The sequence below is a fragment of the Pseudescherichia sp. AS216 genome (assembly GCF_037152055.1).
GTDB lineage: Bacteria > Pseudomonadota > Gammaproteobacteria > Enterobacterales > Enterobacteriaceae > Pseudescherichia.
The window spans coordinates 1-57671 of sequence record NZ_JBBCMV010000005.1; the positions used below are offsets into that span (position 1 = coordinate 1).

At 58.5% G+C, this 57671-nt stretch carries 50 protein-coding genes and 1 rRNA gene (1 of these 51 running past the window's edge); 16 read left to right on the forward strand and 35 right to left on the reverse strand.

Annotated features, from left to right (window positions below):
* Nucleotides 1-203: ribosomal RNA gene (locus tag WFN61_RS14995) — 16S ribosomal RNA — on the reverse strand; the annotation flags it as partial.
* Between the two features lie 371 nt (nucleotides 204-574).
* Nucleotides 575-1141 (reverse strand): D-glycero-beta-D-manno-heptose 1,7-bisphosphate 7-phosphatase, encoded by a 567-nt coding sequence (gene gmhB, locus WFN61_RS15000; RefSeq protein WP_144819357.1) that lies wholly within the window; start codon nucleotides 1139-1141, stop codon nucleotides 575-577.
* A 186-nt stretch (nucleotides 1142-1327) separates the two neighbouring features.
* Here gmhB and metN point away from each other — a divergent pair, with 186 nt between their 5' ends.
* The 6 genes from metN (at nucleotide 1328) to proS (ending at nucleotide 6913) form a co-directional block, all read left to right on the forward strand.
* Nucleotides 1328-2359, forward strand: coding sequence for a methionine ABC transporter ATP-binding protein MetN (metN, locus tag WFN61_RS15005; protein ID WP_312235266.1), 1032 nt, complete (start codon nucleotides 1328-1330; stop codon nucleotides 2357-2359).
* Nucleotides 2352-3005: a methionine ABC transporter permease MetI gene (locus tag WFN61_RS15010; RefSeq protein ID WP_042390667.1), complete on the forward strand. Its 654-nt coding sequence runs from the start codon at nucleotides 2352-2354 to the stop codon at nucleotides 3003-3005. The genes metN and WFN61_RS15010 overlap by 8 nt, the downstream gene beginning before the upstream one ends.
* Before the next feature lie 43 nt (nucleotides 3006-3048).
* Complete coding sequence (locus WFN61_RS15015) at nucleotides 3049-3864, forward strand: MetQ/NlpA family lipoprotein (protein ID WP_144819359.1); 816 nt, start codon at nucleotides 3049-3051, stop codon at nucleotides 3862-3864.
* A 107-nt stretch (nucleotides 3865-3971) separates the two neighbouring features.
* Nucleotides 3972-4379: an Rcs stress response system protein RcsF gene (rcsF, locus tag WFN61_RS15020; protein WP_103820625.1), complete on the forward strand. Its 408-nt coding sequence runs from the start codon at nucleotides 3972-3974 to the stop codon at nucleotides 4377-4379.
* Nucleotides 4376-5083 carry a tRNA (N6-threonylcarbamoyladenosine(37)-N6)-methyltransferase TrmO gene (gene tsaA, locus WFN61_RS15025; RefSeq protein WP_144819361.1) on the forward strand — a complete coding sequence of 236 codons (708 nt, stop codon included), beginning with the start codon at nucleotides 4376-4378 and terminating at the stop codon, nucleotides 5081-5083. The genes rcsF and tsaA overlap by 4 nt, the downstream gene beginning before the upstream one ends.
* Before the next feature lie 111 nt (nucleotides 5084-5194).
* Entirely contained in the window at nucleotides 5195-6913 is a 1719-nt protein-coding gene (gene proS, locus WFN61_RS15030) for a proline--tRNA ligase (RefSeq protein WP_144819362.1), read from the forward strand.
* A 43-nt stretch (nucleotides 6914-6956) separates the two neighbouring features.
* Here proS and arfB read toward each other — a convergent pair whose 3' ends face one another.
* Both arfB and WFN61_RS15040 read right to left on the reverse strand, forming a co-directional pair.
* Nucleotides 6957-7376, reverse strand: a complete 420-nt coding sequence (gene arfB / locus WFN61_RS15035; protein ID WP_337038893.1) for an alternative ribosome rescue aminoacyl-tRNA hydrolase ArfB — start codon at nucleotides 7374-7376, stop codon at nucleotides 6957-6959.
* Nucleotides 7373-7918, reverse strand: a complete 546-nt coding sequence (locus WFN61_RS15040) for a YaeQ family protein (protein WP_144819364.1) — start codon at nucleotides 7916-7918, stop codon at nucleotides 7373-7375. The genes arfB and WFN61_RS15040 overlap by 4 nt, the downstream gene beginning before the upstream one ends.
* A gap of 159 nt (nucleotides 7919-8077) precedes the next feature.
* On the opposite strand from WFN61_RS15040, the gene WFN61_RS15045 reads away from it, so the two are divergent.
* Both WFN61_RS15045 and rof read left to right on the forward strand, forming a co-directional pair.
* Nucleotides 8078-8278: a YaeP family protein gene (locus WFN61_RS15045; protein ID WP_144819365.1), complete on the forward strand. Its 201-nt coding sequence runs from the start codon at nucleotides 8078-8080 to the stop codon at nucleotides 8276-8278.
* Nucleotides 8265-8525 carry a Rho-binding antiterminator gene (rof, locus tag WFN61_RS15050; protein WP_141092967.1) on the forward strand — a complete coding sequence of 87 codons (261 nt, stop codon included), beginning with the start codon at nucleotides 8265-8267 and terminating at the stop codon, nucleotides 8523-8525. Before WFN61_RS15045 ends, rof begins: the two co-directional genes overlap by 14 nt.
* Nucleotides 8526-8554: 29 nt before the next feature.
* On the opposite strand, the gene tilS is transcribed toward rof, so the two are convergent.
* From tilS to rpsB, 20 genes are all read right to left on the reverse strand, one after another.
* On the reverse strand, nucleotides 8555-9847 hold the full coding sequence (tilS, locus tag WFN61_RS15055) for a tRNA lysidine(34) synthetase TilS (protein ID WP_436880901.1): 1293 nt from the start codon (nucleotides 9845-9847) through the stop codon (nucleotides 8555-8557).
* A complete protein-coding gene (locus WFN61_RS15060) occupies nucleotides 9844-10236 on the reverse strand; it encodes a VOC family protein (RefSeq protein ID WP_144819367.1) in 393 nt (130 codons plus the stop codon). Before WFN61_RS15060 ends, tilS begins: the two co-directional genes overlap by 4 nt.
* A gap of 56 nt (nucleotides 10237-10292) precedes the next feature.
* The gene (locus WFN61_RS15065) at nucleotides 10293-12431 is read right to left on the reverse strand and encodes a lysine decarboxylase LdcC (protein ID WP_144819368.1); all 2139 of its coding nucleotides are present in this window, start codon (nucleotides 12429-12431) and stop codon (nucleotides 10293-10295) included.
* Between the two features lie 96 nt (nucleotides 12432-12527).
* Nucleotides 12528-13487 (reverse strand): acetyl-CoA carboxylase carboxyl transferase subunit alpha, encoded by a 960-nt coding sequence (gene accA / locus WFN61_RS15070; RefSeq protein ID WP_144819369.1) that lies wholly within the window; start codon nucleotides 13485-13487, stop codon nucleotides 12528-12530.
* A 12-nt stretch (nucleotides 13488-13499) separates the two neighbouring features.
* Entirely contained in the window at nucleotides 13500-16982 is a 3483-nt protein-coding gene (dnaE, locus tag WFN61_RS15075; protein ID WP_312282417.1) for a DNA polymerase III subunit alpha, read from the reverse strand.
* Nucleotides 16983-17014: 32 nt separating this feature from the next.
* On the reverse strand, nucleotides 17015-17611 hold the full coding sequence (rnhB, locus tag WFN61_RS15080) for a ribonuclease HII (protein WP_144819371.1): 597 nt from the start codon (nucleotides 17609-17611) through the stop codon (nucleotides 17015-17017).
* Entirely contained in the window at nucleotides 17608-18756 is a 1149-nt protein-coding gene (gene lpxB, locus WFN61_RS15085; protein ID WP_312235264.1) for a lipid-A-disaccharide synthase, read from the reverse strand. Before lpxB ends, rnhB begins: the two co-directional genes overlap by 4 nt.
* Nucleotides 18756-19544, reverse strand: a complete 789-nt coding sequence (gene lpxA / locus WFN61_RS15090; protein WP_144819373.1) for an acyl-ACP--UDP-N-acetylglucosamine O-acyltransferase — start codon at nucleotides 19542-19544, stop codon at nucleotides 18756-18758. The genes lpxB and lpxA overlap by 1 nt, the downstream gene beginning before the upstream one ends.
* A 3-nt stretch (nucleotides 19545-19547) precedes the next feature.
* Nucleotides 19548-20003: a 3-hydroxyacyl-ACP dehydratase FabZ gene (gene fabZ, locus WFN61_RS15095; RefSeq protein WP_006173598.1), complete on the reverse strand. Its 456-nt coding sequence runs from the start codon at nucleotides 20001-20003 to the stop codon at nucleotides 19548-19550.
* 100 nt (nucleotides 20004-20103) lie between these two features.
* Nucleotides 20104-21132: a UDP-3-O-(3-hydroxymyristoyl)glucosamine N-acyltransferase gene (gene lpxD, locus WFN61_RS15100; RefSeq protein ID WP_337038894.1), complete on the reverse strand. Its 1029-nt coding sequence runs from the start codon at nucleotides 21130-21132 to the stop codon at nucleotides 20104-20106.
* 3 nt (nucleotides 21133-21135) lie between these two features.
* On the reverse strand, nucleotides 21136-21630 hold the full coding sequence (gene skp / locus WFN61_RS15105) for a molecular chaperone Skp (RefSeq protein WP_144819375.1): 495 nt from the start codon (nucleotides 21628-21630) through the stop codon (nucleotides 21136-21138).
* Between the two features lie 116 nt (nucleotides 21631-21746).
* Entirely contained in the window at nucleotides 21747-24164 is a 2418-nt protein-coding gene (gene bamA / locus WFN61_RS15110) for an outer membrane protein assembly factor BamA (RefSeq protein WP_144819376.1), read from the reverse strand.
* 29 nt (nucleotides 24165-24193) lie between these two features.
* Nucleotides 24194-25546: a sigma E protease regulator RseP gene (gene rseP, locus WFN61_RS15115; protein ID WP_312282418.1), complete on the reverse strand. Its 1353-nt coding sequence runs from the start codon at nucleotides 25544-25546 to the stop codon at nucleotides 24194-24196.
* 11 nt (nucleotides 25547-25557) lie between these two features.
* Nucleotides 25558-26415 carry a phosphatidate cytidylyltransferase gene (gene cdsA / locus WFN61_RS15120; protein WP_042390624.1) on the reverse strand — a complete coding sequence of 286 codons (858 nt, stop codon included), beginning with the start codon at nucleotides 26413-26415 and terminating at the stop codon, nucleotides 25558-25560.
* A gap of 12 nt (nucleotides 26416-26427) precedes the next feature.
* Nucleotides 26428-27186 (reverse strand): (2E,6E)-farnesyl-diphosphate-specific ditrans,polycis-undecaprenyl-diphosphate synthase, encoded by a 759-nt coding sequence (gene ispU / locus WFN61_RS15125; protein ID WP_042390622.1) that lies wholly within the window; start codon nucleotides 27184-27186, stop codon nucleotides 26428-26430.
* A 187-nt stretch (nucleotides 27187-27373) separates the two neighbouring features.
* Entirely contained in the window at nucleotides 27374-28573 is a 1200-nt protein-coding gene (ispC, locus tag WFN61_RS15130; protein WP_337038895.1) for a 1-deoxy-D-xylulose-5-phosphate reductoisomerase, read from the reverse strand.
* 111 nt (nucleotides 28574-28684) lie between these two features.
* Nucleotides 28685-29242 (reverse strand): ribosome recycling factor, encoded by a 558-nt coding sequence (gene frr, locus WFN61_RS15135; protein ID WP_042390618.1) that lies wholly within the window; start codon nucleotides 29240-29242, stop codon nucleotides 28685-28687.
* 163 nt (nucleotides 29243-29405) lie between these two features.
* Entirely contained in the window at nucleotides 29406-30131 is a 726-nt protein-coding gene (pyrH, locus tag WFN61_RS15140) for a UMP kinase (RefSeq protein WP_042390616.1), read from the reverse strand.
* Nucleotides 30132-30251: 120 nt separating this feature from the next.
* Complete coding sequence (gene tsf / locus WFN61_RS15145) at nucleotides 30252-31103, reverse strand: translation elongation factor Ts (protein WP_144819379.1); 852 nt, start codon at nucleotides 31101-31103, stop codon at nucleotides 30252-30254.
* Between the two features lie 137 nt (nucleotides 31104-31240).
* Complete coding sequence (rpsB, locus tag WFN61_RS15150; protein ID WP_144819380.1) at nucleotides 31241-31966, reverse strand: 30S ribosomal protein S2; 726 nt, start codon at nucleotides 31964-31966, stop codon at nucleotides 31241-31243.
* A 326-nt stretch (nucleotides 31967-32292) separates the two neighbouring features.
* Here rpsB and map point away from each other — a divergent pair, with 326 nt between their 5' ends.
* The 4 genes from map (at nucleotide 32293) to WFN61_RS15170 (ending at nucleotide 37186) form a co-directional block, all read left to right on the forward strand.
* On the forward strand, nucleotides 32293-33087 hold the full coding sequence (gene map, locus WFN61_RS15155; protein WP_144819381.1) for a type I methionyl aminopeptidase: 795 nt from the start codon (nucleotides 32293-32295) through the stop codon (nucleotides 33085-33087).
* A 72-nt stretch (nucleotides 33088-33159) separates the two neighbouring features.
* Nucleotides 33160-35832 (forward strand): bifunctional uridylyltransferase/uridylyl-removing protein GlnD, encoded by a 2673-nt coding sequence (gene glnD, locus WFN61_RS15160; protein ID WP_312275224.1) that lies wholly within the window; start codon nucleotides 33160-33162, stop codon nucleotides 35830-35832.
* 30 nt (nucleotides 35833-35862) lie between these two features.
* Entirely contained in the window at nucleotides 35863-36687 is an 825-nt protein-coding gene (dapD, locus tag WFN61_RS15165) for a 2,3,4,5-tetrahydropyridine-2,6-dicarboxylate N-succinyltransferase (RefSeq protein WP_042390607.1), read from the forward strand.
* A 109-nt stretch (nucleotides 36688-36796) separates the two neighbouring features.
* Nucleotides 36797-37186 (forward strand): DUF3461 family protein, encoded by a 390-nt coding sequence (locus WFN61_RS15170; RefSeq protein WP_042390605.1) that lies wholly within the window; start codon nucleotides 36797-36799, stop codon nucleotides 37184-37186.
* Nucleotides 37187-37231: 45 nt separating this feature from the next.
* Here WFN61_RS15170 and cdaR read toward each other — a convergent pair whose 3' ends face one another.
* From cdaR to dgt, 3 genes are all read right to left on the reverse strand, one after another.
* Nucleotides 37232-38389: a DNA-binding transcriptional regulator CdaR gene (gene cdaR / locus WFN61_RS15175; RefSeq protein ID WP_042390603.1), complete on the reverse strand. Its 1158-nt coding sequence runs from the start codon at nucleotides 38387-38389 to the stop codon at nucleotides 37232-37234.
* Between the two features lie 156 nt (nucleotides 38390-38545).
* A complete protein-coding gene (gene degP, locus WFN61_RS15180) occupies nucleotides 38546-39976 on the reverse strand; it encodes a serine endoprotease DegP (protein WP_144817699.1) in 1431 nt (476 codons plus the stop codon).
* A gap of 136 nt (nucleotides 39977-40112) precedes the next feature.
* A complete protein-coding gene (gene dgt, locus WFN61_RS15185; RefSeq protein ID WP_257759070.1) occupies nucleotides 40113-41627 on the reverse strand; it encodes a dGTPase in 1515 nt (504 codons plus the stop codon).
* An 82-nt stretch (nucleotides 41628-41709) separates the two neighbouring features.
* Here dgt and mtnN point away from each other — a divergent pair, with 82 nt between their 5' ends.
* The 3 genes from mtnN to WFN61_RS15200 are packed head-to-tail and all read left to right on the forward strand — an operon-like array spanning nucleotide 41710 to nucleotide 43835.
* Nucleotides 41710-42408 carry a 5'-methylthioadenosine/S-adenosylhomocysteine nucleosidase gene (gene mtnN, locus WFN61_RS15190; protein ID WP_144817697.1) on the forward strand — a complete coding sequence of 233 codons (699 nt, stop codon included), beginning with the start codon at nucleotides 41710-41712 and terminating at the stop codon, nucleotides 42406-42408.
* Nucleotides 42401-43198, forward strand: a complete 798-nt coding sequence (gene btuF, locus WFN61_RS15195; protein ID WP_337038896.1) for a vitamin B12 ABC transporter substrate-binding protein BtuF — start codon at nucleotides 42401-42403, stop codon at nucleotides 43196-43198. Before mtnN ends, btuF begins: the two co-directional genes overlap by 8 nt.
* Nucleotides 43199-43211: 13 nt before the next feature.
* On the forward strand, nucleotides 43212-43835 hold the full coding sequence (locus WFN61_RS15200) for a TRIC cation channel family protein (protein ID WP_144817695.1): 624 nt from the start codon (nucleotides 43212-43214) through the stop codon (nucleotides 43833-43835).
* A 49-nt stretch (nucleotides 43836-43884) separates the two neighbouring features.
* On the opposite strand, the gene erpA is transcribed toward WFN61_RS15200, so the two are convergent.
* A complete protein-coding gene (erpA, locus tag WFN61_RS15205; RefSeq protein WP_042390590.1) occupies nucleotides 43885-44229 on the reverse strand; it encodes an iron-sulfur cluster insertion protein ErpA in 345 nt (114 codons plus the stop codon).
* 81 nt (nucleotides 44230-44310) lie between these two features.
* Complete coding sequence (gene clcA, locus WFN61_RS15210; RefSeq protein WP_313572796.1) at nucleotides 44311-45696, reverse strand: H(+)/Cl(-) exchange transporter ClcA; 1386 nt, start codon at nucleotides 45694-45696, stop codon at nucleotides 44311-44313.
* A gap of 121 nt (nucleotides 45697-45817) precedes the next feature.
* On the opposite strand from clcA, the gene hemL reads away from it, so the two are divergent.
* Nucleotides 45818-47098 carry a glutamate-1-semialdehyde 2,1-aminomutase gene (hemL, locus tag WFN61_RS15215; protein WP_337038897.1) on the forward strand — a complete coding sequence of 427 codons (1281 nt, stop codon included), beginning with the start codon at nucleotides 45818-45820 and terminating at the stop codon, nucleotides 47096-47098.
* An 87-nt stretch (nucleotides 47099-47185) separates the two neighbouring features.
* Here hemL and fhuB read toward each other — a convergent pair whose 3' ends face one another.
* The 6 genes from fhuB to hrpB all read right to left on the reverse strand — a co-directional run.
* On the reverse strand, nucleotides 47186-49168 hold the full coding sequence (fhuB, locus tag WFN61_RS15220) for a Fe(3+)-hydroxamate ABC transporter permease FhuB (protein WP_337038898.1): 1983 nt from the start codon (nucleotides 49166-49168) through the stop codon (nucleotides 47186-47188).
* Nucleotides 49165-50055 (reverse strand): Fe(3+)-hydroxamate ABC transporter substrate-binding protein FhuD, encoded by an 891-nt coding sequence (fhuD, locus tag WFN61_RS15225; protein WP_337038899.1) that lies wholly within the window; start codon nucleotides 50053-50055, stop codon nucleotides 49165-49167. Before fhuD ends, fhuB begins: the two co-directional genes overlap by 4 nt.
* Nucleotides 50055-50852, reverse strand: coding sequence for a Fe3+-hydroxamate ABC transporter ATP-binding protein FhuC (gene fhuC, locus WFN61_RS15230; protein ID WP_238083193.1), 798 nt, complete (start codon nucleotides 50850-50852; stop codon nucleotides 50055-50057). The genes fhuD and fhuC overlap by 1 nt, the downstream gene beginning before the upstream one ends.
* A 55-nt stretch (nucleotides 50853-50907) precedes the next feature.
* On the reverse strand, nucleotides 50908-53100 hold the full coding sequence (fhuA, locus tag WFN61_RS15235; protein ID WP_337038900.1) for a ferrichrome porin FhuA: 2193 nt from the start codon (nucleotides 53098-53100) through the stop codon (nucleotides 50908-50910).
* A 239-nt stretch (nucleotides 53101-53339) separates the two neighbouring features.
* Nucleotides 53340-55904: a bifunctional glycosyl transferase/transpeptidase gene (gene mrcB, locus WFN61_RS15240; RefSeq protein WP_337038901.1), complete on the reverse strand. Its 2565-nt coding sequence runs from the start codon at nucleotides 55902-55904 to the stop codon at nucleotides 53340-53342.
* Nucleotides 55905-56003: 99 nt separating this feature from the next.
* Nucleotides 56004-57671 carry the 3' portion of an ATP-dependent helicase HrpB gene (gene hrpB / locus WFN61_RS15245; protein ID WP_337038902.1) on the reverse strand. The gene runs 762 nt beyond the window's last position, so the window shows 1668 of its 2430 coding nt (coding positions 763-2430); its start codon lies beyond the right edge, outside the window — the gene reads right to left on this strand; its stop codon occupies nucleotides 56004-56006.

Genomic DNA, 57671 nt, shown 5'->3' on the forward strand with positions numbered 1-57671 from the left:
CCCCTCTTTGGTCTTGCGACGTTATGCGGTATTAGCTACCGTTTCCAGTAGTTATCCCCCTCCATCAGGCAGTTTCCCAGACATTACTCACCCGTCCGCCACTCGTCACCCGAGGAGCAAGCTCCTCTGTGCTACCGTTCGACTTGCATGTGTTAGGCCTGCCGCCAGCGTTCAATCTGAGCCATGATCAAACTCTTCAATTTAAGTTTGATGCTCTTAGAATTAAACTTCGTAATGAATTACGTATGTTCACTCCAGAGACTTGGTATTCATTTAGCGTCTTGCGACGTTTAAGAATCCATGTCTTCGAGTGCCCACACAGATTGTCTGATAAATTGTTAAAGAGCAGTGCAACGCGGCTTTCGCTCACCGTTGCGAGGTCCCGTATAATACGTTTTCCTCTTTCAGAGTCAACCCTCAATTTCAGAATTTTTTCTCTTCAACCGGACCGGCTGTTTCCGTGAAGTGATTCACGTTTGCCGTTTCGATGGAGGCGCATTATAGGGAGTTATTCGGCGCTGACAAGCGGAAAAATACAATTTTATTTCAACCGCTCATCTTTTCGTCATAACGACTACTTTTGCTGCTTTTTAATCGCTGCAGGCAGCTCCGCAAGGCTATTAAGCACCCAATCTGCTGCATTTTCCCCCTCAGGGGTCACCGGTTTGCCGGAACGCACTAATACTTTATGGCCGACGCCAGCCGCTGCCGCTGCCTGCATATCCTCTACTTTATCGCCCACCATATAAGAGGCGGCCATGTCGATATGCAAAAAGTCGCTTGCAGAGATCAGCATGCCCGGATGCGGCTTACGGCAGTCGCACACCTGGCGATACTCTTCCACGGTGCCCTGAGGGTGATGAGGGCAGTAGTAGATGCCGTCCAGATCGACGCCGCGATCCGCCAGCGACCAGTCCATCCATTCGGTCAGGGTCTCAAACTGCGCTTCGGTAAACTTGCCCCGTGCAATGCCGGACTGATTAGTTACCAGCACCAGCGCGAAGCCCATCGCTTTTAATTCACGCATGGCATCTATTACGCCATCGATAAACTCAAAATCGTCAATCTCGTGGACGTAACCATGATCGACGTTAATCGTGCCATCACGATCGAGAAAAATTGCGGGTACTGATTGTGCCACCGGCTTACTCCTGGAAAAGACGTGTCACGCTAGTATCTCATGTTTCACGCGGCAAGAAAGTGCTCATGAGAGCGAGTTACATTGAATTAGACGTCTGGATGCCTTACCATCCGCTTTGTTTACGGTCACTGCCCGTATCTGGCAGAACAAAATGCCACGGCTAACTCTTACGATAAAAATATTCTAATGATTAAACTTTCGAATATCACCAAAGTGTTCCAGCAGGGGAACCGCACCATTCAGGCGCTGAACAATGTCAGCCTGCATGTCCCTGCCGGGCAAATTTATGGCGTCATCGGCGCATCGGGTGCTGGTAAAAGTACGCTGATTCGCTGCGTCAATCTGCTTGAGCGCCCAACGCAGGGCAGCGTTCAGGTGGGCGGCGAAGAGCTGACGACGCTGTCGGAAGCGCAGCTTACCCGCGCACGCCGTCAGATTGGCATGATTTTCCAGCACTTCAACCTGCTGGCTTCCCGTACGGTTTACGGCAACGTGGCGCTGCCGCTGGAGCTGGACAACACCCCGGCGGCCGAAATCAAGCGTCGCGTGAGCGAACTGCTGGACCTGGTCGGCCTTGCCGATAAGCACGACAGCTATCCGGCTAACCTCTCCGGCGGTCAGAAGCAGCGCGTGGCCATTGCCCGTGCGCTGGCAAGCAATCCGAAAGTGCTGCTCTGCGATGAAGCCACCAGCGCGCTGGATCCAGCGACCACCCGCTCTATTCTGGAGCTGCTGAAAGACATTAACCGTCGTCTCGGCTTAACCATTCTTCTTATTACCCATGAGATGGATGTCGTGAAGCGTATCTGTGACTGCGTGGCGGTGATCAGCAACGGTGAGCTGATCGAACAGGATACGGTCAGCGAAGTGTTCTCCCATCCAAAGACGCCGCTGGCGCAGCAGTTTATTCAGTCCACGCTGCATCTGGATATTCCGGAAGATTACCAGCAGCGCCTGAAGGCCGAGGCAGAGGCCGACAGCGTGCCGATGCTGCGCATGGAGTTTACCGGTCAGTCGGTAGACGCGCCGCTGCTCTCCGAGACCGCGCGTCGGTTCAACGTCAATAACAACATTATCAGTGCGCAGATGGATTACGCCGGCGGCGTGAAGTTCGGCATTATGCTGACCGAAATGCACGGCTCGCAGCAGGATACCCAGGCCGCCATCGCCTGGCTGCAGGAACATCATGTAAAAGTAGAGGTACTGGGTTATGTCTGAGCCAATGATGTGGTTACTGGCGCGTGGCGTCTGGGAGACGCTGGCGATGACCTTTGTCTCCGGCTTCTTTGGGTTTGTGATTGGCCTGCCGGTGGGCGTGCTGCTGTACGTGACCCGTCCGGGGCAGATCGTTGAGAACGCCAAGCTCTATCGCACCCTCTCTGCGCTGGTGAATATCTTCCGCTCCATTCCGTTTATTATCCTGCTGGTATGGATGATCCCCTTCACCCGCGTGATTGTCGGCACCTCCATCGGTTTGCAGGCGGCGATAGTCCCCCTGACCGTGGGCGCTGCGCCCTTTATTGCCCGTATGGTGGAAAACGCGCTGTTGGAGATCCCGACCGGCCTGATTGAAGCTTCCCGTGCCATGGGCGCGACGCCGATGCAGATCGTGCGCAAGGTGCTGCTGCCTGAAGCCATGCCGGGACTGGTTAACGCGGCCACCATCACGTTAATCACCCTGGTGGGCTACTCCGCCATGGGCGGCGCGGTTGGCGCAGGCGGTCTGGGCCAGATCGGCTATCAGTATGGGTATATCGGCTATAACGCCACCGTAATGAACACGGTGCTGATATTATTAGTCGTGCTGGTTTATCTGATTCAGTTCTCTGGCGATCGTATCGTCCGGGCAGTGACGCATAAATAGCGTTGTACACAACACAATCGACTCAGTGAGTTAAGGAAATAGCATGGTGTTCAAATTTAAGACCTTTGCGGCGGCGGGTGCGCTAATTGGTGCTCTGGCATTGGTAGGCTGCGGCCAGGATGAAAAAGATCCGAACCATATTAAAGTCGGCGTTATCGTCGGTGCTGAGCAGCAGGTTGCTGAAGTAGCTGCGAAAGTGGCAAAAGACAAATATGGCCTCGACGTTGAACTGGTGACCTTCAACGACTACGTACTGCCAAACGAAGCGCTGAGCAAGGGCGATATCGATGCTAACGCTTTCCAGCATAAACCGTATCTGGATCAGCAGATCAAAGATCGCGGCTATAAGCTGGTTTCCGCAGGCAACACCTTTGTCTACCCTATCGCGGGCTACTCCAAGAAGATCAAAGCCCTGAGCGAACTGCAGGATGGCGCGCAGATTGCGGTTCCGAACGATCCGACCAACCTTGGCCGCTCTCTGCTGCTGCTGCAAAAACAGGGTCTGATCAAACTGAAAGATGGCGTTGGCCTGCTGCCGTCCATTCTGGACGTGACCGAGAACCCGAAAAACCTCAAGATTGTTGAGCTGGAAGCACCGCAGCTGCCGCGTTCGCTGGACGACGCGCAGATTGCCCTGGCGGTGATCAACACCACCTACGCCAGCCAGATCAACCTGACCCCGGCGAAAGACGGTATCTTCGTTGAAGACAAAGACTCCCCGTACGTGAACATGATCGTGACCCGTGAAGACAACAAAGACGCGGAAAACGTGAAGAAATTCGTGCAGGCCTACCAGTCTGACGAAGTTGACCAGGCGGCGAACAAGGTCTTTAACGGCGGCGCGGTTAAAGGCTGGTAATCTCTCCTCGGTATAATATCATTCAGGGCGGGCGCAAGCCCGCCTTGTCATTTATGCAGGCAACTGGTTCAATAACTGACAATTTGATTATTCATTGAGGAAATACTATGCGTGCTTTACCGATCTGTTTACTGGCACTCATGCTCAGCGGCTGCTCCATGCTAAGCAGATCTCCCGTCGAACCCGTTCAAAGCAACGCAGCAACGCCGCCGAAAGCAGAGCCAGTGAAAGCGAAGGTGTCTCCTCCGGCCCCGGTCAGGGTCATCACCAATCCGGAAGAGCTGATTGGCAAAACGTTCCGCGATCTGGGTGAGGTCTCCGGTGACTCCTGCCAGGCGAGCAACCAGGACTCTCCGCCGAATATCCCGACCGCCCGCAAGCGTATGCAGATCAACGCGGCCAAAATGAAAGCCAATGCGGTACTTCAGCACAGCTGCGAAGTGACCAGCGGCACGCCGGGCTGCTATCGCCAGGCCGTGTGCATCGGATCGGCGCTTAACGTTTCGGCGAAATGAGCACCTTTCAGTTTGCGCAGATAGGCGTTATTCGCTCCCCCTATAAAGAGAAGTTTGCCGTTCCGCGTCAGCCGGGGCTGGTGAAAAGCGGCGGCGGTGAGCTTCATCTCATCGCCCCCTATAATCAGGCCGATGCGGTGCGCGGGCTGGAGGCGTTTAGCCACCTCTGGCTGCTGTTTATTTTTCATCAAACGATGGAAGGCGGCTGGCGGCCCACGGTGCGCCCTCCCCGGCTCGGCGGCAACGCCAGAATGGGGGTGTTTGCCACCCGCTCGACCTTTCGCCCGAATCCCATCGGTATGTCGCTGGTGGAACTAAAAGGCATCCGCTGCCAGGGTGAGCAGGTGATCCTTGATCTGGGTAGCCTCGATCTGGTGGACGGCACGCCGGTGGTGGATATTAAACCCTACCTGCCCTTTGCCGAAGCGCTGCCAGAGGCCAAAGCCAGCTACGCCCAGCAGGCTCCGCAGGCCACTATGCCGGTGGGCTTTACCCCCGAGCTTGCAGAGCGCCTGCCGCAGCTGGAGAAGCGCTATCCGCATCTCCGACAGTTTATCGTTGAGGTGCTGGCGCAGGATCCTCGCCCCGCCTATCGCCAGCAGGAAGAGGCAGGCAAGGAGTATGCCGTCTGGCTGCTCGATTTTAACGTCCGCTGGCGGGTGACCGACGCGGGCTTTGAGGTCTTTGCACTGGAAGCGCGGTAAATTCTGCCCGCTCTCTTTTGACATAGCTGTCTCGCTGGTAAACTGAATCACTTTTTTTGTGTCAGGCCCGCTTTGGGCCTGTGCCCATCGTCCAAATGGAATCGTAATAACATGCGTACTAGCCAATATCTGCTCTCCACACTGAAGGAGACACCAGCCGACGCCGAAGTGATCAGCCATCAGCTGATGCTCCGCGCCGGGTTGATCCGCAAGCTGGCCTCCGGGTTATACACCTGGCTGCCGACCGGCGTGCGCGTTCTGAAAAAAGTCGAAAACATCGTGCGTGAAGAGATGAACAACGCCGGTGCGATCGAGGTGTTAATGCCGGTGGTTCAGCCCGCTGACCTGTGGCAGGAGAGCGGTCGCTGGGAGCAGTACGGTCCGGAGCTGCTGCGCATTGCCGATCGCGGCGAGCGCCCATTTGTTCTCGGCCCGACGCATGAAGAGGTCATCACCGATCTGATCCGCAACGAGCTGAGCTCCTACAAGCAGCTGCCGCTGAACTTCTATCAGATCCAGACCAAATTCCGTGACGAAGTACGCCCGCGTTTTGGCGTGATGCGCTCCCGTGAGTTCCTGATGAAAGATGCCTACTCTTTCCATACCTCTCAGGAATCGCTGCAGATCACTTACGATGCGATGTACGCCGCCTACAGCAAAATCTTCAGCCGCATGGATCTCGACTTCCGTGCCGTGCAGGCGGATACCGGCTCTATCGGTGGCAATGCCTCGCACGAGTTCCAGGTACTGGCCCAGAGCGGTGAAGATGATGTGATCTTCTCCGACACCTCTGACTACGCGGCCAACATCGAGTTTGCCGAAGCGCTTGCACCGAAAGAAGCGCGCGCGGCGGCCACTCAGGAGATGACCCTGGTCGATACGCCGAACGCGAAAACCATCGCCGAGCTGGTGGAGCAGTTTAATCTGCCGATCGAGAAGACCGTTAAGACCCTGCTGGTGAAAGCGGTAGAGGGCGGCGCTTACCCGCTGGTGGCCCTGCTGGTACGTGGCGATCACGAGCTGAACGAAGTAAAGGCTGAGAAGCTTCCCCAGGTTGCCAGCCCGCTGACCTTCGCCACCGAAGCTGAGATCCGCGCTATCGTCAACGCCGGTCCAGGCTCCCTCGGCCCGGTGAACATGCCGATCCCGGTGGTTATCGACCGTACCGTTGCTGCGATGAGCGACTTCTCTGCTGGCGCGAACGTCGACGGCAAGCACTACTTCGGCATTAACTGGGATCGCGACGTCGCTACCCCTGAAGTGGCTGACATCCGTAACGTGGTTGCTGGCGACCCAAGCCCGGACGGCCAGGGTACCCTGATGATCAAGCGCGGTATCGAAGTAGGACATATCTTCCAGCTGGGCACCAAGTACTCTGAAGCGTTGAAAGCGTCAGTCCAGGGCGAAGATGGCCGTAACCAGATCCTGACCATGGGCTGCTACGGTATCGGCGTGACGCGCGTAGTAGCGGCGGCCATTGAGCAGAACCACGACGATCGCGGGATCGTCTGGCCGGACGCGATTGCACCGTTCCAGGTTGCCATTCTGCCGATGAACATGCACAAATCTTTCCGCGTACAGGAGCTGGCCGAGAAGCTTTACGCTGAGCTGAACGCGCAGGGGATTGAGGTGCTGATGGACGATCGTAAAGAGCGTCCGGGCGTGATGTTTGCTGATATGGAGCTGATTGGTATTCCGCACACTATCGTGATCGGCGACCGCAACCTCGACAGCGACGAGATCGAATACAAATACCGTCGTAACGGCGAGAAGCAGATGATTAAAACCGGCGACATTCTCAACTATCTGGTTAAAGCCATCAAAGGCTAAACCCTGCTCTGCCCGGCGGCGCTGTCTGCCGGGCTTGCTTCCCCTACTCTCCGCCGCGCACCTTGCCGCGCATCGCTTTTACCGACGACTTTTGCGACTTGGTTGCCAGACGCCGCTCTTTCGACGCCCGCGTCGGGCGCGTAGGACGACGGCTCTTCTGCTCCACCATCAGCTCCTGAATCAACGACACCAGACGGGCCAGCGCCGCTTCGCGGTTCATCTCCTGGCTGCGGTACTCCTGGGCCTTGATCACCACCATGCCATCGCTGGTAATGAGATGGTGGCTGGCCGCCAGCAGGCGCTCTTTGTACGCCTCCGGCAGGCTGGAGGCTTTGATATCGAAGCGCAGGTGGATCGCCGTAGAGGTTTTATTCACGTGCTGTCCACCCGCGCCCTGGGCGCGAATGGCGGTTAGCTCGATCTCGCTTTCGGGAATAGCGACGCTGCGTGAAATCGCGATCATGCTGCGCTCTGCCAGGTTGTCAGATGGATCTCCACGTTGTTTTCCGCATCCGAGAGCCAGATTGCGCCATCCTGAATAGTGGCCTGAAGCACCATGGTGCGGGAGGCAAAGGCGCTGAGCTGGGCCAGCTGCTCATCATCAAGATACCAGATGCTCAGGTTACTGAATCCAGACAGCTTGTTCTGATTCTGCTGCCACCAGACCTGTGCCGCCCGGCTGTTGTAGGTAAAGAGGGCCACCTCTTTTGACTGGGAGCAGGCTTTCTTGATGCGTCGCTCTTCCGGCAGCCCCAGCTCAATCCACAGATCGATCCCCATGTGATCGTTGCGCAGCCAGGCTTCCGGCTCATCTTCCGCGCTAAGCCCACGGCTAAACTGCAACCGCTCGTTGGCAAATTTTATCCACGCCAGCAGGCGCAGCATCATGCGCTCCTGGGTTTCAGAAGGGTGGCGCGCCAGGGTGAGGGTGGCATCAAGAAACTGGTTGCGGTCCAGATCGGCCACGTTCACCGTCGCTTTATAAATGGTTGCTTTCAATGCCATGTTGTCGCTCCTTCGCAAAATAGCGCCTATTGTAGCAAACATTCAGTCCGCTGATATTGCCGGAATGAGTATGGTATAGTCAGCTTGCGAAACAGAGTTTATCTTCGTAGGCTTAAACTTACATCCCACGGTGAAGTCAGTACACTGACAGGAGGGCATGTGGACAATTATTGTGAGTTAATACGCAAGCGGTATGCGGAGATTGCCAGCGGAGACTTAGGGTATATCCCGGATGCGCTGGGCTGCGTGTTAAAAGCGCTCAATGAAGTGGCATCGGACGATGTGCTTCCTGAGCCCGTCAGGGAAAAGGCAGCCTATGCTGCCGCGAACTTACTGGTGAGCGATTATGTCAATGAATGAAACGTATCAACCTATCAACTGCGATGACTATGACAACCTTGAACTCGCCTGCCAGCATCATCTGTTACTGACGCTGACGCTGAAAGATGGCGAAGAGCTCAAAGGCAAAGCCAGCGATTTAGTCTCGCGTAAGAACGTTGAGTACCTGCTCGTCGATGCAGCAGGTGAAACGCGTGAACTCCGTCTCGACAAAATTGCCAGCTTTAGCCACCCGGATATCGGCACCGTTGTGGTGAGCGAATCCTGATCCTGTTCCAGCGGGCAGCATGCTGCCCGTTATTTCCGCCACGTAAGCCGTAACCCGTCACTCCTCTCCGCCAGCCCTGCCTGCGTCACAAACTGCCCTGCCGCCGCGATTGGCGTTTCGCCATAAAACAGGATGGGCGTGGTATCCCGCAGCCAGGGGGCGACCCCGAGCTCCTGCCACACTTTTTTCAGCTTGCGCCCGCCGTGGCGTCCTGCAATGTAGAGCATCCCTGCCGCATGAAAGCGCACCGTCACCGGCTCATCTGGCTGCGGCGGGCGAATATCGCCCCCCGGCACCAGCGCCAGCTCTCCCAGCCCGGCGGGGAGTGTCAGTGGCGCCAGGGTCGCGGGCCAGCAAATCACGGTTTGCCGCTGGCTGGGGGTGCTTTTCACCCACCAAAGCTGGCCCTGAAAACGACGGATCTCATGGGATCCCAGCACCAGACGCGGGGATGCATCTTCCCGGGCCATGATCGCCTCTTGCCAGATGCGGGTCAGCAGATCCCGCGACGGCATTGGCGCACCCAGGCCGCTCAACCAGCGGCGAAGAAGCGCCGCCCGGCGATTGGCGCTCATGGTCATCAAGGGCGCAACGGTTAATGCGCCTTCCACGCTGACCAGGCCCGCCAGCTCGTCTGCCAGCAGCTCGTCCAGAAGCTGCTCCTGCTCACCGCACAGCGCCGCGCTACGCGCTGCCGCGTTGGCAAAGTGCGGCCAGCGCTGCTTCAGCAGGGGCAGAACCTCCAGGCGGATAAAGTTGCGATCGTAGCTGGCGTCCTGATTACTCTCATCTTCGATCCAGCTTAGCCGATGGGCACAGGCCCACTGCTCCAGCGTCTCTCGGGTTTCATTGAGCAGCGGGCGCAGCAGCTGGGTGCCGTAGAAGGGCAGCTCGGCCGGCATGGCCGCCAGCCCCGCCGGACCGCTACCCCGTTTCAGGGCCAGCAGCAGCGTTTCGCACTGGTCATCCTGATGCTGGGCGGTAAGCAGCGCCTCTCCCGGCAGCAGCGCCTCGGCAAAGGCCTGATAGCGCGCCTTACGCGCCTGGCCTTCAATCCCTAAACCGTCCGCCGCCAGCGTCACATGGACTACGCTCAGAGGCACATCCCAGCGGCTGCAAACCTGCTGGCAGTGCGCCACCCAGGCATCGGCGTTTGAGCTAAGCCCATGATGAACGTGGATCGCCCGCAGGGAAACGTCAGGCTGCTGCATGCGCCACTGCACCAGCTGGTGCAGCAGAACGGTGGAATCCAGCCCGCCGCTAAACGCTACCAGAAAACGGCGGCGGGCGTGCAGGCTCTGCATAAGCGTTGAAGGCGTCATTCCTGCTGGTACAGCTCCAGCGGCAGACCGTCGGGATCGCTAAAGAAGGTGAAGCGCTTGCCGGTAAAGGGATCGATACGCACCGGCTCGCACTCAACGCCGTGCTGTTGCAGGTGCGTCATCGCCCGCTCTACGTCGTCCACGCTGAAAGCCAGATGGCGCAGGCCGCAGGCCTCAGGGCGGCTGGGGCGCGCGGGCGGGAAAGGAAAGGAGAAAAGCTCAATCACATACTCGCCGTTCAGCGCCAGATCGCCCTTCCATGAGTCCCGCTCTTCACGATAGGCTTCGCTCTGCAGCGTAAAGCCTAAGATGTCGCAGTAAAACGCTTTGCTCTTTGCATAATCCGTCGCAATGATCGCGATGTGATGAACCTTTTTTAAACCAAGCATAACCCCTCCTTTTTTCATGCCAACGTTACGACGCTGCGCATCCCTGCGCAAGAGGGTCAGGCCTGTTTTAAGACCCTTACCCGGTAAACGCCGTCCTCATCGCGCTTCGCACCGTGGATATCCGTTTCAAAACCAGGATAGTGGCGGCCGATGGCGCAGAGCATCAGCAGAAAATCGAGCACCGCCCGACTACGCTCGGTGATCATCTCCCCTGGCATCAGCAGCGGGACCCCCGGCGGATACGGCAGGATCATATTGGCAGAGACTCTTCCCACCAGCGCCTCGAGCTCGACGGTCTCCACCTCGCCTTTGACCTGGAGCTGCCACGCCTGGTGCGGGGTCATGATCATATGCGGCAGCACGTCAAAGGCCTGGAGCATCAGGCGCGGCAGCTCGTGCTGGCAGATCAGCTTGTGGATCCCCTGGGCCAGATCCTGAATGCGCATGTTGCGGTAGAAGTCGGGATCCTCCGCGTAGAGGTCCGGCAGCATGTTCTTCACCCGCAGGTTGAGATCGTAGGCGCGTTTAAACTCCATCAGACCGCGCAGCAGCCCCATCGCCCGGGTTTTATCGATGCCGATACTGAACAGGAACAGCAGGTTGTAGGGGCCGGTCTTCTCTACCACCACGCCGCGCTCGTCGAGGAATTTCGCCACCAGCGCGGCGGGAATGCCCTCCTCACCCATGTTGCCCTGCTCGTCCATGCCCGGTGTCAGAATAGTCACCTTGACCGGATCGAGGAACATATGGTCGTCATCCGCCTCGCGGAAGCCGTGCCACGCCTCACCGGGAGCAACCGGCCAGCAGTCAGCCTCTTCAATATCCTCCGGCTGCCAGATATCGAAGAACCAGCCCTCCGCCTCGTCTTTCAGTCGCTGCACCTCTTTGCGGAAGTGGAGCGCGCGCTCGACGGAGCGGTTGATTAGCCGCCGACCCGGATTACCCCGCAGCATCGCCGCGGCCGTCTCGATAGAGGCCACCAGCGGATAGCTGGGCGAGGTGGTGGTATGCATCATATAGGCTTCGTTAAAGGTCTCTTCGTCATATTCGCCTTTGACGTGGATCAGCGATGCCTGGGAGAACGCGGCCAGCATCTTGTGCGTCGACTGGGTTTCAAAGAAGACTTTGCCCGGCACGCGATCGCCGCTCATGCCGCTCTTGCCTTCATAGATAGGGTGGAAGTTGGTGTAGGGAACCCATGCCGAATCGAAGTGAATCGACGGCACATCCAGGGTCTCTTTGATCCAGTTGGTGTTGTAGAGCAGCCCGTCATAGGTAGAGTTGGTGATCACCGCGTGCACCGGCCAGCTGGCTCCGTGCGTTGCCGCCACCTTCTCTGTAATGCTCTCATGGCTAAACTCGCGGCGGGGAATGCCACCTAAAATACCCAGCGCGTTGCGTCCCGGTTTGAGCCAGATCGGTACCACGTCGCTCATCATCAGCAGGTGGGCCAGCGACTTGTGGCAGTTGCGATCGATAAGCAGCGTGCTGCCGTCAGGCGCGGCATACATGCCCACAATCTTATTGGAGGTCGAGGTGCCGTTGGTCACCATGTAGCTCTGCTCTGCGCCAAAGGTGCGGGCGATATACTCTTCGGCCTCCAGGTGTGGGCCGGTATGATCGAGCAGGGATCCCAGCTCGGTCACGGAGATCGAGACGTCGGCCTTGAGGGTATTGCCGCCGAAAAAGTCATAAAACAGGCAGCCTACCGGGCTTTTCTGGTAGGCGGTGCCGGCCATGTGCCCGGGAGTACAGAAGGTATACTTGCCCTCTTTCACATAGGTGAACAGCGAGCGGGTAAAAGGCGGCGTGATCTGGTCCAGATACTCGTTAGTATACTGGCGGATACGCGTCGAAATGCTGTCGGCTACGCCCAGGGCGTACTCAAAAAACCAGAGCGCCATACGCATATCGTGGGCGCTGACGTCCATCGTGGAGTGGGTATTGATAAAGGCGTAGAGTGGTAGATACTCGTTGAGCTGGTTGATGTCGCTGCACAGATCCAGGCCATGCTGGTCCCAGTCAAAGATGACGCCGCAGATGCGCGGGTTGTGTTCGATGAGTTTTAACAGGTCGTTGCTGCTGGTGGGGTAGATGAGCTGGAAACCCTGCTGCTCCAGCGCAAGGTGAAGCTCTTTGAGGGGCTCGTCTTTATAAAAAACGCCCTGCTGCCCCATGATGGCGATGATATTCAATGCTTACCTCCGTGCGAATTCACAGGTAAGCATAGTTGAGGCGAGCGGGTTTTGTAGGCCGGGCACGCGTGAGCGCCGCCCGGCGTTCTACAGAGATCAGGCGTAGCCGTAGCTCATCAGGCGCTGGTAACGACGGTCACGCAGCTCCTCTTTGTTCAGCACGTCCAGATCGGCCAGATCCTCCAGCAGCTGCGCCTTCAGCGACGCGGCAATGGCCTCTGGGTTGCGGTGTGCGCCACCCAGCGGTTCTGGAATGATGGAGTCGATCAGCTTCAGCTCTTTCAGACGCGGAGCGATAATGCCCATCGCCTCTGCCGCCAGCGGCGCTTTATCGGCGCTCTTCCACAGAATAGACGCACAGCCTTCCGGGGAGATAACCGAGTAGGTGCTGTACTGCAGCATGTTAACTTTGTCGCCCACGCCGATAGCCAGCGCGCCGCCGGAGCCGCCTTCACCAATGACGGTGCAGATCACCGGCACGTTCAGACGCGACATCTCACGCAGATTGCGGGCAATGGCTTCAGACTGGCCGCGCTCTTCCGCGCCCACGCCAGGGTAAGCACCCGGAGTGTCGATGAAGGTGATGATCGGCATGTTGAAACGCTCGGCCATCTCCATCAGGCGCAGCGCTTTACGATAGCCTTCCGGCGCTGGCATACCGAAGTTACGGCGGATTTTTTCTTTGGTTTCACGCCCTTTCTGATGACCAATGATCATCACCGGACGCCCGTCCAGACGCGCGATACCGCCAACGATGGCTTTATCGTCAGCGTAGGCGCGGTCACCGGCCAGCTCGTCGAACTCATCAAACGCCAGGCGGACATAATCCAGGGTGTACGGACGCTGTGGATGGCGCGCCAGTTGCGCGACCTGCCATGCGCCGAGATCGGCAAAGATTTTGCGCGTCAGCTCTACGCTTTTTTCGCGCAGACGATGCACCTCTTCGTCGATGTTAATATCCAGTTTTTCATCCTGGCGGCTCACAGCCGTCAGGGAATCGATTTTCGCTTCCAGCTCGGCGATCGGCTGTTCGAAATCAAGGAAATTCAGACTCATAGTATTCCTGTATTAGTCAAACTCTAGTTCCACCTGCTCCGGGCCAACCAGGCCACGCAGATCGTTAAGTAAACGATCGCTCGGAGAGACACGCCATGTTGCACCAAAGCGCAACCGGGCGCGCGCATCCGCTCTCTGGTAGTAGAGATGCACTGGAATTGTTCCCGAACGGTGGGGTTCCAGAGACTGACGGAGTCGGTTTAAAAGCTGGTCATCAATTTGCCTGTCCGTCAGCGAGATAGCAAGCCCGCGAGCATATTTTTCCCGGGCTTCGTCAATGTCCATCACTTCGCGGGCGGTCATTTTAAGCCCCCCGCTGAAGTCATCAAAGCTGACCTGTCCGCTGACGATGAGTATGCGGTCTTTTTCCAGCAAATGCTGGTATTTATCCAGCGCGTCGGTGAATAACATCACCTCCAGACGGCCGGAACGGTCATCCAACGTACAGATACCGATACGATTGCCGCGCTTGGTGACCATAACCCGCGCCGCAATGACGAGCCCCGCAGCGGTGGTGATCTTACCACGCTCTGTGGGGTGCATGTCTTTGAGCCGAAGCCCGCCGACATAGCGCTCAATCTCTTTTAAATACTGGGTAATCGGGTGGCCCGTCAGGTAGAGCCCCAACGTCTCACGCTCCCCGTCCAGCACCACCTGCTCCGGCCAGCGCTGGCAGTTGGCATAGGACTGCTCGATCTGCGCCGGCTCCTCCGCCAGCACGCCGAACATATCCGCCTGACCGATTGCCTCTGCCTTGGCATGCTGATCGGCGGCCTTTAGCGCATCGTTCAGCGAGTTCATCAGCGCGGCACGGTGCGGCCCAAGGCGGTCAAACGCCCCGGACATAATCAGCTTCTCCAGCACCCGCCGGTTAAGCTTTTTGGTGTCGGTGCGGGCGCAAAGGTCGAACAGCTCACGGAAGTAGCCGTCTTTATTTCGCGCTTCCAGAATGGCTTCAATCGGGCCTTCACCCACGCCCTTGATTGCGCCGATCCCGTAGACAATCTCGCCGTCGTCGTTAACGTGAAAATGGTACAGCCCGGAGTTGATATCCGGCGGCAGGATCTTTAACCCCATCCGCCAGCACTCATCCACCAGCCCGACTACCTTCTCGGTGTTGTCCATATCCGCCGTCATAACCGCCGCCATAAACTCAGCGGGATAGTGGGCCTTCAGCCACAGCGTCTGGTACGACACCAAAGCATAGGCAGCGGAGTGCGATTTGTTAAATCCGTAACCGGCGAATTTCTCTACCAGGTCAAAGATTTTGATCGCCAGCTCACCGTCAATGCCGTTCTTTCTCGCCCCGTCTTCAAAGACCGAGCGCTGCTTGGCCATCTCTTCCGGCTTCTTCTTACCCATCGCACGGCGCAGCATGTCCGCGCCGCCCAGCGTATAGCCGGAGAGCTCCTGGGCAATCTGCATCACCTGTTCCTGGTAGAGGATAATGCCGTAGGTCGGCTCCAGCACCGGCTTCAGGCACTCGTGCTGCCACTGCACGTCAGGATAGGAGATCTCTTCCCGACCGTGCTTACGGTCGATAAAGTTATCTACCATCCCGGACTGCAACGGACCAGGGCGGAACAGAGCCACCAGGGCGATCATATCTTCGAAGCAGTCGGGCTGCAGGCGTTTAATCAGATCCTTCATGCCGCGGGATTCAAGCTGGAAGACCGCGGTGGTCTCCGAGCGCTGCAGCATATCAAAACTTTTCTTGTCGTCGAGGGGGATGGCGGCGATATCAATCGGCTCCAGCCCCTGCTTCGCCCGGCGCGGGTTGATCATCTTCAGCGCCCAGTCGATGATCGTCAGCGTACGCAGACCGAGGAAGTCAAACTTCACCAGCCCCGCGTATTCCACGTCGTTCTTATCGAACTGGGTAACCGGATGCTGCCCGGCTTCGTCGCAGTAGAGCGGCGCAAAATCGGTAATTTTGGTTGGGGCGATCACTACCCCACCGGCGTGCTTACCGGCGTTACGCGTTACCCCTTCCAGCTTGCGCGCCATGTCGATGAGGGCTCTGACCTCTTCATCGGCCTCGTAGATCTCCGGCAGCTGCGGCTCGGCCTCGAAGGCTTTTGCCAGGGTCATGCCCGGATCCGGCGGTACCAGCTTAGAGATGCGATCCACAAAGCCGTAGGGGTGGCCCAGTACGCGGCCCACGTCGCGGATCACCGCTTTCGCCGCCATCGTACCGAAGGTGATAATCTGTGACACCGCCTCGCGACCGTACATCTCTGCCACGTGGTCGATAACCTGGTCGCGTTTCTCCATGCAGAAGTCAACGTCGAAGTCAGGCATCGAGACACGTTCCGGGTTCAGGAAGCGTTCGAACAGCAGGTCAAATTCCAGCGGATCGAGGTCGGTGATCTTCAGCGCATAGGCGACCAGCGAGCCTGCACCGGAACCACGCCCTGGCCCTACCGGGACACCGTTATCCTTCGACCACTGGATGAACTCCATCACGATCAGGAAGTAGCCCGGGAAGCCCATCTGGTTGATCACTTTCAGCTCAACGTCGAGGCGCTCATCGTACGCGGGGCGCTTCTCGGCGCGCACCGCCGGGTCCGGGAAGAGGAACTCCAGACGCTCCTCCAGCCCCTCTTTCGACTTCAGGACCAGGAAATCTTCGGTGGTCATGTCGCCGGTGGGGAACTGCGGAAGGAAATACTCGCCGAGACGCACGGTGACGTTGCAGCGTTTGGCGATCTCGACGCTGTTCTCCAGCGCTTCCGGGATATCGGAGAAGAGCTCGCACATCTCCTCTTCGCTGCGCATATACTGCTGCGGCGAATAGAGGCGCGGGCGCTTGGGATCGTCGAGGGTAAAACCGTCGTGAATCGCCACGCGAATTTCGTGGGCGTCAAAATCGCCGCTGTCGATAAAGCGGACGTCGTTGGTCGCCACGACCGGCAGACCACGCGCCTGGGCCAGCTCTACCGCCGCGTGCAGGTAGCTCTCTTCGTCAGGACGGCCAGTACGGATCAGCTCCAGATAGAAGCGATCCGGGAAGTGGGTCTCGTAGAAGCTCACGCACTGATCCACCAGCGCCGCGTTGCCGCGCAGCAGGCTTTTGCCCACGTCGCCCATACGTCCGCCGGAGAGCAGGATCAGCCCCTCGTTCATCTCCGCCAGCCACTCCCGGTCGATCCACGGCCCCAGCGCGCCGTAGCCACGCTGGTAGGCACGGGAGATGAGCAGCGTCAGGTTCTGGTAGCCGGTGTTGTTGGCCGCGAGCACCGTAATTTGGGTAAACTCGTCGCCCATGATATCGCTCTGGACGTGAAAATCCGCCCCAACGATTGGCTTAATCCCTGCCCCGTGGCCCGTTCCGTAGAACTTAACCAGACCACAGAGGTTGGTAAAATCGGTGATCGCCAGTGCAGGCTGACCCAATGCGGCCGCCTTTTTTACCAGCGGCCCGGTCTTAGCCAGCCCATCGATCATGGAGTAGTCGCTGTGCACCCGTAGGTGGACAAAACGTGGTTCAGCCATCTTCTTCCAGTTTACTTAGTTTACTGCAGCAATCAGGAGACCAGCCCCAGCGCGCGTTTTACTGGCGCAAAGCTACGCCGGTGATGCTCTGTCGCGCCGTGCTCCGCCAGTCTCTCCAGGTGGAAAGCGGTCGGATACCCTTTATGCTGCGCAAAGCCATATTGAGGGAACGTCAGGTCAAGCGCAGCCATCTCGGCATCACGCGTGACTTTGGCAATAATGGAGGCCGCGCTAATTTCCGCTACCCGGCTATCCCCTTTCACCACCGCCATGGAAGGCATAGGCAGGGCCGGACAGCGGTTGCCGTCGATCAGCACGTATTCGGGAACAACCGATAGCCCGGCCACGGCGCGCTGCATTGCCAGCATGGTCGCATGCAGAATGTTCAGCTCGTCAATTTCATGCGGCTCGGCGCGGCCCAGACTCCAGCATAGCGCTTTTTCCTGAATCTCAGCAAACAGCGTCAGACGGCGTTTTTCACTCAGTTTTTTGGAGTCGTTCAGGCCGATAATGGGCCTGGCAGGGTCAAGGATCACCGCCGCCGTAACGACCGCGCCGACCAGCGGGCCACGGCCCACCTCATCCACACCCGCCACAAGGTGGTGGTGCGGATAGATAAATTCATTCATTTTGCTAGCTCCAGCACAGCATCCGCCGCCTGTTCGTCTGCATTGCAGCGGATCTGCTGATGCAGTTCACGGAAGGTGTCGTGCATGGCGTGGCTGGTGTTGCCCCGGGCCAGCAGCGGCAGCAGCGCATCCGCTAGCAGCTGCGGCTGACACTCTTCCTGCAGCAGCTCTTTCACCAGCTCGCGCCCGGCCAGCAGGTTAGGCAGCGAAACGTAGTCGGTTTTCACCAGCCGTTTTGCCAGCCAGAAGGTAAACGGCTTCATGCGATAGCCGACCACCATCGGGCATTTTGCCAGCATGCACTCTAGCGCAGCGGTGCCGGAGGCCAGCAGTGCGGCGTCGCTGGCCACCATCGCCTCGCGACCTTTGCCGTCCAGCAGATGAACCACCAGATCAGGCGCAACCTCGGCTTTGATGCGTTCGAACTGCTCCCGGCGCTTAGCGTTGACCAGCGGCACGACCACGTCTAAATCAGGATAGTGCTGGCGCAGGATCTGCGCGGTGCGCAGGAAGTCAGCGCTGAGCATCTCGACTTCCGCGCCGCGGCTGCCTGGCAGCAGGGCCAGACAGTGGGCGTCGTGCGAAAGCCCAAGCGCGTCGCGCGCGGCATTTTTATCGGGATCCAGCGGCATGGCATCCGCCATGGTATGGCCGATAAAGCGGCACGGCACGTTAAAGCGGTCATAAAACGCTTTTTCGAAAGGCAGGAAAGCCAGCACCAGATCGGTGGATCTGCCTATTTTGAAAACGCGTTTCTGTCGCCAGGCCCAGACAGAGGGGCTGACGTAGTGAATCGTTTTAATACCCTGCTGTTTGAGGTTGCCCTCAAGGGTAATGTTGAAATCCGGGGCGTCGATGCCGACAAAAACGTCCGGCTTAAGCGCGGTAAAGCGGCGGGTCAGATCGGCGCGGATATGCAAAAGGCGACGCAGTCGGCCCAGTACCTCCACGATACCCATCACCGCCAGCTCTTCCATCTCGTACCAGGCCTCGCAGCCCTCGGCCTGCATCAGCGGGCCTGCCACGCCGACAAAGCGGGCATTGGGCACGCGCTGCTTGAGCGCACGGATAAGACCGGCACCAAGAATATCGCCGGAGGTTTCTCCGGCGACCAGGGCAATCGTAAGCGGACGATCGTCAACCATTAACGGATCAGGCCCCGCGTCGAGCGCTCAAAGAACTCGCTGAACGCGCGGACTTCCGGGTGCGCTTCCGCCAGCTCGGCGATCTCCGGCTTAACCTCTTCCAGCGTCTTACCGCTGCGGTAGAGCAGCTTGTAGGCGTTGCGAATGGCAATCAGCGCTTCACGGCTGAAGCCGCGACGTTTCAGCCCTTCGATGTTAACCCCGAACGGCGTGGCGTGGTTGCCCTGAGCAATCACATACGGTGGCACGTCCTGGGCAACGCCAGAGCAGCCACCCACCATCACGTGCGCACCGATGATGCAGAACTGGTGCACCGCCGTCATGCCACCGATGATGGCATGATCGTCGACCGAAACGTGGCCCGCTAACGTCGCATTGTTAGCGAGGATACAGTTGTTCCCTACCGTACAATCGTGCGCAACGTGTGCGTTGATCATCAGCAGGTTACCGCTGCCCACCTTCGTCAAACCACCGCCCTGTTCGGTACCACGGTGAATGGTTACGCTTTCGCGAATGCGGTTACGATCGCCAATTTCCACCCGGGTCGGTTCGCCAGCATATTTGAGATCCTGGTTCACTTCACCGATGGAGGCGAACTGATAGATCTCGTTGTCGCGACCAATTTTGGTGTGGCCATTTACGACAACGTGAGACTTCAGTACGGTACCCTCACCAATTTCAACATGGGGTCCAACAATACAGAACGGGCCAATGTGGGCGTTAGCGCCAATAACGGCACCCTCTTCCACGATGGCGGTAGGATGAACAAAGGCAGTTTTATCAATCACGTATCAGGCCTCCCGGCTACGTGCACACATCATAGTAGCTTCACAAACAACTTTACCGTCGACCGTTGCCACGCCTTTAAAGCGGGTCAGACCACGGCGCGTTTTCTCAAACGTGACTTCCATGATCATCTGATCTCCTGGCACTACCGGACGTTTGAAGCGGGCTTCATCGATACCGGCAAAGTAGTACAGCTCGCCAGGTTCCAGTTTTCCTACGCTTTTAAATGCCAGAATGCCGGTGGCCTGAGCCATGGCTTCCAGAATCAAAACGCCCGGAAAAATCGGTTTACCAGGGAAGTGCCCCTGGAAAAAGGGTTCATTAACCGAAACATTTTTTACTGCGCGCAGAAAACGACCTTCTTCGAAATCCAGCACGCGGTCAACCAGTAAAAACGGGTAGCGGTGCGGCAGAAGCTCTAAAATCTCTTCAATGTGCAGAGTATGAGTGTCAGTAGTCAAAATACTCTTCCTGTCAAAAAAATACTGAATGGCAATAATAACACGGCCTGCGGCAATCTAATGCCGTCAGGCCGAGAAGTTTGGGCGTAAAACGGGTGAATTATTCGTCTTGCGGCACGACCTTGCGCTCAAGAGCCTTGAGACGCTTGCTCATGTCATCAATATTCATCACCAGCGCTGCTGTTTTTCGCCAGGTTTTATTGGGTTGCAGCGGGATACCTGATGAGTAGACGCCCGGTTCAGTAATAGGACGCATCACCATCCCCATGCCCGTTACGGTGACCTTATCGCAGATTTCCATGTGACCGTTGATCACGCTCGCACCGCCAATCATGCAGTAGCGGCCAATTTTTAAACTGCCCGCCATGATGACGCCGCCAGCAACTGCGGTATTGTCGCCAATCACGACGTTATGTGCAATCTGACACTGGTTATCAATGATAACGCCGTTACCAATAATGGTGTCGTCAAGTGCACCGCGGTCAATGGTGGTACAGGCACCGATCTCAACACGATCGCCGACGATCACCCGCCCAAGCTGGGGGATCTTCACCCAGTTGCCGCGATCGTTAGCATAGCCAAAGCCATCCGCACCGATCACAGTGCTGGACTGAATAAGGCAATTTTCACCGATTTCAATCTCGTGGTAAATGGTCACGTTGGCCCACAAACGCGAGCCTGCACCAATTTTTGTCTTTTTACCCACGAAGCAGCCTGCGCCAATCACCACGTTATCGCCCAGCTGGACGTCTGATTCAATAACGGCGTTTGCGCCAACCGAGACATTTTTACCCAGCTTCGCCGTGGGATCGATCACCGCACTCGGGGCGATGTCCTGCGCCGGCTGCGGCGTGGTATCAAGAATTTGTGCCATTCGGGCATACGTCAGGTAGGGGTTTTTCACTACCAGCGCAGGGCCGTGGGCAAAAGGGAGGTCGTCCTGCGTCATCACGACAGCAGAGGCCTGGCAAGCAGCCAGATGTTCACGGTATTTTGGATTTACCATGAAGGTGATTTGACCTGCTTTAGCGGACTGCATGGACGCAACGCCGGTGATGGCGATATCGCCATCACCGTGTAACTCTGCATCCAACTGTTGAGCTAAATCAGACAGTCGAATTGTAGACATTACTTATTTAACCTGTTTCAGCACATCAGCGGTGATGTCTTTTACGTCACTGCTGTTGTAAGCAACGGTATTTGCGTCAACAACCAGATCGATGCTCTGGTCGGCTGCCACTTTTTTCACAGCAGACTGGATACGGTTAACCAGTTTGCCACGCTCTTCGTTGGAACGACGCGCACGATCCTGCTCAAATGCCTGTGCTTTCTGAGAGAAAGCCTGGCGCTGAGACATGATGTCTTTTTCCATCTTGCTACGATCGGACGCTTTCATCGTTGAGCCATCACGCTGCAGACGCTGCATTTTACCCTGCAGATCGTTTTCCTGGCTCTGCAGTTCGCTGGCGCGGCCTTTGAACTCGTTTTCCAGCGTTTTGGACACACCGGTAGTCTGAGCGACCTGCTGGAACAGGCTGTTCATGTTAACGATCGCAATTTTGTCCGCTGCCTGAGCAGAGGTAACCATCGCTAAACCGAGACCCGCAGCTAATAACCACTTTTTCACAATAAACTCCTTACCATCCCAATGTATCCGTAGATACCGTTCTTTGCGTGGCGAGGCGACCTCTCGATCGCCTGCATCAGCGCTACACTACCTGTGCATTCCGTTGCGCAGCGCAATTACCAGGTTTTACCAATGTTAAACTGGAACTGTTCTGCTTTGTCTCCTTCGTATTTCTTAAACGGCTGGGCGTAGGAGAAGACCAACGGCCCCAGCGGAGACATCCATTGTAGTGCAACACCCGCAGACATACGGATGTTGCTCGGATCGCTATAGTCCGGCACGCCAGCATTTCTCGTCGCTGTCGTATCTTCCCAGTTAGTATCCCACACCGTGCCCGCATCCCAGAAGACCGAGGTACGGATCGAGTTAGCATACTTCTCGCTCACGAACGGCGTCGGGGTGATCACTTCCAGGCTGGCGACGCCCATGGCGTTACCGCCGACAGCATCATCAGACTTACAGAGAGCGCCTGGCTGGCTCGTCTGGCAGTTCTCCTGGTTGTTACCACCGTAGTAGACCGCTTTCGGACCGATGTTGTTGGACTGGAAGCCACGCACGGTGCTGGAGCCGCCGGCGTAGAAGTTCTCATAGAACGGCATCTCTTTGCCGCCTAAGCCATCACCGTAGCCCCAACGGGTACGGCCCAGGACCACCCACTTGTGATCGTCATCCAGCGGGACGTAGGTCGCGGTGTCCAGGGTAACCTTGTAGAACTCGTTATCCGAGCCCGGTACGGTGACCTTACCGTTCAGGTTGACGCGCGAGCCGTCCGTCGGGAAGTAGCCGCGGTCAAGATGGTTGTAAGTCCAGCCGTAGTTAAAGGTGAAGTCGTCTGCGCTGTAGCCGTTATCGTTGTCCTGGGTGTTGGCGCTCTGCCCCACCGAGTCGAGATAGCGCCACATGGCCACCTGCGGCTCCATGTTGGACAGGTCGTTGTGCACGTAACCTAAGCCGAGGCGCAGGGTGTTGTACTCGTTGACCGGGAAGCCCAGCGTACCGTCAAGGCCGTAGCTCTTGTTGGTGTACGACGACAGATCCGCATCATCCGCTTCGAAGTCGTTATAGAAGATACGACCACCGAGGCTCACGCCGTCAACGGTGAAGTACGGGTTGGTCACAGACAGCTCAGAGTAGGTCTGATAGTCGTTCTTGGTGCCGTTGATCCCGACCGAGTAACCGGTGCCCAGCCAGTTATCCTGCTGGACGCCGACCTGGAAGCTCACGCCGCTCTCGGTGCCGTAGCCTACGCCGAAGTTGAAGCTACCGGTGTTACGCTCTTTGACCTTGTAGACCACGTCAACCTGGTCCGGGCTGCCTGATACGCGCTGGGTATCGGTATCCACCGTTTCGAAGTAGCCGAGACGGTTCAGACGCTCTTTACCCTGATCGACCAGATCGCTGCCCAACCATGCGCCCTCCATCTGACGCATTTCACGGCGCAGAACGGCATCTTTGGAGGTATCGTTACCCTCAAAGCGGATCTTGCGCACGTAGTAGCGGTTGCCCGCATCGACGTTGACGTGCAGCTTCACGGTCTTATCCGCGTCGTTGATCTCAGGCTGAGACTGTACGCGCGGGTAGGCGTAGCCATAGCGACCCAGAAGCTTCTTGATGTCGTCTTCCATCTTGGTCACTTTGGTGCCGTTATAGAGCTCGCCCGGCTGAATTTTCGTCAGGCTCTCAATTTCGGCGGAGTGGCCGGCCAGGTTACCGCTGACTTCAACGCTGGAAAGCTTGTACTGATCGCCTTCGGTGACGTTAACGGTAATGTAGATGCCTTTTTTGTCCGGCGTCAGGCTGACCTGGGTAGAGTCGATGTTGAAACGCGCGTAGCCACGATCGAGGTAGTAGCTGCGTAACGTTTCCAGATCGCCTGCCAGCTTCTGCTTCTGGTATTTGCGATCGCCCACCACGTTCCACCACGGCACTTCATCGCGCAGCTGGAAGGTTGAGATCAGCTCTTCGGTACTGAATGCATGGTTACCGACGATGTTGATCTGCTGGATTTTGGCGGAGACGCCCTCCTGGAAGACCAGCTTCAGGTCGACGCGGTTACGCGGCAGCGGCGTAACGACCGCTTTCACGCTGGCGCTGTACTTACCGACGCTGTAGTAGAAATCTTCCAGACCTTTTTCGATATCGGCCAGGGTGGTACGGTCAAGTGATTCACCCACGCGCACGCCGGAAGCTTCGAGGTTCTGCTTCAGCATGTCATCTTTTACGGACTTGTTGCCCGAAAAGGTGATGCTGGCAATAGTAGGACGCTCTTTAACCTGCACGAGGAGCGTATCACCATCGCGCAGGACGCGAACGTCCTCGAAGTTGCCGGTGGCAAACAGCGCACGGATAATATTACTGATGTCTTCATCAGTCACCGTGTCACCCTGACGCACTGGCATACTGAGGAGGGCCGCACCAACGGCGACACGCTGTAAGCCTTCGAAATGAATATCCTTCACTACGAACCCTTCAGCACCGTATACGGTCGCGCTGCTAAACAGCAGCGACGCTATAAGCAACTTTTTCATCGCCATCGTTATTATGCGTTCTTCCTAACTAACTCTCATAACCGAGAGAAATCATTGAAAAGTGCAAGCCCCATTAACAGCACCAGCAAAATTGAGCCAATGCGATAACTAAAGTCTTGAACCCGCTCGGATACCGGCCCGCCTTTTAGCTTCTCTATCGCTAAAAACAGCAGGTGTCCCCCATCTAACACCGGTAGAGGGAACAGGTTGATAATCCCGAGGTTCACGCTGATTAAGGCGAGGAACATCAGGTAGTAGATCAACCCAAACTCCGCAGACATCCCAGCCCCTTGGGCGATCGAGATCGGCCCGCTGAGGTTGTTCAGTTTGACGTCGCCGGTGATCAATTTGCCCAGCATGCTGACCGTGAGCTTCATCAACTGCCAGGTTTTACCCGTGGCTTCGACAACGGCATCAAACGGCCCATACTGGCGTACTGTTTTATACTCGTCCGGCAGCGGGATAACCTTTGGCACGACGCCCGCAAACCCTTCATCCTTGCCGCTACCCGGTTTTGTATCTGGTATCAGGGTTAAAGACAAGGGAGTTCCCTGCCTTTCTATATCCAGAGCCAATGGTTTACCCGGATTATCGCGCACCAGGGTCACAAAGGTCATCCACTGCGTGATTGCCTGACCATCGACTTTAACGATCCTGTCGCCAGCTTGCAAACCCGCTTTACTTGCCGCCGACCCGGACTGCACCTCTGCCAGCACGGATTCAATCTGTGCCGCGCGTGGCTGGATGCCCAGCGACGCTACCGGATCCTGCTTGTCTGGCTCAAACGCCCAGTCGCGCAGATCCAGCGTCTTCTGCTGGCGACTGTCGCTGCCAAAAGGCGCAACGCTAACGGTGGTCTGCGCATCGCCGATTTTATCCACCAGCTGCAGACGCACGGCATCCCAGTCTGGCGTTTCGATACCGTCAACGGCTTTAAGTTCCATCCCAGGGACGATTTGTGCGCTGGCGGCAATGGAGTTGGGCGTAATTTCACCAATAACCGGACGAACGCCAGGGACGCCGATGATGAACACCAGCCAGTAGGCAAAGATAGCAAAGAGGAAGTTAGCCACGGGACCCGCGGCGATCACGGCGGCGCGCTGGCCGATGGTTTTGTTATTAAAGGCGGTGTGACGCAGCTCGGGGATCACCGGCTCGACGCGCTCGTCGAGCATTTTGACATAGCCCCCCAGCGGGATGAGGGCGATAACAAACTCGGTGCCCTGCTTGTCGGTGCGACGCCAGAGCGCTTTGCCAAAACCAATGGAAAAGCGCTCAACCCGGACGCCGCAGCGGCGAGCAACCCAGAAATGGCCAAACTCGTGCACGGTAATTAGCACGCCCAGCGCAACAATAAACGCTGCCAGATTCCAGAGAATGCTCAGCATAAAATCATCCGTTAAATCGTCCCAAAGACCAGCAGCAGCAGGCAGGCAAACACCGGTACCGCCGCCGTCAGGCTGTCGATGCGATCGAGAATGCCGCCATGTCCTGGAATCAGGTGTCCGCTGTCCTTAATTCCGGCTTCACGCTTAAACATGCTTTCGGTGAGGTCGCCCAGCACCGAGGCCAGCGCCGCGACAACCGAGCAGATCAGCAGCGTAGAGAGCGTGACCTCAAGGTTTGCCCACATGCCGTAACCCCAGGAGATCACCGCCGCCGTAAACAGGCCGCCGATAAAGCCCTGCCAGGTTTTCCCCGGCGACACCTTCGGCGCCAGCTTATGCTTGCCGAACAGCTTGCCGAACATATACGCGCCGGAATCCGCGCCCCAGACGAGGATCATGACGTAGAGCAGCCACAGCGCACCGCTGTAGTGGTTGTCATCATAGTGCCAGGCGCGCAGGGCCAGCATGCCCCAGAAAAAGGGCACAATGGTCAGGATGCCAAACAGCAGGCGCAGCGCCTTAGAGTGACGCCACAGCGCCGCCGAGGCAGGATAGAACAGCACCAGCAGCAGCGCAGCGATCCACCAGCCCAGCGAAGCCCATAGCGACCCCTCAACCAGCGGCTGATGCACGTTATGGTGATACTCCGGGATCGTAAACAGCATCACCGCCAGCAGCAGGCCGCAGAGCACGGCCAGCCATACCCGCTGCGTGCGTGAAGTAAAGCCGCTAAGCTGGCCCCACTCCCATGCGGCCAGCATACAGACCGCGAGCGTGACCAGAGCAAACCCCACCGGGGGGAGTAAAAATAGCGCCGCAATGACGACGGGTATTAATACAAAAGCAGAAATCAGGCGATACTTCAGCAAAAGCTACCCCCATCAGGCTTTGTCGCCACCAGGCTCGGTGCCGCCGAAACGACGCTCTCGATTGGCAAAGGCATGCAGCGCACCTTCAAAGTCTTGTTCATCGAAATCAGGCCAAAGAACATCCGTGAAGTAAAGTTCAGCATAGGCAATCTGCCACAGCAAAAAGTTACTGATGCGGTGCTCCCCCCCTGTCCTTATCACTAAATCCACTGGAGCCAGTTCATGCATGCAGATTTGCTTACTCAGCGCCTCTTCATCAATTTGGTCCGGGCGTAACAGCCCTTCTTGTACCTGTACCGCTAACTGCTGTACTCCCTGAATAATATCCCAACGCCCGCCATAATTCGCGGCGATATTCAGCGTCAGCCCGCTATTTTGCGCGGTTAACGCCTCCGCTTTGCGAATACGCTCTTGCAGACGTGAGTTAAAACGGCTGGTGTCACCGATGACGCGCAGGCGTACATTGTGACGGTGCAGGCTTTTTACTTCGCTATCCAGCGCCCACACAAACAGCTCCATCAGCGCGCTGACCTCCTGCGCCGGACGGTTCCAGTTCTCACTGCTAAAAGCATACAGCGTTAGCGCGTCGATGCCGTGGTTCGCAGCGTAGGAGACTGCGCGGCGGACGGACTTCGCTCCGGCTTTATGTCCAAAGGCTCGTATCTTCCCTTGTCTTTTTGCCCAGCGACCATTGCCATCCATAATTATCGCCACATGGCGGCAGCCATGTGCTGGCAAATTCTCGCTTAAAGGAAGGTTCATTGACAACATAACGCGTTTTAAGTCCCTGAAAAGGATTTAGCGGTACTCAGAAATACTGAAGCCTTTACGTAAAAAAAGCCGTGTCAAACCACGGCTTACCTGACCGCTCCGGCCCTGAGACCAGCGATCGGGTGGCGCAGACTATATCACTGAAGCCGAACGCTAACAAATATCACGGCCCTTCATGGCAGTAATATCACCGGCTTGCGAGATGGCTCACCTGATTCTGCGCCGTCTCGCGGGCCAGCGCGTCCACAGCCAGAACATCCTCGATGCTCTGCGGTTCGCGCAGATCCATACGTTCTAGTACGGATAGATTAAGGGCAGCGATATCGGTAAAGCGAATGCGCGAGTCCAGGAATGCGGCAACCGTCACCTCATTTGCTGCATTCAGCGCCGTTGTCGCAGCCTGGCCCTGTTCAAACGCCTCCATTGCCAGCTTCAGGCAGGGATAGCGGTCATAGTCCGGGGCTGCAAAGCTCAACGTGCTGAGCGAGCAAAAATCGAGGGCCTTTACTCCGGAGCTGACGCGATCCGGCCAGGCCATCGTATGGGCGATAGGCGTACGCATATCCGGCTCACCCAGCTGCGCTAACACGCTGCCATCCAGGTAACGTACCATGGAGTGGATCACCGACTGAGGGTGGATCAGCACTTCCATCTGGCGGGCAGAGGCGTTAAACAGCCAGCGCGCTTCAATATATTCCAGACCTTTGTTCATCATGGTGGCGGAATCAACGGAGATTTTACGTCCCATTGACCAGTTCGGATGGCGGCAGGCCTGATTCGGCGTCATTGCAGCCAGTTCAGACAGCGGCGTCTCACGAAAGGGGCCACCAGACCCGGTAAGCAGAATGGATGCGACGCCATTTTGCTCGAGGTCAGCGTACCCCAGGTTGCGCTGGAAGGGTTGCGGTAAACTCTGAAAAATGGCGTTGTGCTCGCTATCCACCGGCAGAAGCTGCGCCCCACTCTCTTTCACCGCCTCCATAAACAGGCGGCCACAGGTGACCAGCGACTCCTTGTTAGCCAGCAGCACCCGCTTCCCGGCGCGGATCGCCGCCAGGGTCGGCAGCAGGCCCGCCGCCCCGACGATAGCGGCCATCACCTGATCGACCTCCTCCAGCGCGGCCATGTCGCAGGCGGCCTGCTGGCCGCTCAGCACCTCGGTACGGCTACCGTGCTGTGCCAGCGTCTCTTTGAGTTCGCGAGCGCTGGCGGCATCGTCCATCACCGCGTAGCGCGGCGTGAACTCCAGGCACTGCTCTGCCATACGGGCCACGTTTTTGCCAGCAACCAGCGCCGTGACGGCAAAGCTGTCGGGATTGTGGCGAACCACATCAAGGGTACTGCAACCGATAGAGCCGGTTGAGCCAAGGAGGGTGAGCTGCTTCATGAGAGAGAGGTGTCCAAAGGTGGCTTAAGAAGAGCAACATAGCAAAACGCCGCCAGCAAAAACCCGAGGGGGCTTCTCTGAACGGCGTTTTGTTTAATCACGTGCGCGGGATCAGAACTGCATCAGTTCCGCTTCTTTTTCCGCCAGCGCCGCATCCACCTTCTTGATGGCTACGTCGGTCAGCTTCTGCACGTCGTCCTGTGAGCGACGATCTTCATCTTCGCTGATCGCTTTATCTTTCAGCAGCGCTTTCACTTTGTCGTTGGCATCACGGCGTACGTTACGTACCGCTACGCGCGCGCCTTCGGCTTCGCCACGCACCACTTTAATCAGGTCTTTACGACGCTCTTCGGTCAGCGGCGGCAGCGGAACACGGATGTCGGTGCCAGCAGAGCTTGGGTTCAGACCGAGGTCTGACGCCATGATAGCCTTCTCAACCGCCGGGCTCAGCGAGCGATCGAACACGTTGATTTTCAGCGTGCGGGAGTCTTCAACGGTGATGTTAGCCAGCTGGCGCAGCGGCGTCGGCGTACCGTAGTACGGCACCATAATGCCGTCGAGCAGGCTTGGGGAAGCACGACCGGTGCGCACTTTGCTGATTTGGGTTTTGAATGCTTCAACGCATTTATCCATGCGGACTTCGGCATCTTTTCTGATATCGTTAATCACGTTACGAATCCTTGAAAACTTGTCTCAGGCAGACCATACGCCAGCACGCCGTAAAGGAGTGCTAAGTATAGCCCCGTTTAATCTATGACACGGTAAAAAGTGTCTGATAAGAACCGCTTTACAGTTAAGGCGGAATCTTACCTCTATTTGTTGCTGACGGAAATTACTCCGTGATCAAAGTGCCCTCTTTTTCGCCCATTACCACGCGGCGCAGCGCGCCTGGCTTGTTCATGTTGAAAACACGAATCGGCAGCTTGTGGTCACGGGCCAGGGTAAAGGCCGCCAGATCCATCACCTTCAGCTCTTTATCCAGGACTTCGCTGTAGCTCAGCTGATCGTACATGGTAGCCGCCGGATCTTTTGCCGGATCGGCAGTGAACACGCCGTCGACTTTGGTCGCCTTCAGCACCACGTCCGCTTCGATCTCGATCCCGCGCAGGCAGGCTGCGGAGTCGGTGGTAAAGAACGGGTTACCGGTACCGGCAGAGAGGATCACCACCCGGTTGTTACGCAGCAGGCTGATGGCTTCAGCCCAGCTGTAGTTATCACACACGCCATTCAGCGGAATAGCGGACATCAGGCGGGCGTTCACATAGGCGCGGTGGAGCGCATCACGCATTGCCAGGCCGTTCATGACCGTTGCCAACATACCCATGTGGTCGCCCACTACGCGGTTCATCCCCGCTTTCGCCAGACCTGCGCCACGGAAAAGGTTACCACCACCAATGACGACGCCTACCTGGATGCCCAACTCCACCAGCTCTTTGATCTCCTGAGCCATGCGGTCAAGGATGCTTGCGTCGATACCGAAGCCTTCGGTGCCCTGTAACGCTTCGCCGCTGAGCTTAAGCAGGATGCGTTTATAGACGGGTTTTGCATTGGTAGCCATGATTCTTTCCTGAGACGTTCAACGATTGAGAGGGGGTTAATTCCGGATACAACTTTTGTAGTATACAGCTTTCGCTGGATACAAAAAGAAGCCGCCCTCAGGCGGCTTCTTTCAGACCACTTAAGACTGCTTGGACATGGCAGCAACTTCTGCTGCGAAGTCAGTCTCAACTTTCTCGATGCCTTCACCCACTTCGAAACGAACGAAGTTGGTCACGTCAGCGTTGTGCTCTTTCAGCAGCTGACCAACGGTTTTGCTCGGGTCCATTACGAACGGCTGACCGGTCAGAGAGACTTCGCCGGTGAATTTCTTCATGCGGCCTTCAACCATCTTCTCTGCGATCTCTTTCGGCTTACCGGACTGCATGGCGATGTCCAGCTGAACCTGGTACTCTTTCTCTACCACTTCAGCAGACACGTCTTCCGGCTTAACGAACTCAGGCTTGCTTGCAGCAACGTGCATTGCCAGCTGTTTCACCAGCTCTTCGTCAGCGCCGGTAGCAGCGATCAGAACGCCGATGCGCGCGCCGTGCAGGTAAGAGCCCAGCACGTCGCCTTCGAGGATTGCTACACGGCGAACGTTGATGTTCTCACCGATTTTAGCAACCAGCGCTACGCGCTCTTCTTCGAACTGTGCTTTCAGCACTTCAACGTCGGTAACTTTATCAGCAACAGCTGCATCCAGAACCTTGTTAGCGAACGCCTGGAAACCAGCGTCTTTTGCAACGAAGTCGGTCTGGCAGTTAACTTCCAGAATCACGCCGTAGTTGCCGTTGATTTTGGTGATGATCACGCCGTCAGCAGCAACGTTACCTGCTTTTTTCGCTGCTTTGATCGCACCAGACTTACGCATGTTTTCGATTGCCAGCTCAATGTCGCCGTTCGCTTCGGTCAGCGCTTTTTTGCAATCCATCATGCCAGCGCCAGTACGCTCGCGCAGCTCTTTTACCAGGGATGCGGTAATTTCAGCCATTCTAAAATCCTCGGAAGATTTGACCTGCCTGGTCGTAAAACCAAACAGCCTTAAAAGTGAAAAAGGGGGCCATAAACAGGCCCCCTAACCAAACTCGGTACTACCTGCTCAATAAGGGGCTCAGAGAGCGTGCCTTATTATTCAGCTTCTACGAAGCTCTCTTCCGCCTGGGAAGCCAGATCCTGAGAACGGCCTTCACGAACGGTAGTAGCAACAGCGCTCAGGTACAGGCTAACTGCACGGATTGCGTCGTCGTTACCCGGGATAACGAAGTCAACGCCATCCGGATCGGAGTTGGTATCAACGATAGCAAATACCGGGATACCCAGGTTGTTTGCTTCTTTGATCGCGATGTGCTCGTGGTCAGCGTCGATAACAAACAGTGCATCCGGCAGGCCGCCCATGTCTTTGATACCGCCCAGGCTGTTTTCCAGCTTGTCCAGCTCACGGGTACGCATCAGCGCTTCTTTCTTGGTCAGCTTGTCGAAGGTACCGTCCTGAGACTGAATTTCCAGGTCTTTCAGACGTTTGATAGACTGACGAACGGTTTTCCAGTTAGTCAGCATACCGCCCAGCCAGCGATGGTTCACGAAGAACTGATCGCAGCTGTTAGCCGCTTCTTTCACCGCTTCGCTCGCAGCGCGCTTAGTACCAACAAACAGGATCTTACCTTTACGGGAAGAGATCTTGTTCAGCTCAGCCAGGGCTTCGTTGAACATTGGTACAGTTTTCTCAAGGTTGATGATGTGAACTTTGTTACGTGCGCCGAAGATGAAAGGCTTCATTTTCGGGTTCCAGTAACGGGTCTGGTGACCGAAGTGAACACCAGCCTTGAGCATGTCGCGCATGGAAACAGTTGCCATGATTAAAACCTCTATATAAAAGTTGGGGTTATGCCTCCACGTATCCCATATCACCGACCCCAAAGGGCACCCCGGAATATGTGTCGATACGTGTGTGTTATTACACAAAGTGAGATTTGTGGCTCACGCTCCACAAGAAGGAACGGAAGTCCGGCGCGCTTTATACCATAAAATCGCCGCAGACTCCAACAGTTGTTGGCGTAGCGTGCTGCCAGAAATTCTCAATTTGGCAGGTTATGTCTCGGACTGGTAACATTGACAACACTTACACAATTATTGTCGATGACTTTTATTGTCAATGACATCGACGCTAATGGACAGAATTCATGGCTATCCCAATTAAGACCCCGGAAGATATCGAAAAAATGCGCGTGGCAGGCCGCCTCGCTGCGGAAGTGCTGGAGATGATCGAAGCGCACATTAAACCGGGCGTAAGCACCGGCGAGCTGGATCGTATCTGTAACGATCATATCGTTAACGAGCAGCACGCGGTTTCCGCCAGCCTCGGCTACCACGGCTTCCCGAAATCCGTCTGCATCTCGATCAACGAAGTGGTGTGTCACGGTATTCCGGACGACGAGAAACGCCTGAAAGACGGCGACATCGTTAACATCGACGTTACCGTGATCAAAGACGGTTTCCACGGCGACACCTCGAAAATGTTTATCGTTGGCAAGCCGACCATTCTGGGTGAGCGCCTGTGCCGTGTGACCCAGGAGAGCCTCTACCTGGCGCTGAAGATGGTGAAGCCGGGCATCCGCCTGCGCACTCTCGGCGCGGCGATCCAGAAGTTTGTCGAAGCGGAAGGCTTCTCTGTGGTGCGCGAGTACTGCGGGCACGGCATTGGCCGCGGCTTCCACGAAGAGCCGCAGGTGCTGCACTATGATGCTGACGACGGCGGCGTGGTGCTGCAGGCCGGTATGGCCTTCACCATCGAGCCGATGGTCAACGCAGGCGACTACCGTATCCGCACCATGAAAGATGGCTGGACGGTAAAAACCAAAGACCGGAGCTTGTCGGCGCAGTACGAGCATACTATTGTGGTGACAGAGACCGGCTGCGAAATCATGACGCTCCGCAAGGATGACACCATCCCGGCGATACTCTCGCACAACGAATGATAAGAAGCCGGCGATTGCCGGCTTTTTTTATGGCGATAGCTTTTACTTATATTGGGGGCAGCGCAACGCGATATGAGCCACACTCTTTCAGAACAGTTAAGCCACACGGCGCCCTCCCTCCCCGGCCAGCCTGCTAACCCCTCCTCCTGGCCACAGAGCAGCCTGAACTGCGTGGATATCAAAGCGCATATCGATACCTTCCAGCAGTGGCTGGGCCACGTCTTTGACCAGGGCCTCTCTGCCGAGCAGCTCATTGAAGCCCGAACCGAATTTATCGATCAGCTCCTGCAGCGCCTGTGGGTGGAGTATGGCTTTGCAGAATACGGCGATGCGGCGCTGGTGGCGGTGGGCGGCTACGGCCGCGGCGAGCTGCATCCCCTCTCGGATATCGACCTGCTGATCCTCAGCCGTAAAAAGCTGCCGGACGAGCAGGCGCAGAAGATCGGCGAGCTATTGACCCTGCTGTGGGACATAAAGCTGGAGGTGGGCCACAGCGTGCGTACCCTGGAAGAGTGCCTGCTGGAGGGGCTGGCCGATCTCACCGTGGCCACCAACCTGATTGAGTCCCGCCTGCTGATTGGCGACGTCGCCCTCTTCCTTGAGCTACAGAAGCACATCTTTAGCGATGGCTTCTGGCCTTCAGAGACCTTTTTTGCCGCCAAGGTCAACGAGCAGACCGAGCGCCACCAGCGCTACCATGGCACCAGCTATAACCTGGAGCCGGATATCAAGAGCAGCCCCGGCGGCCTGCGGGATATCCATACCCTCCAGTGGGTAGCGCGCCGCCACTTCGGGGCCACCTCCCTGAGCGAAATGGTGGGCTTCGGCTTCTTAACCCAGGCCGAGCGTAACGAGCTTAATGAGTGTCAGCATCTGCTGTGGCGCATCCGCTTTGCCCTCCATCTGGAGATCAACCGCTACGACAACCGTCTGCTGTTCGACCGCCAGCTCAGCGTGGCCCAGCGGCTCAACTACCTCGGCGAGGGCAACGAGCCGGTAGAGCAGATGATGAAGGACTTCTATCGCGTCACCCGTCGGGTATCCGAGCTGAACCAGATGCTGCTCCAGCTCTTTGATGAGGCAATTTTGGCCCTCACCACCGACGAGAAGCCCCGTCCCATTGACGATGAGTTCCAGCTGCGCGGCACGCTGATCGACCTGCGCGACGAGACGCTGTTCATCCGCGAGCCGCAGGCGATCCTGCGCATGTTCTACATGATGGTGCGCAACAGCAGCATCACCGGGATCTACTCCACTACCCTGCGCCACCTGCGCCACGCCCGCCGTCATCTGACCCAGCCGCTGTGCTATATTCCAGAGGCGCGGACCCTGTTCCTCAGCATGCTGCGCCACCCCGGCGCGGTGAGCCGTGGCCTGCTGCCGATGCATCGGCACAGCGTGCTGTGGGCCTACATGCCCCAGTGGTCGCATATCGTTGGCCAGATGCAGTTCGATCTCTTCCACGCCTACACGGTGGATGAGCACACCATTCGCGTGCTGCTGAAGCTGGAGAGCTTTGCGCAGGAGGAGACGCGGCAGAAGCATCCGCTCTGCGTCGATCTCTGGCCGCGCCTCACCCATCCGGAACTGATCTTAATTGCCGCCCTGTTCCACGATATCGCCAAAGGGCGCGGGGGCGATCACTCGGTGCTTGGCGCGGAGGATGTGCTGAAGTTTGCCGAGCTGCACGGTCTCAACTCGCGGGAGACGCAGCTGGTGGCCTGGCTGGTGCGTCAGCATCTGCTGATGTCCGTCACCGCCCAGCGCCGCGATATTCAGGATCCCGAGGTGATCAAGCAGTTTGCCGAAGAGGTGCAGACGGAAAACCGCCTGCGCTTCCTGGTCTGCCTGACGGTGGCGGATATCTGTGCCACCAACGAAACCCTGTGGAACAGCTGGAAGCAGAGCCTGCTGCGCGAGCTCTACTTTGCCACTGAGAAGCAGCTGCGTCGTGGCGTGCAGAGCACGCCGGATATGCGCGAGCGCGTGCGCCATCATCAGCTGCAGGCGCTGGCCCTGCTGCGGATGGACAACATCAACGAAGAGGCGCTGCACCACATCTGGGCGCGCTGCCGGGCGAACTACTTTGTACGTCACAGCCCAAACCAGCTGGCCTGGCACGCCCGGCACCTGCTGCGACACGATCTCACCCAGCCGATGATCCTGCTTAGTCCGCAGGCGACGCGCGGCGGCACCGAGATCTTTATCTGGAGCCCGGATCGGCCCTACCTCTTTGCCGCCGTCTGCGCCGAGCTGGACCGCCGTAACCTGAGCGTTCACGACGCGCAGATCTTTACCACCCGCGATGGCATGGCGATGGATACCTTTATTGTGCTGGAGCCGGACGGCAGCCCGCTCTCCCCGGATCGCCACCAGGCGATCCAGCAGGGGCTGATCCAGGCCATTACCCAGCGCAGCTGGCAGCCGCCGCAGCCGCGCCGCCAGCCGCCGAGGCTGCGCCACTTTACCGTCGATACCGAGGTTAACTTCCTGCCGACCCACACCGACAGAAAGAGCTTCCTTGAGCTTATCGCCCTCGACCAGCCGGGCCTGCTCGCCCGCGTCGGTCAGGTGTTTGCCGACCTCGGGATCTCGCTTCACGGGGCGAGAATTTCGACAATCGGCGAGCGAGTAGAAGATTTATTTATAATCGCTACCGCCGACCGGCGTGGTCTTAATAATGTGTTGCAGAAGGAAGTACAACAACGGTTGACAGAGGCCCTCAATCCAAACGATAAAGGGTAGTGTGTTTATTTATATGGAAAGAGTTTAACAATGCAGCAGTTACAGAACGTTATTGAGTCCGCTTTTGAGCGTCGCGCCGAGATCACTCCGGCGAATGTGGATACCGTGACCCGTGAAGCGGTAAACCAGGTGATTTCCCTGCTGGACTCCGGCGCGCTGCGCGTCGCCGAGAAGATCGACGGCCAGTGGGTAACGCATCAATGGCTGAAGAAAGCGGTGCTGCTCTCTTTCCGTATCAACGATAATCAGGTTATCGACGGAGCCGAAAGCCGCTACTTCGATAAGGTGCCGATGAAGTTCGCCAACTACGACGAAGCGCGCTTCCAGAAAGAGGGCTTCCGCGTAGTGCCTCCGGCAGCCGTGCGCCAGGGCGCGTTTATTGCCCGCAACACCGTGCTGATGCCCTCCTACGTTAACATCGGCGCTTACGTTGACGAAGGCACCATGGTCGATACCTGGGCCACCGTTGGCTCCTGTGCGCAGATCGGTAAAAACGTTCACCTCTCCGGCGGCGTGGGCATCGGCGGCGTTCTTGAGCCGCTGCAGGCAAATCCAACCATCATCGAAGATAACTGCTTTATCGGCGCACGCTCTGAAGTGGTTGAGGGCGTGATCGTTGAAGAGGGTTCGGTGATCTCCATGGGCGTTTACATCGGCCAGAGCACCCGTATTTACGATCGTGAAACCGGCGAAGTACACTACGGTCGCGTTCCGGCGGGCTCGGTGGTGGTCTCCGGCAACCTGCCGTCAAAAGATGGCAAATACAGCCTCTACTGCGCGGTTATCGTGAAAAAGGTCGACGCGAAGACGCGCGGCAAAGTTGGTATTAACGAACTGTTGCGTACCATCGACTAATGCGCGATAAAAAAGCGGGGGCTACCCCGCTTTTTTTACATTTGCTGGTGGCCAAAATAGAATTTTTCGTTAATTATTCATAGGTTATGTTGAGCTTAAGGGTACCGCTATGTACGATAATCTGAAAAGTTTAGGCATTACCAATCCCGATGAAATCGATCGCTATAGCCTTCGCCAGGAGGCCAATAACGATATTCTGAAAATCTATTTTCATAAGGACAGGGGCGAGTTTTTTGCTAAAAGCGTGAAGTTTAAGTATCCACGCCAGCGTAAAACCGTGGTCGCCGACGGCGTTGGCCAGGGCTACAAAGAGGTTCAGGAGATCAGCCCGAATCTGCGGTATGTGATCGACGAGCTGGATCAGATCTGCCAGCGCGATCGCAGCGAAATCGACCTGAAACGGAAGATCCTCGACGATCTTCGCCACCTTGAGAGCGTGGTGACCAACAAGATCAACGAGATCGAATCCGACCTTGAGAAGTTAACGCGTAATAAGTAGCGGTTATACGCCGGGCGGCGCTGCGCTTGCCCGGCGTAATTCAGCCTATCTCTGCTCATCCAGCTGCAGCGCAACATAGAGCAGCAGCCTGTCGTCAAAATTCCCCAGATCCAGCCCGGTCAGCTCCGAGATACGGTTCAGGCGGTACTCCAGCGTATTGCGGTGAATAAACAGCGCCTTTGAGGTCGCCAGCGGCTGCACGTTGTGGCGAAACCATGCTGCCAGAGTTCGCCTGAGCAGGCCGTTATTATCCATCGCCTTCAGGCGGGTCAGCGGACGCGCCAGCTCGTTGGCCTGCCAGCCGCCGCGCAGGCTATCCAGCAGCACCGGCAGCATCAGATCCTGATAGAAGTAACTCCGACTCTCCGGCATACGCTGCTTGCCCACCATCATGGTGGTACGCGCTGTACGGTAAGATCGGGCAATGCTGCCCGGTCCGGTAAAGTAGTTGCCCAGCGCGACGCGAAAGCGCAGCTGGCCGTTCTCTTTCATGCGGGCGATGAGCTGCTCTACGCGCTTGCGATGGTCTTCGGCATCCCAGCGGCCAAACGGATTGAGGGCGGGTTTCAGCACCACCATCTCGGTCAGGGAGACAATGGCAATCAGGTTGTTACGCTCCGGTGTGGTAAGCGCATTTTGCAGCTGCTGTAGCTCGGCCATGGCGCTGTCGACCCCTAACTGACCGCTGTCGACCTCCACCACCGCCACCACGCGCGGCTGGTTCAAATCGATCCCCAGACGCTGCGCCCATTCGGTCAGGGCCGGCGTGTGCTCCTCGGCCTGGATCAGGTTCATCACCAGCTCCTCGCGCAGGCGGCTATCCTGGGCCAGGAGATGCATCAGGCGGGACTGCTCCAGCATCATCTCAGCGGTCATGCACACCAGTTCGCCATACTTACGCAGCGTCTCCGGCTCGCCGGTCAGGCCGATGACCCCGACAATCTCTCCTTCCAGACGCAGCGGCAGGTTGATCCCCTGGCGTACGCCGTGCAGGTGACGAGCCACCGCGTCGTCGATATCCACCACGCGTCCCTGAGAGAGCACCAGCAGCGCACCTTCGTGCAATTCCCCAATACGCTCCCGATCGCCGCTGCCAATAATGCGCCCGCGCGCATCCATTACGTTGATGTTGGTATCGATTATGCGCATGGTGCGCGCAACGATATCCTGCGCCATTTTGGTATCAAGATGCCAGCCAGCCATGTAATCCCTCCCCTGAGCAGATCACAAGAATAAGGGAGTTGCCAGCGCGCTGCATTGTGCAAAAGCACAAAGCACGATGCGGAAGTGTGGAGTTGTGGAAAGCCTCACAGATTCTGTAAGGAGACCCCTTCCCCGAACGGAGAAGGGGTCATGCGATTACTGCATCAGCAGGTAGAGAGAGGTATCGCCACGCTGGATATTCAGCGCCAGCACTGACGGCTTGCTGTCGAGGATCTTACGCAGTTCGGCAATGTTCTTCACCGGCTGCTGGTTCGCGCCGATGATCACATCGCCTTTTTTCAGGCCGATGCGCGCCGCCGGGCTGTTCGCCTTCACGCTGCTGACGGTGACGCCCTGGTTCTGGCCCGCGTTGCTCATCTCTGCGCCTTCAATGCCGCTGAAGATGGTGCTGGAATCCACCTGGTTCTGGCTGCTCTGCTGCAGTTCAAGGCTAACGGTAACCGGCTTGCCTTCACGCAGCAGGCCCAGCGAGACTTTGCTGCCGATCGGCATCGAGCCCACTTCCGCCCGCAGGGCTGCGAAGCTGCTGATTGGCTTACCGTTCAGGGAGGTGATCACATCCCCTGCTTTGATGCCGGCTTTCGCCGCCGATGAGTTCGGCATCACCTGGCTAACAAAGGCCCCGCGCTGGGCGTCAACCTTCATGGCCTTCGCCAGCTCAGAGTTCAGCTCGGTACCGAGAATACCCAGCTCGCCACGGCGCACCTGGCCATACTGCACCATCTGCGCGGTGAGGTTTTTCACCATGTTGCTCGGGATCGCAAAGCCGATACCGATGTTGCCGCCGTCCGGGGCGAGGATCGCAGTGTTGATACCGATCAGCTCACCGTTGAGGTTCACCAGCGCGCCGCCGGAGTTACCGCGGTTGATCGCCGCATCAGTCTGGATAAAGTTCTCGTAGTTCTCGGCATTCAGGCCGCTACGGCCCAGCGCCGAGACGATGCCCGAGGTGACCGTCTCACCGAGGCCAAACGGATTACCGATGGCCACCGTGTAGTCACCCACGCGCAGGGCATCGGAGTCGGCGAGCTTAATGGCGGTCAGGTTTTTCGGATCCTGAATCTGCACCAGAGCCAGATCGGAGCGCGGATCTTTACCCACCACTTTGGCGTCAAATTTACGCCCATCGCCCAGCTGGACCTTAATCGTGCTGGCATTATCGACCACGTGGTTGTTGGTCACGACATAGCCTTTCGCCGCATCAATAATGACGCCGGAGCCCAGCGCCATAAATTTCTGCTGCTGGCCACCGTCGTCAGCGCCACCCTGCCCGCCCTGACAGAAAGGCGAGCTCTGGAACGGAGAGCCCTCCTGGCAGAACGGTGAGTTTTCGCCAAAGAACTGCTGGAAGTTACGCCCCATGCGCGGGGTATTTACCGTGGTGCTGCCTTCAACGTTGATGCTCACTACCGACGGCATCACCTTTTCCAGCATCGGTGCCAGGCTTGGCATCTGCTGTGATGGCGGGATCGCTGAGGCGGTTTCGGCCGCTGATACCGACAGCGGGGACAGGGCTAAACCTAAACTCAGAGCCAGGGCACTCATTGCTAACGTGGTTTTTTTCATGTCGCTTAATCTCTATTTACTGATAACGCGAAACAGCGTGTAAGTATCGATAAGAGTCAATTTATAGCGCGAAGTTCCGGTATAACGTGTTGTTAAAAGTAAAAATTTATTGAGCGCCTTTACAATCGCTCAGATATTATTCAACCGCCATCAGCCGTCGGTACTCGTCCCAGGCATAGAGATCGGTCATGCCGCTGATATAGTCCTGAATAAGACGACAGCGGTAATAATATTCCAGTACCGGAAAGTCTGTTTCATCACGCGCTAGTTTGCTCACGGCTTCTACATAGGCCAGGCGGTGACGTCCTGAGAGCTTATGAAACAGGCGGGTTTCGATGGGGAAACGCTTCACCCGCTCTTTTTCCGCCAGCTCGGTAAAGTCCGCCAGCGTCATCTGCAACAGCGGACGATAAATATCCAGCAGCCCGCTGATGACGCGATAGCCTTGCAGCTCCAGCTGTTCAACATCGGGGTGACAGAAGACATTTTCAACCGCGACGCTCTTATACAATTCAAGCAGTTGACTGTAGCCGCTGTCGTCTTCTAACAGGGCATGGTTAAATTCGCCGGAGAAGATCTGCGGTAAATTATCAATAAAGCGCTGGGCGGCATAGGGCACCAGTTTATTTAAGGTATTGACCCGCAGATACATAAAGAACTGATCTTCCGCGCTGCGGCTGAGGGAGTTAGCCCGAGATTTATCCCAGGCATTCTCTACCACCTGAGAAAATAGCGATCCCTTTTCGTGCGGGCCCCAGGCGTTATAGAGATGCTGATAGAGCTGCTCCACGGTAAATATGTTTTTCTCTACCGCATCTTCCAGATCGGCGACGCAGTAGGAGATATCGTCTGCCGCCTCCATCACCCACGTCAGTGGAAAACGGCTGTAAGTATCCAGATCCAGCTCTTTACGCAGCCGCGCCACGTACTCCTCTTCAGAGAAGTAGTAGCCCGGTTTTTTCATTAAATAGCTGTGGCTGGCGGGTGGCTCGCCCCGCCACCAGGCCGGACGGGTATATTTCAGGATGCAGCCGACCTGCGCCCAGGTGAGGTTCATGCGCATCAGGGAGTGCACCAGCCGGATCCCCTGGGCGTTGCCCTCGAAGTGGCAGAGATCCTGGCGTACCTTGCGCCGCAGCTCGTTGGCCGCCTCCTCGCCGTCGCGCAGGCGCAGGGAGACCACCTCGCAGCGGTCACCGGTCAACGGCTGGCTGGCGGCATCCTGCGGGTGCAGGCGCTGGCGAAACCAGTCGTTAATCGCCGCCTCGCCAAAGTGGCCGAACGGCGGGTTGCCGATGTCGTGCATCAGGCAGGCCATCTCAACGATGCTCTCAAAGGGGCCGGTCAGCTCGTCGAGCCCGTAGCGTTCCAGCAGCCGCATCTCCTTCAGGCGGCTAAGGATCTCCTTGGCGATATAGCGCCCTACCTGCTGCACCTCCAGCGAGTGGGTCAGGCGGGTACGCACCGCCGCGTTGCGCTCCAGCGGGAAGACCTGGGTCTTCTGTTGCAGGCGGCGAATAGCGGCGGAGTTGACGATCCGGCCGCGATCGCTCTCGAAGATGCGTAACACTTCGCGTTCGGTTTTCACGCCCTGGGGTGACCGGTAGCGGCGATGCCAGTTAATCTTATTGCGGAAATCGATCTGTGCCATATCCTCTCCCCCTGAGCAATGCGCTTCCCCTTAAGCGCATGATAGACTATGCCCTCAAATCTGGCTTATCGCGAGTAAATCTATGAAAATCGGCATCATTGGTGCAATGGAAGAAGAGGTTGCGCTCCTGCGCGACAAAATCGAAAACCGTCAGACCCACAGCGTGGGCGGCAGCGAAATTTACACCGGCCAGCTGCACGGCGTTGACGTTGCGCTGCTGAAATCGGGCATTGGTAAAGTGGCAGCGGCAATGGGCGCAGCCCTGCTGCTGGAGCGCTGCCAGCCGGATGCCATTATCAACACCGGCTCCGCCGGCGGCCTGGCCCCGACGCTGAACGTAGGCGACATCGTGGTCTCCGACGAAGCGCGCTACCACGATGCCGACGTAACGGCATTTGGTTACGAGTACGGCCAGCTGCCAGGCTGCCCGGCGGGTTTCAAGGCCGACGAGAAGCTGATTGCCGTCGCGAAAGCCTGCATCGCTGAGCATAACCTCAACGCCGCTAGCGGGCTGATCGTCAGCGGCGACGCCTTTATCAACGGTGCTGCTGGTCTGGAAAAGATCCGCAGCCACTTCCCGCAGGCCGTGGCCGTTGAGATGGAAGCGACCGCTATCGCTCACGTCTGCCATAGCTTCGGCGTGCCCTTCGTGGTGGTTCGCGCCATCTCTGACGTGGCCGATCGTGAATCGCACCTGAGCTTTGACGAGTTCCTGGCGGTGGCGGCGAAGCAGTCCAGCCTGATGGTTGAAACCCTCGTGCAGAAGCTGGCGCGTGGCTAACCGCTGCATTAGAGCGCTGGTCGCCCTGCTGCTGGCGGCGGGGTCGGCGCTGGCCGCCCCCCGCGTAGTGACCCTCTCCCCGGCCAATACCGAGCTTGCCTTCGCGGCGGGGATCGCGCCGGTCGGGGTGAGCAGCTTCTCTGACTACCCGCCCGCGGCAGAGAAGATCGAGCAGGTGGCCAGCTTTCAGGGGATCAACCTTGAGCGCATCGTCGCACTTAAGCCGGATCTGGTCCTGGCCTGGCGCGGCGGCAACGCCGAGCGGCAGGTCAACCAGCTAGCGGGCCTCGGCATCAAGGTGCTGTGGATCGACGCCCAGACCGTGGCGCAGATCGCGGCAGCGCTGCGCCAGCTGGCCCCCTATAGCCCTGCCCCTGAGCAAGCTAACCACGCCGCCGACGCGCTGCTGGCCGACTACGCCGAGCTAAAGGCGCGCTACGCCAGCGCCACGCCCAGGCGGGTATTTATGCAGTTTGGCGGCACCCCGCTCTTTACCAGCGCCAAAGGTTCAATTCAGAACGAGGTGCTGGAGCTGTGCGGAGGCGAAAATATCTTTGCTGCCAGCCAGGTACCCTGGCCGCAGGTGAGCCGTGAGCAGGTGCTGGCCCGCCAGCCCGAGGCGATTGTTTTTGCAGGAAATGCTACTCAGGCCGCAGAGGTTGCGCAATTCTGGGATAAACAGCTCAAAATTCCACTTATTGTCCTCAATAGCGACTGGTTTGAACGCGCAAGCCCGCGTATTATCCTCGCCGCAAAACAACTCTGTACCGCGCTGGCGGCAGTGAAATAATCGAGGATAAGCAATGCTCGTCTACTGGCTGGATATCATCGGCACGGCCGTTTTCGCCATCTCCGGCGTTCTTCTGGCTGGAAAGCTGCGTATGGATCCCTTCGGCGTGCTGGTGTTAGGGGTAGTGACAGCCATCGGCGGCGGCACGATCCGTGATATGGCGCTCGCCCATGGGCCAGTATTCTGGGTTAAAGATCCCACCGACCTGGTGGTGGCGATGGTCACCTGCCTGCTGACGATCGTGCTGGTGCGCCAGCCGCGCAGGCTGCCAAAGTGGATCCTGCCGGTGCTGGACGCCGTCGGACTGGCGGTGTTTGTCGGTATCGGTGTAAACAAGGCTTTTCTGGCGGAAACCGGGCCGATGGTAGCAATCTGCATGGGGGTGCTGACCGGCGTCGGCGGGGGGATTATTCGCGACGTGCTGGCGCGGGAGATACCGATGATCCTACGCACTGAAATCTACGCCACCGCCTGCATTATCGGCGGCATCGTCCACGCTACGGCGTTCTATACCTTTGCCGTACCGCTGGAGAGCGCCAGTATGCTAGGGATGGTGGTCACGCTGGTGATTCGCCTGGCGGCAATACGCTGGCACCTGAAGCTGCCCACCTTTGCGCTGGATGAGCCGGGACGGTAGAGGGGTTTTGCCCGGTGGCGCTGCGCTTACCGGGCCTACAAAACATGCGTTAGATGCTGAACGAGGAGCCACACCCGCAGGTGCTTTTGGCGTTCGGGTTGGTAACCACAAAGCGAGAACCTTCCAGCCCTTCGGTGTAGTCTACCGCGCCGCCAACCAGGTATTGCAGGCTCATCGGATCGACAACCAGCCCAACGCCCTGCTTCTCAATGGTCATGTCGCCATCGTTGATCTGATCGTCAAAGGTAAAACCGTACTGGAAGCCGCTGCAACCGCCGCCGGTAATGTAGACGCGCAGCTTCAGGTTCGGATTCTCTTCGTCCGCGATCAGACTTTTTACTTTAATTGCTGCTGCTTCAGTAAATTGCAGAGGCAGCGCTACGTCATCACTCATTTTAAACTCCCATTGATACGGCGATGCGGACGTTAACCCGCCCGATCTTTGTGAATATTATCCATTACCCTGGTAAATCGTTCAAGTATTCTCCTGGCGAGGCTTGCCGTCGGGATCGCCTCCCTGCCTCGCCAGCGTGCGGGCAAGGATCGTGGAGTAGAGCGGCTTACCGCCTAAAAACTGTGCCAGTAGCGTGGCACCGAGGCAGGTAATAATCATTGGCAAAATGAGCTGATAATTGTCAGTCATTTCCAAAACCAGCACGATACCGGTCAGCGGCGCGCGCACCGAGGCGGCCAGCAGCGCCCCCATCCCGGCAATGGCAAAGGTGCCCGCCTCAAGATGGTAGAGTGGAAAAATCTCCGCGCAGGCCATGCCGAACGCCGTACCCAGCAGCGTGCCCAGCGCCAGCATCGGGGCGAAGATGCCTCCAGGCGCGCCGGACGAGAAGCAGAGCAGCGTGGTGATCACCCGCGCCACAAAGATAAACAGCAGCATTCCGGCGGTGTAGTTGCCCGCTGCCGCAATAGGGATCAGCGTAAAGCCGCCCCCGGAGATCTCAGGCACGATTAGCCCCAGCACGCCGCACAGGCCGCCAATGGCCCCGCCAATCAGCACCCATTTGCCAATCTGTCCGCCGTGCAGGCGGCCAAAGAGATCCTGGGTACGCAGGACCAGGGTGTTAAACAGCGGGCCGACGCAGCCAAAGATCATCCCCAGCACCAGGTAGAGCCAGAGCGTGTTGATCGGCGCGTTGGTCAGCTTGCCTACGTCGATCACCGCCGCCTCGCCGTTAAAGTAGCGAAACACCACGCTCGACATAATTACGCCGGTAAAGACCGCCTTAATCGAGATGAGGTTGTAGCGAAACTGCGGTCGCATCTCCTCGATGATAAACAGGATCCCGGCCAGCGGGGCGTTAAAGGCCGCCGACAGCCCCGCCGCCGCACCGGTGGCCAGCAGGGTGTGCCGCGCCTCGGTGCCGCGCATGCGGAAGATATCCAGCACCATGCGGCCCACGTTGCCCCCGAGCTGAACCGTCGGCCCTTCGCGGCCGAGCACCATACCCGCGCCTAACGTGCCCATGCCGCCAATGAACTTAACCGGCAGAACGCGCCACCAGCGTACCGGACGCAGCTCCTCCAGCGCGCCCTCGATCTCGGGAATACCCGAGCCGCCCGCCTCCGGGGCGAAACGGCGTACCAGAAAGTAGCCTACCATCGCCAGCAGCGCCGAGAGCACAAAGACCAGGGGCCACATCAGCCAGGCGGCGTCATCAGCGAACTGCGTCACCGTGCCGAGTCGCCAGAGGCTGACCGCATTCACCGCCTTCTCAAAGGCGACGCCGACCCCGCCCGCGAGGGTTCCCACCAGCGCAGCCATCAGTAAAATCGCCAGCGGCGTTTTATCTCGCTGCAGCAGACGGAGGATCCGCCGCGTTCGCATCGCATTGGTTTTTATTTTCATAGCCTAAAATGAATTAGTCATACAATTAGGGCAGGTAGTTTACCTGGGCGATCCTTTTATAACAAACGCGGAATACCTTAGAATAGTCTTCTTACCTTCTCTACCAACCAGGAACGAATCCATGAGTAAGTCAGAAAACCTCTACAGCGCGGCACGCGAGCTTATCCCCGGCGGCGTCAACTCGCCGGTCCGCGCCTTCAGCGGCGTCGGCGGCACGCCGCTGTTTATCGAGCGCGCTGACGGAGCTTACCTCTATGATGCGGACGGTAAGGCCTATGTCGACTACGTCGGCTCCTGGGGTCCGATGGTGCTGGGCCATAACCACCCGGCGATCCGCAACGCGGTGATCGAAGCGGCGGAGCGCGGCCTGAGCTTTGGCGCGCCCACCGAGATGGAAGTGAAGATGGCCGCGCTGGTGACCGAGCTGGTCCCGACCATGGATATGGTGCGGATGGTGAACTCCGGTACTGAGGCGACCATGAGCGCCATTCGCCTGGCGCGTGGCTTTACCGGCCGCGACAAGATTATTAAGTTCGAGGGTTGCTACCACGGCCACGCCGACTGTCTGCTGGTGAAAGCGGGCTCTGGCGCGCTCACCCTCGGTCAACCCAACTCACCGGGCGTGCCGGCAGATTTCGCTAAGCACACCCTGACCTGCACCTATAACGATCTGGCCTCGGTGCGCGAAGCCTTTGAGCAGTATCCGCAGGAGATCGCCTGCATCATCGTCGAGCCGGTGGCGGGCAACATGAACTGCGTCCCGCCGCAGCCGGCGTTCCTGCCGGGCCTGCGTGCGCTGTGCGATGAGTTTGGCGCGCTGCTGATCATTGACGAAGTCATGACCGGCTTCCGCGTCGCACTGGCAGGCGCACAGGCGCACTACAACGTGGTGCCGGATCTGACCTGCCTCGGCAAAATCATCGGCGGCGGGATGCCGGTAGGCGCGTTTGGTGGCCGTCGCGACGTGATGGACGCCCTGGCCCCCACCGGGCCGGTTTATCAGGCAGGCACCCTCTCCGGTAACCCGATTGCGATGGCGGCGGGCTATGCCTGCTTAACCGAGGTGTCCCAGCCGGGGGTGCATGAAACCCTGACGGATCTGACCACTCGCCTCGCCAACGGCCTGCTGGACGCGGCACAGGACGCGGGGATCCCGCTGGTGGTGAATCACGTCGGCGGTATGTTCGGCATCTTCTTTACCGATGCCGAGACCGTGACCTGCTATCAGGACGTAGTGAAGTGCGACGTGGAACGCTTCAAGCGCTTCTTCCACCTGATGCTGGATGAGGGGATCTACCTGGCCCCGTCGGCGTTCGAAGCGGGCTTTATGTCCATTGCCCACAGCGACGAGGATATCAACAAGACCCTCAACGCCGCGCGCAAGGCGTTTGCCCAGCTGTAACCCTACCGTTAATTGCCGGGTGGCGGCTTCGCCTGACCCGGCCTACGGACTCTGTAGCCCCGGTAAGCGTAGCGCCATCGGGGAAAACTATCGGCTCTGCTTACGCAGAAGGTAGATAAAGTACGGCGCGCCGATAAAGGTCGACAGCAGTCCGGCGGGGATCTGATACGGGAACATCACCATCCGTCCGCACCCGTCGGCAAACACCAGCATCACCCCACCGATCAACCCCGAGATCACCATGTGCGGCACCGTCCGCCGGAAACCCATCATCCGCGCAATGTGCGGGGCCATCAGGCCGATAAAGCTCAGCGGGCCAATGGTCATCGTCGCCGTGGCGGTCAAGCAGGCAGCCAGCAGCAGGAGTCCGATACGCGACGGCGTCAGCGCCATCCCTACCGAACGGGCGGTATCGCCGCCCAGCGGCAGAATGGTTAGCCAGCGGCGGCAGAGCGGCACGAGCGCCAGCAGGATCACCATCACGATGGCCGAGCGAACCACCTGCTCGCCGGTGGCGCTATAGGTCGAGCCGGAGATCCAGGTGAGGATCTGCGCCATACGCGGATCGCCGCTTGCCTGGAGCATCATCAGCAGCATGGTGAACGCGGTGCTAAGCGCCATCCCGGCCAGCAGCATTCGGTGCGGAGAGAAACCGCCCCGCCCTGCCGCGATCAGGATAATCAGTAGGGTCACCGCCGCCCCGAGGCTCCCGGCTGGCAGCAGCCAGCCAAAGGCGTTCCCCGGCACAAAGAAGAGCATCAGCACGATACCAAAGGCCGCGCCGGAGCTGATCCCCAACACTTCAGGGCTGGCCATCGGGTTGCCGGTCAGGCGCTGGATAATGCAGCCCGCTACCGCCAGCATCACGCCTGCCACCAGCGCCGCCATGATGCGCGGCCAACGCCACTGCGCCAGGGCATCCAGCATCTCACCGCTAGCCCAGTGCCAGCCCTGGGCATCGCGGCCCAGCGCCAGGGCCGCCATCACCGTCAGCAGCAGTACGACGATGCCGCCCAGCGCCCAGCGCGGCAGGTGCTGGCGCTCAGTGGGAACATTGTCCCCGGCATTCATCTCCGGGGCACTCATGCTCTTCAGGCGCGGCAGCAGCCACAGCAGCAGCGGCGCGCCAATCAGGGCCGTCACCGAGCCGGTGGAAACCTCCATCCAGACGCGGGTCAGCCAGAGGATCACCTGATCCGAAAGCCAGAGGATCAGCGCCCCGATCAGCGGAGCCAGCAGCAGACGAGAGAGGAGCCGACGCGCCCCCAGCATCTTCGCCAGCAGCGGCGCGAACAGGCCGATAAAGCCGATGATCCCCACCGCGTTAACCAGCAGCGCGCTGAGGACAATCGCCAGCAGCAGTGCGCCTAGCCGGGCCAGCGACAGCGCCAGGCCCAGGTTACGCGCCACGCCGTCGTCCAGCCCCATCAGGGTCAGCGGACGCAGCAGCAGCAGGGTCAGCATCGCCCCGCCCAGCAGCTGAGGCCAGAGGCGCTCTACCCCGCTCCAGTCGGTCTGGGTCAGGGTGCCGGTGCTCCACATAAACATGCTTTGCAGCTGCTCATGATGGAAAAGCACCAGCAGCTGGTTCACCGCTCCGCAGTAGAGGCTTACCACCAGCCCGGCGAGGATCAGCGTCACCGGCGACAGGCGTTTGCCCCAGGCGACGCCAAAGACCAGCGCGCCCACGGCGCAGGCGCCAAGCAGGGCGGCAAACTGCGAGGCCGCCACGCCGGGGATCGCCCACAGGGTGGTGACGGTAATGCCCAGCTGCGCACCGGTAGAGACCCCCAGCGTGGTCGGCTCTGCCAGCGGGTTACGCAATACCTGCTGGAACAGCACGCCCACCAGCCCCAGTCCGGCCCCAACCAGCAGGGAGATCGCCAGCCGGGGAAGTAGGCTGTAGTGGAAAATCATCTGGGTAATGACATCCACATCCGGGTGCCAGATCGCCTGCGACCACTGATCGCGCGGCAGCGCCTGGGAGAGATTCACCCAGGTCAGCCAGGCGGCGACGACAAAGAGGATCGCCAGCAGCAGCGCGGGAAGCGGCGCGATACGCTTGCTCATGCTTTACCTCCCAGGGCGTTATCCAGAACGCGGACAAAGTGCATCACCGACAGCGTCGCTCCGTAGAACCACACTGCCGGCACGCGCTGGAAGCGACCTGCACGGACAAACGGCATCGCCTGCCACAGCGGGGTTGCCATCAGGCGCTGCATATCCTGCTCGTTGCCGTGATCGAAGCAGATCACGTCTGCGTCTTTATAGACTGCCAGCCGGTCAATGCTCACCGTGGTGCTGCCCCAGAAGGTAGTTTCCCCCTGCCAGGCGTTGCGGATCCCAAATTCATCCAGCGCCTCCTGGAACAGGCAGTTCGAGGCAAAGACCAGCATATGCTGCGCGTCAAGCAGGGTGACCATCAGCAGCGGCCTGTCGCCGCGGCGGGCAAAGCGCGGCTTCATCGCGGCGATAAAAGCATCGAAGCTATCGAGATGCGTGCGGGCAGCGGACTCAAGGTTGAGCAGCTGGGCCATCTCATTCATCGAGTTGCGCGCCATGGTCAGCGGCTTCTTGCCGTCGCTGAAGTTGAAGCCCTGGCCGGGGGCAATCCGCGCCAGCACCTCTGCCGAGGGGCCGTAGCCTGCCGACCAGACCAGGTACGAAGGCTGCATCTGGGTAAGCAGCTCAAGGTTGGGTTCGGTGCGCAGACCGACATCGATTGTCGAGGCGGGCAGCCTGGGTTCGTTGACCCAGGTGTTGTAACTATTTACGTCGGCAACGCCGTAGGGAGCGACGCCCATCGCCAGCAGCAGCTCTACCGGCAGCCACTCCAGCGCCACGATACGGTTAATATCGAGCGCTGCCGCCCGCGCGGTTCCCGCCCGCCACAGCAGCGGCGAGAGGGCCATCGCGGTCAGCAGACGGCGGCGGCTAATCATTGCTAAGCCCGCCATCAGTAGACAAAGCTCACCGGTGCTGCCCCTGCCGGGTGGGGCAGGATGCCCATCGGAATGCCGTAGATCTGCTCCAGGGTCTGGGCCTGCATCAGCGATTCCGGCGTCCCCTCGGCAATCTTCTCGCCGCCACGCAGCGCCACCAGGTAGTCGCAGTAGCGCGCCGCCATATTGATATCGTGGAGAACGGCGATCACCGTCAGCCCACGCTGCTGACTCAGGCGGTGGATCAGCGCCAGGACATCCACCTGATGGGCGATATCCAGCGCCGAGGTCGGCTCATCCAGCAGCAGGCAGCGGCTATCCTGCGCCACCAGCATGGCGATCCACGCCCGCTGGCGCTCGCCGCCGGAGAGGCTATCCACCAGCCGGTGGGCCAGCGGTTTTAGTCCCACAAGGTTAATCGCCTCCTCTACCTTCTCCCGGTCGGCCACGCCAAAACGTCCCAGCGCCCCGTGCCACGGGTAGCGTCCTATCGCCACCAGCTCGCGCACCGTCATCCCCTCCGCCTGCGGCAGCTGCTGCGGCAGATAGGCGACTCGGCGGGCAAAGGCTTTGCTGTTCCAGCTCGCCAGCGGCTGACCGTCCAGCAGAATATCGCCCTCGGACGGCGGCTGATGACGACCCAGCATCTTCAACAGCGTGGATTTACCCGAGCCGTTGTGGCCGATAAGCCCCGTGACCTTGCCTGCCGGAAAGGTGAGCGATAGCGGATGCAGCAGCGTGCGTCCGGGCACATGAAAGGAGACATCAGAGAGCTGAAAGGTGGTATCGGGAAGCGTATTGTTTTCCTGCATGGGACCAACTTATCAATAAAAAGGGCACGATTAACCGTGCCCTGAGAGGAGGAAATTAGAAGCTGAAGCTGGCGGTAGCCACAACCTGGCGATCGGCACCCCAGTAGCACGCGTAGTCGCGGTAGCAGCTGGAGACGTATTCCCGGTTAAACAGGTTATTGACCTTCACGCCGACGGAGGAGCCCGGCATGCCGACGCGCGCCAGATCGTATTTCACCGTCGCATCCACCAGCGTGTAGCTGCCGACGTTGAAGGTGCCGTTGACGTTCTCACCGGTGGTGTAGAAGCTGGAGGTATCGCCCACGTAGCGAGTGCCCGCGCCCAGCGTCAGGCCGCTCAGCGCCGTCTCGTGGAAGGTGTAGTCCGCCCACAGGGAGGCCATGTTACGCGGCACTTCTACAGGACGTTTGCCCTCGTAGAGCGTATCGTCGGTGTACTCAGCATCGGTGTAGCTGTAGGCCGCCGTCAGGTTGATATTGCTGGTCAGCGCCGCTTTTGCTTCCAGTTCAAAGCCGCGGGAGCGGATCTCTCCGCCCTGCACGCTGAAGGCGCTATCAGACGGATCTGCCGTCAGGTTTTTGTCTTTGGTCAGCTGGAATACCGCCGCCGTGACGGTGACCGGCAACTCTTTCGGCACATACTTCACGCCCGCTTCATACTGCTTGCCGCGTGACGGATCGAACGGTTTGCCCTGCTTCGTTGACCCGGAGACCGGCTCAAAGGATTCGCTGTAGCTAAAGTACGGCGCGACGCCGTTATCAAACACATAGTTCAACCCACCGCGCCAGGTGAACTGCTGGTCGTTGATCTCGCTCAGCGAGCTGGTCGAGCGGGTGTAGGTCGAGGTTTTCGCGAAGTCGTAGCGGCCGCCGAGGGTCAGCACCCAGTGGTTCCACTCGGCCTGATCCTGCGCGTACAGCCCGGTCTGCTCCTGACGGTTGATCACCGCATACGGGAAGTTAACGTTGACGTTGGCATTGCCGTACTGCGGCTCCACCATGTCTATCGGATTGGCCGTGCCGTAGTCGGCGTTGATGTCGTTGCGCATGCGCAGGTAGTCAACCCCGGTCAGCAGGGTGTGATCCACCGCGCCGGTGGCAAAGGCAGACTGCAGCTGCGTATCGACGGTGAAGGAGTTCAGGTCTTCATCGGAGCGAACAAAGGCGCGGTTGATTTGCGTCGGTGCCGTAAAGCCGTTGCCGTAGACCGAAGTATAGAGCGTGTGCAGACGGGTATAGCGCAGGTTCTGGCGCACCGTGAAGGTGTCGTCGAAGGCGTGCGCGAAGCTGTAGCCAATCTGCTGCTGGCGGCGGGACATGCGGTTGTCCTGCTCGCCTTCGTTGAAGTCGGTATCCAGCTTATGGGAGTTACCGTTGGCATCGGTGTACGGCACCACGGTGCCCACGCGCGGCAGCCAGCCGTAGTAGCCCGCATCCGGATCGCTCTGGAAGTTGCTCAGGAAGGTGAAGTCGGTTTTGTCATCCGGACGCCAGCTAAAGGCAGGCGCGATGGCATAGCGGGTCGATTTAACCATGGTCTGCTGGGCATCTTCACTGCGGCCCAGGCCGGTGAGACGGTAGGAGAACACGCCATCATCGTCGATGGCATCGCTGAAGTCGAAGCCGGTCTGGTAGAGGTTATCGGTCCCCATCTGGAACTCAACCTCTTTCAGCGGCTCGGTGGTCGGACGCTTGCTGACCATAGAGACGATGCCGCCAGGGTTGCTCTTACCATAGAGCACCGAGGTCGGGCCGCGCATAAGTTCGATACGCTCAAGGAAGTAGGGATCCATGGAGGATTCAGAGTAGTTATCCCCCTGAAGTTTCAAGCCGTCGAGATACTGGTTGGTGTTCGCGCCGGTCGAGGCGGTGAAACCACGGATGGAGATCACATCGAGAGTTTCTGAGCTGCCGCGGGTAGCGAATACGCCCGGCGTATAGTTCAGCGCCTCTTTCACCGTGGAGGGATCCTTCATATCCATCTCTTCACGGGTGACCACCGAGATAGACTGCGGCGTTTTCTCGATTGGGGTATCGGTTTTGGTCGCCGTTGCCGTGCGCTTGGCGGCGATGGTCGGTGCCGGGCCCCAGGCACTCTCCTGCTCAGCGGCGGCAGTGGTAACGGTGATGGTATCTTCTTTTGGAGCTGCCTGTGCGGCAAAGGAGATGCTGCCTACCGCAGTGGCAACGACCACGGCAATTTTACGCAGCGAAAGGTTGACCGGCTGAGCAGTTTCAGAACGCGCCATGGTGCTTCTCTCTGGATAATGAAATGATAACGTAAACGATAATTATTATTATGACCGCAGCATAATATGCCAGGCCCCGCGGAGATAGCAAGAGTTATGCGCCCCTACGACAATTAAGGGATTAAGGAATAACCAGACGGATAACAGGGTGTTACAGAGGGGTTAAATGAGGTTAAAACTGAACAGGTGTAGGCCGGGCAAGCGGAGCGCCGCCCGGCGCTATTTACTCTTAAGGTAACTTAGTTACCAAACATATCTTTGATCCAGCCCGCAACGCCGTCGCTCTTCTCCTGCTGCTGCGGCTGTTGTTGCTGCTGCTGCTGCTGCTGAGGCTGCTGTTGCGGCTGCGGTGACGACTGCTCAAACGGATTACCGCTCTGCTGCTGCTGTTGCTGCTGGAGCAGCATCTCGCTCTGCTGGCACAGGGCATCCGGATTCGATGTCCACACCGGCAGCGAGCGCACACCACCACCGCAGAGGAAGTTACCGCCCTCGTCCACGCCCATGTTGACGATATCCTCCGGCGGAGTCAGATCCAGCGGGATCGGCGACTGGTTCGCCAGATAGCGCTGGTAGATTGCCATCGCCCCGCTAGCACCGTACAGCTTGGTCGGCTGGTTGTTATCGCGTCCTACCCAGGTAATGGTCACCTCACGGCCATCGATCCCAGCGAACCAGGTATCGACGTTGTTGTTGGTGGTCCCGGTTTTCCCCGCCAGATGCAGACCCGGATACTTCGCCCCCAGCTGTCGGCCGGTGCCGCGCTGGATAACCTGCTGCATAGTCCACAGGGTCATGTATGCCGCCTGAGCAGGCACCGCACGCTCTGCCTGTGGGAAGCTCTGGTAGAGCACCGTGCCGTCTTCTGCGATCACCGAGCGCAGCGCAGAAAGCGTCGCACGGTTACCGCCGCTGGCGATGGTCTGGAACGCCTGCGCCACCTCAACCGGAGTCAGGTTCAGTGCCCCCAGCAGCATTGCCGGAACCGGATGCAGCTGATCTTTCGGCACGCCCAGCTTGGTCCAGGTATCGGTCACCGCTGGCAGGCCCAGCGCCATCCCGAGGTTTACCGTCGGGACGTTCATTGAGCGGGTCAACGCATCTACCAGCATCACCTGGCCGCTAAAGCGGTGGTCATCGTTCTGCGGAGACCATACCTTGCCGTTAGGCTGAGGCAGAGAGATCGGCGCATCGGCAATCCACGTGTTCAGACGATACTGGTTCGGCTGACTTAGCGCGGTGAGATAGGTGGCCGGTTTTGCCAACGAGCCGATGGAGCGCCGCGCCTGCATGGCACGGTTGTAGCCCGCAAACTGCGGCGTCGCCCCGCCTACCATGGCGCGAACTTCGCCGCTGAAGCGGTCAACGACCACCATCGCCGTCTCCAGATCGCTCAGCTTACGCTGCTTGATCAGGGCCGGAATACCTTCCACGGCGGCTTTCTCTGCCGCGTCCTGCGCTACCGAGTCAAAGGTAGTAAAGATCTTCACGCCGGAGAGATCCTTAACTTTATCCCCCAGCTTCGCCTGCAGCTCCTGCCGCACCATCTGCATAAACGCTGGCTGCGGTGAGATCACCCCGCCGCGCTTCTGCACCCCGAGCGGCCGGGCGCTGAGCATATCGTACAGCTCCTGGTCGATGACCTTCTGCTCCTGCAGCAGGCGCAGCACAAGGTTACGTCGCTCCAGCGCCAGCTTCGGATTACGCCACGGGTTGTAGATCGAAGCGCCTTTCACCATGCCCACCAGCAGCGCCTGCTGGTCAAGGCTCAGCTCCTCTACCGGACGGCCAAAGTAGTAAAGACTCGCCAGCGGGAAGCCGCGGATTTCGTTATCGCCGCTCTGACCGAGGTAGACCTCGTTCATATACAGCTCAAGAATACGATCCTTGCTGTAGCGGGCATCGACGATCAGCGCCATATAGGCTTCGTTCGCCTTACGCCAGTAGGAACGCTCGCTGGAGAGGAACAGGTTTTTCACCAGCTGCTGGGTCAGGGTACTCGCCCCCTGCACCGTGCGTCCCGCCGTCAGGTTCGCCAGTACCGCACGCCCGATGGAGAAGAAGCTGATCCCATCATGCTCATAGAAGTGACGGTCTTCGGTCGCCAGCAGGGTATCCACCAGCAGATCCGGGAAGCCGTTACGCGCCACGAACAGACGCTGCTCGCCGTTCGGCGAGGAGAGCATGGTGATCAGGCGCGGATCGAGACGGAAGAAACCGAACTGGCGGTTGTTCTCCATATTCTCGATGGTATCCAGGTGGTTATCGCTGAACGTCAGCCGAGCGCGGACCTGCCCCTCTTTACTGTCGGGGAAGTCGAACGGACGACGGATCATCTCGATGCTGTTGGCCTGCACGGTAAACTCGCCGGGACGGGTCATCGCCGTCACCTTGCGATACTGGGTGGCCTCCAGCAGCTTCACCATCTCGTTCTTGCTGATCGGCATCTCGGGTTCGAGGTTGACCATCCGGCCATACACCGCCGCCGGCAGCTGCCAGACTTTGCCGTCGATGCGGCTGCGGATCTTCTGATCGAGATAGAGGCCGTAAATCGCAAACAGCACCAGCAGAACGATAAAGATCTTCACCAGCAGCCAGAACCAGCCGCGCTTGCGTTTGCCGCCTTTTCCTTTGCCACTGCCGCTACCGCCGCCTTTACCACGGCGCGGCGCAGGTGCGTCGTCCTCATCATCATACGCATCGTCCATCTCTTCATCTCTGAGACGACGACGGCTTACCTTCTCTTTTACCGGACGCGCAGGTCTGCCTTTACGTCCAATAGGTTCGCGGTCATTCCCCGCCATGCTTACTCTCCGCTACATTATTTCAGGCGCAAGGGCCCGATTCTCTTTTCTTCTACCGGAGGGCAGAAGAAGAAATCTCTCAATTTCGCTTTCGCTAATTTACGAATATTTTTTAACCCGCCTTGTCGGCGCGGTATTCGCCGGATCGTCCGGCCAGACATGCTTCGGGTAGCGCCCCTTCATCTCTTTTTGCACTTCACGGTAAGCACCTGCCCAGAACGCGCTGAGATCCCGCGTGATCTGTAGCGGGCGCTGCGCCGGTGAGAGCAGCTCCAGCACCAGCGGCATTCGCCCCTCGGCAATAACCGGCGTGGCGGCCTCGCCAAACATCTCCTGCATCCGCACCGCCAGCACCGGCGGATTCTCTGCATGGTAGCGGATAGCAATCTGGCTTCCCGTCGGCACAGTGTAATGCCCAGGCAGCGCACTATCCAGCCGTTGACGCAGCGGCCACGGCAGTAAATGGTTGAGCGCGTGGATCAAATCCAGCGCTTTCAGCGCCCGCAGGGAGTGAACGCCCTGCATATCGGGAAGTAACCATAGCTCAAGCGTCGCTAAAAGCGAGGCATCATCCACCGCGGGCCACGCATATTCCGGCAGCCACTGTGCCGCACAGTGGAGGCGCAGGCGCAGCTGCTCCGCCGCAGGGGTCCAGTTCAGTACCTGGAGTCCCTTATCGCGAATGCCGTTCAGCATCGCCTGGTGCAGCTCCGTCTCTGACGGCTTCGCCAGCGGCCTGACGCTCACCGTCAGCTGGCCTATCTGGCTACGGCGCAGCGCTTTCAGCGTGCCGTGGGCGTCGTCCCACTCTACGGTATCGGCGTTGTGCAGCAGCCACGGCGCGGCGGTGATAAGTGACTCAATATTGACCGACACTGCCTGTAAAATGCGCGCGTCCGGCTGCTGGCTACCCTGGAGCAGCAGCGGCGCAATCAGCCACTCATGGCGGCCCATGGCGTCGTCTACGTCGAGCATCGCCCCCATGCCGTTCGCCAGCTGGTAGCGCCCCTCCTGACCGCGCCGACGGGCAATGCGGTCGGCAAAGCCACGTGCCAGCAGGGTTGGGATCAGATCGCTATCTTCCCTGCCCTCCCCACTGTTTAACCGCTTAAGCAGCTGACGGCTGCGCCGCTGCCAGTGCGGCTGGCTGCGGGAGAAGGCCACCCCGAGATCGATACTGCCGCCGCGCGGAGGCTCCTCCAGAATAGCAGCAAGCTTCGCCGCCGTGGCCGCCTCGTCAGCGGTCTCGGCACTCACCAGCATAGCCGAGAGGCGCGGCGTTACGCCCAGCCTCGCCATCTTCTGCCCGCGCGCCGTCAGTTGCCGGTTTTCCAGCGCCCCGAGCTGCACCAGCAGGGTCTCTGCCGCCGCCAGGTTCACCGCTGGCGGCATGTCCAGCCAGCAGAGCTGGGCCGGATCGCGACAGCCCCACTGCACCAGCTCCAGCAACATGGCGCTGAGATCGCTTTGCAGGATCTCCGGCTCGCTCTGGGCCGTTGCCCGCTCCGCCTGCTCTTTCGCCAGCAGGTGCAGGCAGATGCCCGGCTCCAGCCGTCCGGCACGTCCGGCACGCTGGGTCATTGAGGCCTGGCTCACCCGCTGGGTCACCAGCCGCGTCAACCCGGTGCGGGCGTCGAAGCGGGCCACTCGCTCCTGGGCGCTGTCGATGACCAGCCGGATCCCCTCGATGGTCAAACTGGTCTCGGCGATGTTGGTGGCCAGCACCACTTTACGGGATCCTTCCGGCGCGGGCAGGATCGCCTTGCG

Bases quoted from the DNA above. Each gene is read 5' to 3' on its own strand.
- metN (WP_312235266.1), top strand. From the start codon at position 1,328: ATGATTAAACTTTCGAATATCACCAAAGTGTTCCAGCAGGGGAACCGC.
- WFN61_RS15010 (WP_042390667.1), top strand. From the start codon at position 2,352: ATGTCTGAGCCAATGATGTGGTTACTGGCGCGTGGCGTCTGGGAGACG.
- WFN61_RS15015 (WP_144819359.1), top strand. From the start codon at position 3,049: ATGGTGTTCAAATTTAAGACCTTTGCGGCGGCGGGTGCGCTAATTGGT.
- rcsF (WP_103820625.1), top strand. From the start codon at position 3,972: ATGCGTGCTTTACCGATCTGTTTACTGGCACTCATGCTCAGCGGCTGC.
- tsaA (WP_144819361.1), top strand. From the start codon at position 4,376: ATGAGCACCTTTCAGTTTGCGCAGATAGGCGTTATTCGCTCCCCCTAT.
- proS (WP_144819362.1), top strand. From the start codon at position 5,195: ATGCGTACTAGCCAATATCTGCTCTCCACACTGAAGGAGACACCAGCC.
- arfB (WP_337038893.1), bottom strand. From the start codon at position 7,376: ATGATCGCGATTTCACGCAGCGTCGCTATTCCCGAAAGCGAGATCGAG.
- WFN61_RS15040 (WP_144819364.1), bottom strand. From the start codon at position 7,918: ATGGCATTGAAAGCAACCATTTATAAAGCGACGGTGAACGTGGCCGAT.
- rof (WP_141092967.1), top strand. From the start codon at position 8,265: ATGTCAATGAATGAAACGTATCAACCTATCAACTGCGATGACTATGAC.
- tilS (WP_436880901.1), bottom strand. From the start codon at position 9,847: ATGACGCCTTCAACGCTTATGCAGAGCCTGCACGCCCGCCGCCGTTTT.
- WFN61_RS15060 (WP_144819367.1), bottom strand. From the start codon at position 10,236: ATGCTTGGTTTAAAAAAGGTTCATCACATCGCGATCATTGCGACGGAT.
- accA (WP_144819369.1), bottom strand. From the start codon at position 13,487: ATGAGTCTGAATTTCCTTGATTTCGAACAGCCGATCGCCGAGCTGGAA.
- dnaE (WP_312282417.1), bottom strand. From the start codon at position 16,982: ATGGCTGAACCACGTTTTGTCCACCTACGGGTGCACAGCGACTACTCC.
- rnhB (WP_144819371.1), bottom strand. From the start codon at position 17,611: ATGAATGAATTTATCTATCCGCACCACCACCTTGTGGCGGGTGTGGAT.
- lpxB (WP_312235264.1), bottom strand. From the start codon at position 18,756: ATGGTTGACGATCGTCCGCTTACGATTGCCCTGGTCGCCGGAGAAACC.
- lpxD (WP_337038894.1), bottom strand. From the start codon at position 21,132: ATGTCTACAATTCGACTGTCTGATTTAGCTCAACAGTTGGATGCAGAG.
- bamA (WP_144819376.1), bottom strand. From the start codon at position 24,164: ATGGCGATGAAAAAGTTGCTTATAGCGTCGCTGCTGTTTAGCAGCGCG.
- rseP (WP_312282418.1), bottom strand. From the start codon at position 25,546: ATGCTGAGCATTCTCTGGAATCTGGCAGCGTTTATTGTTGCGCTGGGC.
- ispU (WP_042390622.1), bottom strand. From the start codon at position 27,186: ATGTTGTCAATGAACCTTCCTTTAAGCGAGAATTTGCCAGCACATGGC.
- ispC (WP_337038895.1), bottom strand. From the start codon at position 28,573: ATGAAGCAGCTCACCCTCCTTGGCTCAACCGGCTCTATCGGTTGCAGT.
- pyrH (WP_042390616.1), bottom strand. From the start codon at position 30,131: ATGGCTACCAATGCAAAACCCGTCTATAAACGCATCCTGCTTAAGCTC.
- tsf (WP_144819379.1), bottom strand. From the start codon at position 31,103: ATGGCTGAAATTACCGCATCCCTGGTAAAAGAGCTGCGCGAGCGTACT.
- rpsB (WP_144819380.1), bottom strand. From the start codon at position 31,966: ATGGCAACTGTTTCCATGCGCGACATGCTCAAGGCTGGTGTTCACTTC.
- map (WP_144819381.1), top strand. From the start codon at position 32,293: ATGGCTATCCCAATTAAGACCCCGGAAGATATCGAAAAAATGCGCGTG.
- glnD (WP_312275224.1), top strand. From the start codon at position 33,160: ATGAGCCACACTCTTTCAGAACAGTTAAGCCACACGGCGCCCTCCCTC.
- dapD (WP_042390607.1), top strand. From the start codon at position 35,863: ATGCAGCAGTTACAGAACGTTATTGAGTCCGCTTTTGAGCGTCGCGCC.
- WFN61_RS15170 (WP_042390605.1), top strand. From the start codon at position 36,797: ATGTACGATAATCTGAAAAGTTTAGGCATTACCAATCCCGATGAAATC.
- cdaR (WP_042390603.1), bottom strand. From the start codon at position 38,389: ATGGCTGGCTGGCATCTTGATACCAAAATGGCGCAGGATATCGTTGCG.
- degP (WP_144817699.1), bottom strand. From the start codon at position 39,976: ATGAAAAAAACCACGTTAGCAATGAGTGCCCTGGCTCTGAGTTTAGGT.
- dgt (WP_257759070.1), bottom strand. From the start codon at position 41,627: ATGGCACAGATCGATTTCCGCAATAAGATTAACTGGCATCGCCGCTAC.
- mtnN (WP_144817697.1), top strand. From the start codon at position 41,710: ATGAAAATCGGCATCATTGGTGCAATGGAAGAAGAGGTTGCGCTCCTG.
- WFN61_RS15200 (WP_144817695.1), top strand. From the start codon at position 43,212: ATGCTCGTCTACTGGCTGGATATCATCGGCACGGCCGTTTTCGCCATC.
- erpA (WP_042390590.1), bottom strand. From the start codon at position 44,229: ATGAGTGATGACGTAGCGCTGCCTCTGCAATTTACTGAAGCAGCAGCA.
- clcA (WP_313572796.1), bottom strand. From the start codon at position 45,696: ATGAAAATAAAAACCAATGCGATGCGAACGCGGCGGATCCTCCGTCTG.
- hemL (WP_337038897.1), top strand. From the start codon at position 45,818: ATGAGTAAGTCAGAAAACCTCTACAGCGCGGCACGCGAGCTTATCCCC.
- fhuB (WP_337038898.1), bottom strand. From the start codon at position 49,168: ATGAGCAAGCGTATCGCGCCGCTTCCCGCGCTGCTGCTGGCGATCCTC.
- fhuD (WP_337038899.1), bottom strand. From the start codon at position 50,055: ATGGCGGGCTTAGCAATGATTAGCCGCCGCCGTCTGCTGACCGCGATG.
- fhuC (WP_238083193.1), bottom strand. From the start codon at position 50,852: ATGCAGGAAAACAATACGCTTCCCGATACCACCTTTCAGCTCTCTGAT.
- fhuA (WP_337038900.1), bottom strand. From the start codon at position 53,100: ATGGCGCGTTCTGAAACTGCTCAGCCGGTCAACCTTTCGCTGCGTAAA.
- mrcB (WP_337038901.1), bottom strand. From the start codon at position 55,904: ATGGCGGGGAATGACCGCGAACCTATTGGACGTAAAGGCAGACCTGCG.